Annotated in this window: 51 protein-coding genes (1 of these 51 cut by a window edge); 28 read left to right on the forward strand and 23 right to left on the reverse strand. The window is 65.7% G+C overall.

Going from position 1 to position 57181, the window contains the following annotated elements:
- Together M3I53_RS27980 and M3I53_RS27985 are read left to right on the forward strand one after the other, a co-directional pair.
- Positions 1-2745 (forward strand): mechanosensitive ion channel family protein (locus M3I53_RS27980; RefSeq protein ID WP_254319107.1); only part of this gene is annotated, 2745 nt, incomplete at its 5' end.
- 271 nt (positions 2746-3016) lie between these two features.
- The gene (locus tag M3I53_RS27985) at positions 3017-3415 is read left to right on the forward strand and encodes an FKBP-type peptidyl-prolyl cis-trans isomerase (RefSeq protein ID WP_254319108.1); all 399 of its coding nucleotides are present in this window, start codon (positions 3017-3019) and stop codon (positions 3413-3415) included.
- 74 nt (positions 3416-3489) lie between these two features.
- On the opposite strand, the gene M3I53_RS27990 is transcribed toward M3I53_RS27985, so the two are convergent.
- The 6 genes from M3I53_RS27990 to M3I53_RS28015 all read right to left on the reverse strand — a co-directional run bounded on the left by M3I53_RS27990 (position 3490) and on the right by M3I53_RS28015 (position 10339).
- A complete protein-coding gene (locus tag M3I53_RS27990; protein ID WP_254319109.1) occupies positions 3490-4824 on the reverse strand; it encodes an AAA-associated domain-containing protein in 1335 nt (444 codons plus the stop codon).
- 14 nt (positions 4825-4838) lie between these two features.
- On the reverse strand, positions 4839-6587 hold the full coding sequence (locus M3I53_RS27995) for an ABC transporter permease subunit (RefSeq protein ID WP_254319110.1): 1749 nt from the start codon (positions 6585-6587) through the stop codon (positions 4839-4841).
- 206 nt (positions 6588-6793) lie between these two features.
- Positions 6794-6964, reverse strand: coding sequence for a hypothetical protein (locus M3I53_RS28000; protein WP_254319111.1), 171 nt, complete (start codon positions 6962-6964; stop codon positions 6794-6796).
- An 877-nt stretch (positions 6965-7841) separates the two neighbouring features.
- Positions 7842-8240, reverse strand: a complete 399-nt coding sequence (locus tag M3I53_RS28005; protein WP_254319112.1) for a hypothetical protein — start codon at positions 8238-8240, stop codon at positions 7842-7844.
- Positions 8241-8450: 210 nt separating this feature from the next.
- On the reverse strand, positions 8451-8915 hold the full coding sequence (locus M3I53_RS28010; RefSeq protein ID WP_254319113.1) for a zinc-finger-containing protein: 465 nt from the start codon (positions 8913-8915) through the stop codon (positions 8451-8453).
- A gap of 155 nt (positions 8916-9070) precedes the next feature.
- Positions 9071-10339 (reverse strand): MFS transporter, encoded by a 1269-nt coding sequence (locus M3I53_RS28015; RefSeq protein ID WP_254319114.1) that lies wholly within the window; start codon positions 10337-10339, stop codon positions 9071-9073.
- Positions 10340-10569: 230 nt separating this feature from the next.
- On the opposite strand from M3I53_RS28015, the gene M3I53_RS28020 reads away from it, so the two are divergent.
- Both M3I53_RS28020 and M3I53_RS28025 read left to right on the forward strand, forming a co-directional pair.
- Positions 10570-11160, forward strand: a complete 591-nt coding sequence (locus M3I53_RS28020; protein WP_254319115.1) for a hypothetical protein — start codon at positions 10570-10572, stop codon at positions 11158-11160.
- Positions 11161-11327: 167 nt separating this feature from the next.
- Positions 11328-12647, forward strand: a complete 1320-nt coding sequence (locus tag M3I53_RS28025) for a DUF2325 domain-containing protein (protein WP_254319116.1) — start codon at positions 11328-11330, stop codon at positions 12645-12647.
- Positions 12648-12699: 52 nt separating this feature from the next.
- Here the strand turns inward: M3I53_RS28025 and M3I53_RS28030 are convergent, their stop codons facing one another.
- Genes M3I53_RS28030 through M3I53_RS28040 form a run of 3 tightly spaced genes read right to left on the reverse strand, consistent with a single transcriptional unit; the run spans position 12700 to position 14225 of the window.
- The gene (locus tag M3I53_RS28030; RefSeq protein WP_375542597.1) at positions 12700-13113 is read right to left on the reverse strand and encodes a winged helix-turn-helix domain-containing protein; all 414 of its coding nucleotides are present in this window, start codon (positions 13111-13113) and stop codon (positions 12700-12702) included.
- A 49-nt stretch (positions 13114-13162) separates the two neighbouring features.
- Positions 13163-13771 (reverse strand): nitrogen fixation protein NifQ, encoded by a 609-nt coding sequence (locus tag M3I53_RS28035; RefSeq protein WP_254319160.1) that lies wholly within the window; start codon positions 13769-13771, stop codon positions 13163-13165.
- 25 nt (positions 13772-13796) lie between these two features.
- Positions 13797-14225 carry a molybdopterin-binding protein gene (locus tag M3I53_RS28040; protein ID WP_069261529.1) on the reverse strand — a complete coding sequence of 143 codons (429 nt, stop codon included), beginning with the start codon at positions 14223-14225 and terminating at the stop codon, positions 13797-13799.
- 172 nt (positions 14226-14397) lie between these two features.
- On the opposite strand from M3I53_RS28040, the gene M3I53_RS28045 reads away from it, so the two are divergent.
- Together M3I53_RS28045 and M3I53_RS28050 are read left to right on the forward strand one after the other, a co-directional pair.
- Positions 14398-15291, forward strand: coding sequence for an extracellular solute-binding protein (locus M3I53_RS28045; RefSeq protein ID WP_375542598.1), 894 nt, complete (start codon positions 14398-14400; stop codon positions 15289-15291).
- Positions 15288-17156 carry an ATP-binding cassette domain-containing protein gene (locus tag M3I53_RS28050; RefSeq protein WP_254319117.1) on the forward strand — a complete coding sequence of 623 codons (1869 nt, stop codon included), beginning with the start codon at positions 15288-15290 and terminating at the stop codon, positions 17154-17156. Before M3I53_RS28045 ends, M3I53_RS28050 begins: the two co-directional genes overlap by 4 nt.
- A 414-nt stretch (positions 17157-17570) precedes the next feature.
- Here the strand turns inward: M3I53_RS28050 and M3I53_RS28055 are convergent, their stop codons facing one another.
- Entirely contained in the window at positions 17571-18593 is a 1023-nt protein-coding gene (locus tag M3I53_RS28055; RefSeq protein WP_254319118.1) for a hypothetical protein, read from the reverse strand.
- 747 nt (positions 18594-19340) lie between these two features.
- Between M3I53_RS28055 and M3I53_RS28060 the strand changes: the two genes are divergently transcribed.
- The 10 genes from M3I53_RS28060 to M3I53_RS28105 all read left to right on the forward strand — a co-directional run bounded on the left by M3I53_RS28060 (position 19341) and on the right by M3I53_RS28105 (position 30772).
- Complete coding sequence (locus M3I53_RS28060; RefSeq protein ID WP_254319119.1) at positions 19341-20750, forward strand: DUF2957 domain-containing protein; 1410 nt, start codon at positions 19341-19343, stop codon at positions 20748-20750.
- A 105-nt stretch (positions 20751-20855) separates the two neighbouring features.
- Positions 20856-22121 (forward strand): DUF2957 domain-containing protein, encoded by a 1266-nt coding sequence (locus tag M3I53_RS28065; protein ID WP_254319120.1) that lies wholly within the window; start codon positions 20856-20858, stop codon positions 22119-22121.
- 208 nt (positions 22122-22329) lie between these two features.
- Positions 22330-23154: an OmpW family protein gene (locus M3I53_RS28070; protein WP_141710540.1), complete on the forward strand. Its 825-nt coding sequence runs from the start codon at positions 22330-22332 to the stop codon at positions 23152-23154.
- A 123-nt stretch (positions 23155-23277) separates the two neighbouring features.
- Positions 23278-24207, forward strand: a complete 930-nt coding sequence (locus M3I53_RS28075; RefSeq protein ID WP_254319121.1) for a MerR family transcriptional regulator — start codon at positions 23278-23280, stop codon at positions 24205-24207.
- A 213-nt stretch (positions 24208-24420) separates the two neighbouring features.
- Positions 24421-25965 carry an NAD(P)/FAD-dependent oxidoreductase gene (locus tag M3I53_RS28080; RefSeq protein WP_254319122.1) on the forward strand — a complete coding sequence of 515 codons (1545 nt, stop codon included), beginning with the start codon at positions 24421-24423 and terminating at the stop codon, positions 25963-25965.
- A 30-nt stretch (positions 25966-25995) separates the two neighbouring features.
- Positions 25996-26880: an SDR family oxidoreductase gene (locus M3I53_RS28085; protein WP_254319123.1), complete on the forward strand. Its 885-nt coding sequence runs from the start codon at positions 25996-25998 to the stop codon at positions 26878-26880.
- A 32-nt stretch (positions 26881-26912) separates the two neighbouring features.
- Positions 26913-27812 carry a metal-dependent hydrolase gene (locus M3I53_RS28090; RefSeq protein ID WP_254319124.1) on the forward strand — a complete coding sequence of 300 codons (900 nt, stop codon included), beginning with the start codon at positions 26913-26915 and terminating at the stop codon, positions 27810-27812.
- A gap of 8 nt (positions 27813-27820) precedes the next feature.
- On the forward strand, positions 27821-28711 hold the full coding sequence (locus M3I53_RS28095; protein WP_254319162.1) for an alpha/beta fold hydrolase: 891 nt from the start codon (positions 27821-27823) through the stop codon (positions 28709-28711).
- Between the two features lie 11 nt (positions 28712-28722).
- Positions 28723-29766 carry an alpha/beta fold hydrolase gene (locus M3I53_RS28100; RefSeq protein ID WP_254319163.1) on the forward strand — a complete coding sequence of 348 codons (1044 nt, stop codon included), beginning with the start codon at positions 28723-28725 and terminating at the stop codon, positions 29764-29766.
- Positions 29767-29878: 112 nt separating this feature from the next.
- A complete protein-coding gene (locus tag M3I53_RS28105; RefSeq protein WP_254319125.1) occupies positions 29879-30772 on the forward strand; it encodes a DUF1571 domain-containing protein in 894 nt (297 codons plus the stop codon).
- 128 nt (positions 30773-30900) lie between these two features.
- Here M3I53_RS28105 and M3I53_RS28110 read toward each other — a convergent pair whose 3' ends face one another.
- The 6 genes from M3I53_RS28110 to M3I53_RS28135 all read right to left on the reverse strand — a co-directional run bounded on the left by M3I53_RS28110 (position 30901) and on the right by M3I53_RS28135 (position 35609).
- Entirely contained in the window at positions 30901-31497 is a 597-nt protein-coding gene (locus tag M3I53_RS28110; protein WP_254319126.1) for a thioredoxin fold domain-containing protein, read from the reverse strand.
- 170 nt (positions 31498-31667) lie between these two features.
- Positions 31668-32240 carry a hypothetical protein gene (locus tag M3I53_RS28115; protein ID WP_254319127.1) on the reverse strand — a complete coding sequence of 191 codons (573 nt, stop codon included), beginning with the start codon at positions 32238-32240 and terminating at the stop codon, positions 31668-31670.
- A gap of 188 nt (positions 32241-32428) precedes the next feature.
- Positions 32429-32908 (reverse strand): nuclear transport factor 2 family protein, encoded by a 480-nt coding sequence (locus tag M3I53_RS28120; protein WP_254319128.1) that lies wholly within the window; start codon positions 32906-32908, stop codon positions 32429-32431.
- Positions 32901-33623: a TetR/AcrR family transcriptional regulator gene (locus tag M3I53_RS28125; protein WP_254319129.1), complete on the reverse strand. Its 723-nt coding sequence runs from the start codon at positions 33621-33623 to the stop codon at positions 32901-32903. The genes M3I53_RS28120 and M3I53_RS28125 overlap by 8 nt, the downstream gene beginning before the upstream one ends.
- Before the next feature lie 98 nt (positions 33624-33721).
- Positions 33722-34696: a DMT family transporter gene (locus M3I53_RS28130; RefSeq protein WP_083244992.1), complete on the reverse strand. Its 975-nt coding sequence runs from the start codon at positions 34694-34696 to the stop codon at positions 33722-33724.
- A gap of 67 nt (positions 34697-34763) precedes the next feature.
- The gene (locus tag M3I53_RS28135; protein WP_254319130.1) at positions 34764-35609 is read right to left on the reverse strand and encodes an AraC family transcriptional regulator; all 846 of its coding nucleotides are present in this window, start codon (positions 35607-35609) and stop codon (positions 34764-34766) included.
- Positions 35610-35810: 201 nt separating this feature from the next.
- Here M3I53_RS28135 and M3I53_RS28140 point away from each other — a divergent pair, with 201 nt between their 5' ends.
- A complete protein-coding gene (locus M3I53_RS28140; RefSeq protein ID WP_254319131.1) occupies positions 35811-36488 on the forward strand; it encodes a YceI family protein in 678 nt (225 codons plus the stop codon).
- A gap of 24 nt (positions 36489-36512) precedes the next feature.
- Here the strand turns inward: M3I53_RS28140 and tdh are convergent, their stop codons facing one another.
- Both tdh and M3I53_RS28150 read right to left on the reverse strand, forming a co-directional pair.
- Positions 36513-37544, reverse strand: coding sequence for an L-threonine 3-dehydrogenase (gene tdh / locus M3I53_RS28145; protein ID WP_254319132.1), 1032 nt, complete (start codon positions 37542-37544; stop codon positions 36513-36515).
- 17 nt (positions 37545-37561) lie between these two features.
- Positions 37562-38761, reverse strand: coding sequence for a glycine C-acetyltransferase (locus M3I53_RS28150; protein ID WP_254319133.1), 1200 nt, complete (start codon positions 38759-38761; stop codon positions 37562-37564).
- 163 nt (positions 38762-38924) lie between these two features.
- Here M3I53_RS28150 and M3I53_RS28155 point away from each other — a divergent pair, with 163 nt between their 5' ends.
- The 3 genes from M3I53_RS28155 to M3I53_RS28165 all read left to right on the forward strand — a co-directional run bounded on the left by M3I53_RS28155 (position 38925) and on the right by M3I53_RS28165 (position 41183).
- The gene (locus tag M3I53_RS28155) at positions 38925-39587 is read left to right on the forward strand and encodes a helix-turn-helix domain-containing protein (protein WP_254319134.1); all 663 of its coding nucleotides are present in this window, start codon (positions 38925-38927) and stop codon (positions 39585-39587) included.
- Between the two features lie 99 nt (positions 39588-39686).
- On the forward strand, positions 39687-40094 hold the full coding sequence (locus M3I53_RS28160) for a DUF2471 family protein (RefSeq protein ID WP_254319135.1): 408 nt from the start codon (positions 39687-39689) through the stop codon (positions 40092-40094).
- A 96-nt stretch (positions 40095-40190) separates the two neighbouring features.
- Positions 40191-41183 (forward strand): tyrosine-type recombinase/integrase, encoded by a 993-nt coding sequence (locus M3I53_RS28165; RefSeq protein WP_254319136.1) that lies wholly within the window; start codon positions 40191-40193, stop codon positions 41181-41183.
- 65 nt (positions 41184-41248) lie between these two features.
- On the opposite strand, the gene M3I53_RS28170 is transcribed toward M3I53_RS28165, so the two are convergent.
- Complete coding sequence (locus M3I53_RS28170) at positions 41249-42451, reverse strand: DNA-binding protein (RefSeq protein ID WP_254319137.1); 1203 nt, start codon at positions 42449-42451, stop codon at positions 41249-41251.
- 1869 nt (positions 42452-44320) lie between these two features.
- Here M3I53_RS28170 and M3I53_RS28175 point away from each other — a divergent pair.
- Positions 44321-45679, forward strand: coding sequence for a replication initiation protein (locus tag M3I53_RS28175; protein WP_254319138.1), 1359 nt, complete (start codon positions 44321-44323; stop codon positions 45677-45679).
- Between the two features lie 136 nt (positions 45680-45815).
- On the opposite strand, the gene M3I53_RS28180 is transcribed toward M3I53_RS28175, so the two are convergent.
- Both M3I53_RS28180 and parA read right to left on the reverse strand, forming a co-directional pair.
- Positions 45816-46895: a ParB/RepB/Spo0J family partition protein gene (locus M3I53_RS28180; RefSeq protein ID WP_254319139.1), complete on the reverse strand. Its 1080-nt coding sequence runs from the start codon at positions 46893-46895 to the stop codon at positions 45816-45818.
- A gap of 24 nt (positions 46896-46919) precedes the next feature.
- Complete coding sequence (parA, locus tag M3I53_RS28185) at positions 46920-47582, reverse strand: ParA family partition ATPase (RefSeq protein ID WP_042271984.1); 663 nt, start codon at positions 47580-47582, stop codon at positions 46920-46922.
- A gap of 499 nt (positions 47583-48081) precedes the next feature.
- On the opposite strand from parA, the gene arsC reads away from it, so the two are divergent.
- Together arsC and M3I53_RS28195 are read left to right on the forward strand one after the other, a co-directional pair.
- Positions 48082-48435: an arsenate reductase (glutaredoxin) gene (gene arsC / locus M3I53_RS28190; RefSeq protein ID WP_254319140.1), complete on the forward strand. Its 354-nt coding sequence runs from the start codon at positions 48082-48084 to the stop codon at positions 48433-48435.
- A gap of 352 nt (positions 48436-48787) precedes the next feature.
- Positions 48788-49342 (forward strand): NADPH-dependent FMN reductase, encoded by a 555-nt coding sequence (locus tag M3I53_RS28195; RefSeq protein ID WP_254319141.1) that lies wholly within the window; start codon positions 48788-48790, stop codon positions 49340-49342.
- A 40-nt stretch (positions 49343-49382) separates the two neighbouring features.
- On the opposite strand, the gene M3I53_RS28200 is transcribed toward M3I53_RS28195, so the two are convergent.
- Positions 49383-50123, reverse strand: coding sequence for a hypothetical protein (locus M3I53_RS28200; RefSeq protein ID WP_254319142.1), 741 nt, complete (start codon positions 50121-50123; stop codon positions 49383-49385).
- 166 nt (positions 50124-50289) lie between these two features.
- Positions 50290-52569 carry a hybrid sensor histidine kinase/response regulator gene (locus tag M3I53_RS28205; protein WP_254319143.1) on the reverse strand — a complete coding sequence of 760 codons (2280 nt, stop codon included), beginning with the start codon at positions 52567-52569 and terminating at the stop codon, positions 50290-50292.
- Between the two features lie 621 nt (positions 52570-53190).
- Between M3I53_RS28205 and M3I53_RS28210 the strand changes: the two genes are divergently transcribed.
- From M3I53_RS28210 to hpnE, 5 genes are all read left to right on the forward strand, one after another.
- Positions 53191-53559 (forward strand): response regulator, encoded by a 369-nt coding sequence (locus tag M3I53_RS28210; RefSeq protein WP_028202798.1) that lies wholly within the window; start codon positions 53191-53193, stop codon positions 53557-53559.
- Positions 53552-54175 carry a chemotaxis protein CheC gene (locus M3I53_RS28215; RefSeq protein ID WP_028202797.1) on the forward strand — a complete coding sequence of 208 codons (624 nt, stop codon included), beginning with the start codon at positions 53552-53554 and terminating at the stop codon, positions 54173-54175. The genes M3I53_RS28210 and M3I53_RS28215 overlap by 8 nt, the downstream gene beginning before the upstream one ends.
- On the forward strand, positions 54172-55116 hold the full coding sequence (locus tag M3I53_RS28220) for a diguanylate cyclase (protein WP_254319144.1): 945 nt from the start codon (positions 54172-54174) through the stop codon (positions 55114-55116). The genes M3I53_RS28215 and M3I53_RS28220 overlap by 4 nt, the downstream gene beginning before the upstream one ends.
- Before the next feature lie 332 nt (positions 55117-55448).
- Positions 55449-56300, forward strand: coding sequence for a presqualene diphosphate synthase HpnD (gene hpnD, locus M3I53_RS28225; protein WP_254319145.1), 852 nt, complete (start codon positions 55449-55451; stop codon positions 56298-56300).
- Positions 56300-57181, forward strand: the 5' portion of a protein-coding gene (hpnE, locus tag M3I53_RS28230) for a hydroxysqualene dehydroxylase HpnE (protein WP_254319146.1). The gene runs 387 nt beyond the window's last position; the window shows 882 of its 1269 coding nt (coding positions 1-882); it begins with the start codon at positions 56300-56302; its stop codon lies off the right edge, out of view. Before hpnD ends, hpnE begins: the two co-directional genes overlap by 1 nt.

The raw sequence follows: 57181 nt of genomic DNA on the forward strand, positions 1-57181 counted from the left end.
AGCCCAGCCCATCCCGCCCAGCCTGCCGCGCCCGCCACTAACGCCAACGCGGCCAGCCCGGCCGCCGCCGTGGCGCTCACGCCCACCCAGGCGCAAGCCGCCCTGCGTGTTCTCGACGATCCCGTGCAGCGCGGCCACATGGAAGACACGCTGCGCGCCATCGCCGCCGCCGGCGCGCTGGCCGTGCCCGCCTCCGCGAGCGCGCCGGCGAGTGCGCCCGCCACGGCCTCCGGCGCGGCGGCCGCCACGCCCGCTTCGGCGCCGCTCGCGGGCGCATTGCGCTCCAACGGTCTGGTCGTGCAGATCGCCTATCACGCGGCGCACGGCGCGCGCACGATGGGCCAGCATCTGAGCCATACGTTCGCGACGCTGCTCGGCCTCTGGTCCACGCGCAACTGGTGGCAGGACCATCTGAACACGCCGCAGGGCCACGCGCTGATGCTCGCGCTGCTGCGCGTGCTGCTGCTCACGCTCGTGCCCGCGCTCGCGCTCGCCACACTGCTGCGCCGCGTCGTCGCCTCGCCGGAGCGGGCCATTGCCGCGCATCAGGCCGCGAAACAGCGCGAGGACGGCGAACCCCCGCAAGGCGGCACGCCGACGCCGCAGCCACAAACGCCCGAAGCGACGGGCACGAGCGTCGCGCTCGCCGCGCAGGCGAAATCCGCCGATGCGAAGGCCGACGCGGAACAAGACGCCCTGCGCGAAGCCGCCGGCATGGAGCCGGCCGAGGGCAAGGACGGCAAGGAAGATAAGGACAGCGACCCGAACGCGGGCCCCAACGCGAACGCGCGCGCCAACGCGGCGGCACGCGCCACCGTGGTCGCGGCGCAAGCCGAGGACAACGCCGGCGCCTCGCCGAAAACCGCCGCGGACCGCGCCAAAGAGGCCTACCACGCGCTGCGCGGCGCGCATCACTGGCGCCTCTTGCAGCGTCTGCCGGGCGCGTTGCTCGTGATGCTGCTCGAAGTCGTGCCCGTGATCGCCTTCGGCCTGTGCGCCGCGGGCGTGCTGTCGCTCTTCGGCCCCGACGACGCCGCGCCCGCTGAAGCCGTAGGCCAGATCGTCGATACGTATGTGATCTGCCGCGTGATCGTGATGTTCGGCAAGCTGCTGTTCGCGCCCGACGCCGCCGCGCTGCGCCTCGTGCCGCTGCCCGACGACTGGGCCGCTTACGCGCAGCGCTGGCTCGTGCGCATCGTCGTGATCGGCGGCGTGGGCGGAGCGATTGGCGGCGCGGTGCCGCTCGGCATGACCGAGGACGCGCATCTCGCGCTCGTGAAGGTCGTCACGCTGGTCGGCCACCTCGCGCTTGCCGTGATGATCCTGCAGCTGCGCCGCCCCGTGGCCGACGCCATGCGCGCCGCCGCCGCGCGCCATGGCTCGTATGCCTGGTTCATGCAATGGTTCGCCGACATCTGGGTGGGCGTCGCGCTCTTTGTCGTCCTCGCCCTCTGGTTCGTCTGGGCGCTCGATCTGCGCGGCGGCTACGCGGCGCTGCTGCGCGCGGGCGGACTCTCGCTCGTCGTCCTGCTCGCCGCGCGCGTGAGCGCGATCGTCCTGCTCGGCGCGTTGAGTCGCGCGTTCGGCTTGCGCGACGATCAGGAGAAGATGAGCTTCGGGCAGCGCCGTGCGTATCGCTATTACCCGGCGCTGCGGCGCATCGTCGTCGTGGCGATCTGGATCGTCTCGCTCGACCTGCTGCTGCACGTCTGGGGCCTGCGTCCCGCACGCATTCTCGCGCTCGCGCCGATGGGGCATCTGCTGGGCTCTGCAGTCCTCACTATCGTGATCGCCGTCGTTGCCGCCGTCGCGATCTGGGAGTTCGCGAACGGCGCGGCCGAGCGGCGCCTGAACGCATGGACCGACGCGGGCGACTTCGTACGCGCCGCGCGCCTGCGCACGCTCTTGCCGATGTTCCGCACCACGCTGCTCGTTTCGATCCTCGTCGTGGTCGGGCTCACCGCGCTCTCGCAACTCGGCGTGAATACCGCGCCGTTGATCGCGGGCGCGAGTATCTTCGGCGTGGCGCTCGGCTTTGGCTCGCAAAAGCTCGTGCAGGATTTCATCACCGGCATCTTCCTCTTGACGGAAAACGCCATGCAGGTAGGCGACTGGGTGACGGTGGCGGGCGTCTCGGGCACGGTCGAGTTTCTCTCGATCCGCACCGTGCGTCTGCGCGGCGGCGACGGTTCGCTCTACACCGTGCCGTTCAGCTCGGTGACGACGGTGAACAACACGAATCGCGGCATCGGCAACGCGGCGGTGAAGGTGCAGATCGCGCACGGCGTGGATCTGCAGCGCGCCATCGATACGCTCAAGGACATCGGCGCCGAAATCCGCAACGAAGACGCGTTCAAGAACGGCATTCTCAGCGACTTCGCATACTGGGGTGTCGATCAGGTGGATGGCGCGGCCGTCACGCTCGTGGGGCAGATTCAGTGCAAGGACTCGGCGCGCTGGGGCGTGCAGCGCGAGTTCAACAAGCGCGTGTTGCTGCGCTTCACGGAGCGCGGCATCGAGCTGGCGAATCCGCAGCGCAACTTCCTCATCGATATGGCGCGCGGTGACGATGTCGAAGGGCATACGTACGGCGACGATCGCCACGACGACGCCACCGACAACGATCGCGCGCGGGCGCAGGCGCACGGCGCTTCGAAGACGGCTTCGCAAGGCGGCAAGCCGCGCAACAGCCGCGCGGGTGCATCGGGCGACGGTAACGGGTCGTCGAGCGGCAAGCCGAATTGATGCGTGCACGCCATGGCCGGTGCGCGGCTCGCGCGCGCCGGCCTCACCCGTCGCTTCACCCGATCGATCTCCCGAAAAATCTCACCGATACGCCTGAAGCGGCCTCGCGGCGCAACGCTGGCAGCGTAAAGTTCTCCGTCTAATCAAGGGTCTGCGAGTTGTGGCATGGTGCGCCGCACGCGCGGCGCGGTGAGTCCCGAAGAAGCTCACCTTTCCTCTGCCTGCGCGGCGCGCCCGATATAATCGCTTTGCCATTCAACGAGGACATCTCATGAAATCACTGATTGCCCTGGTCGCCGCTGCCACCGTTGCAACGACTGCGTTCGCCGCCAACACCATCGACAAGTTGCCGTCGGGCGTCGTCGTCGAACACATCAAGCAAGGCACCGGTCCGCAACCCACCGCCACCGACGTCGTGCGCGTGAACTATCGCGGCACGCTCGCGAACGGCACCGAGTTCGACAGCTCCGACAAGCACGGCGGCCCGGCGACCTTCCCGCTCAATCGCGTGATTCCGTGCTGGACGCAGGGCGTGCAGAAGATGAAGGTCGGCGGCAAGGCGAAGCTGACCTGCCCGGCGGCGACCGCGTATGGCGATCGCGCAGTCGGCCCGATCCCGCCGAACAGCGACCTCACGTTCGAGATCGAGCTGATCGGGATCGGCCAGTAAGGCCAGCCGTTTCCGACGGCAAAAAAAAACGGGCGGTTCAATGAACCGCCCGTTTTTTTACGAGGACGCAGGCCTTACGCCTCGACGTCCTCGAAACTGAAGATTTCCGACTGGTCGTTGTACGAAAAGACCTCGCCGTAACGCGCCCACTCGATCACGGTATCGAGCGTTTCTTCGGCGTCGACATCGGAAAGCACGTCCTCCAGCTCCTGCTCGAAGCGCACGCGCGGCGCGCGATGGCCGGGCCGCTCGTCGAGCACCTTCTTGATCCGCGCCGCGAGCGGCACGTTGCGCAGCAAATGATCGGCGAACATGAGCTTGCGCGCCTGCGTGCCCATCTCGGCGAACACGCGTGCGGGCGGCGTGAGCAGCACATCGCCTTCGCGCACGTCGGCAAAGCCGAGCTGCTGCAGCATTTCCACGATCGGGAACAGGTCGTCGACTTCCAGGTGCAGCGAGCGCGCGATTTCCGGCATGTCGGCGCGGCCGTGATACGGCGCGGCCGCCAGCGTCTCGATCAGACCCGCCATGATGTTGGTCGACACGTCCGGCAGACGGCTGCCCACTTCCAGACGGCGAGTCGTTGCCTCGGCGGCTTCGCGCGCCGTCATCTTCGCGTAGATGTCGTCGACGAGCTTGCGGAACGTCGGGTCGAGACGGTTGCGCGGATGCTTGAACGGCACCTTGATCTCGGCCGACACGCGCCCCGGGTTCGACGACAACACCAGGATGCGGTCGCACATGAACACCGCCTCCTCGATGTTGTGCGTGACGATCAGCACGGACTTGATCGGCAAGCGGCCTTGCGTCCACAGGTCGAGCAGGTCGGTACGCAGCGTTTCGGCCGTGAGCACGTCGAGCGCGGAGAACGGCTCGTCCATGAGCAGGAGCGTCGGGTCGACCACGAGCGCACGCGCGAAGCCCACGCGCTGGCGCATGCCGCCCGAAAGCTCGCGCGGATAGGCGTTTTCGAAGCCGTCCAGACCGATCAGGTCGATGGCCGCCAGCGCCCGCTCGCGACGCTCGCGCGCGCCCACGCCCTGTGCTTCGAGGCCCGCTTCCACGTTCTGCAGCACCGTGAGCCACGGGAACAGCGCGAAGGTCTGGAACACCATCGACACGCCTTCGGCCGGCCCTTCGAGCGGCTTGCCGAGCCAGTTCACCTCGCCTTCGGTCGGCTCGATGAGCCCGGAGATGATCCGCAGCAGCGTGGATTTGCCCGAGCCGGAACGGCCCAGCAAGCCGACGATCTCGCCTTCGCGCAGCGTGAGGTTCACGTCGTCGAGCACGAGGCGCTCGTCCTCTTTCTTCGCGAAGCCGCGCGAAACGTGCTTGACGGCGAGCACTTCCTGGCCGGGGGCGGGCCGCATCGGCAGCAGATCGGAAGAGACGATTTTCGGATTCAGCATGATGTCACTCCATCTCAATCGAGGCGCAGCCGGGACTCGGCGTACGTGTACAGCGGCCGCCAGAGCACGCGGTTGAACAGCGTAACGAACAGGGACATCATCGCGATGCCCAAAATGATTTTCGGGAAGTCGCCGGCGGCGGTCGTTTGTGCGATGTACGCGCCGAGGCCGTGCGCAACGACCTTCGTGTCGCCCCACTGCACGAACTCGGAGACGATGCTCGCGTTCCAGGCGCCACCGGAAGCCGTGATCGCGCCCGTGATGTAGTACGGGAAAATGCCGGGCAGCATCACCTTGCGCCACCATTGCCAGCCGCGAATACGAAAATTCTTCGCGGCTTCCTTGTAATCGTTCGGATACGCACTGGCACCGGCGATCACGTTGAAGAGGATGTACCACTGCGTGCCGAGCACGATCAGCGGCGAGAGCCAGACGTCCGGGTTGAGGTGAAAACGCACGATCACGATCACGAATACCGGGAACAGCAGGTTCGCCGGGAATGCCGCAAGGAACTGCGCGAGCGGCTGGATCTTCTCGGCAAGCGCCGGACGCAACCCGATCAGCACGCCGAGCGGCACCCAGATCGCCGAAGAGATCGCGATCAGCACGGCGACGCGAAAGAGCGTGATGAGGCCGAGCACGAACACATGCCAGACCTCGTCGAGCGTCACGCCCGTGCGCACATAGGCCACCACGTGCCACACCACATAGACGGTCAGCGCGATCACGAACACGGCCCATACGATGTCGCCGATGCGCGAGCGCTTGCTTACCGTGGCCACGACAGGCAGCGCCTTCGGCAATTGCACCCGGAACGGCACGCGTGCGAGCGTGGCGAGCAGGAAGCCCATCGGCACGAGCAGGCGGTGAATGAGGCGCGTGCGGCGAATCAGGTCGAGCAGCCACGACTCGGGCGCATCACCAGAACTCGTCGTCTCCATGCGGAACTTGTCGGCCCAGGCCACGAGCGGGCGGAACAGGAGCTGGTCATAAGCGAGAATCACCACGGTCATCGCCAGAATCACCCAACCCACCGCGTGCAGGTTCTTCTCGGTAATGGCCTGCGCGAGATACGCGCCAATGCCCGGCAGCGTGATCGTATTGTTGCCCACCGTGATCGCTTCGGAGGCCACCACGAAGAACCAGCCACCCGACATCGACATCATCATGTTCCAGATGAGGCCAGGCATCGAGAACGGCACCTCGAGCTTCCAGAAGCGCTGCCAGCCCGTGAGGTGGAATCCGCGCGAGACTTCGTCCAGATCGCGCGGCACCGTGCGCAGCGACTGGTAGAAGCTGAACGTCATGTTCCAGGCCTGGCTCGTGAAGATCGCGAAGATCGCGGCGAGTTCAGCACCGAGCACGCGCGAGGGAAACAGCGCGAGAAAGAACGTCACCGTGAACGAGATGTAGCCGAGCACCGGCACCGACTGCAGGATGTCGAGAATCGGCACGAGCACCTGGCCCGCGCGGCGGCTCTTCGCCGCGAGCGTGCCGTACACGAGCGTGAAGATGAGCGACGCCACCATCGCCGCGAGCATGCGCAGCGTGGTGCGCATGGCGTACTCGGGCAGATTGGCCGGATCGAGCGAGATGACCTGGGTCTTCAGCGTCGAGATGGGCGCCATCGTTTCGTGAAAGCCCACGGCCGCCATCGCGATCAGGCCGATCATCAGCGGGAACGCCACGAAGTCCCAGCGGTTCGGCAGCACGCGCCACGCCGAGGCGTTGGCCGTGCGGTTCAGGTTGAAGCTGAACTCCATTAGCGGCCTCCGTTAGCGAGTACAGACGTGGGCGCGAGCACGCCGGCGCGGGCGCGCGCTGCGCGGCGGGTCGTTCGCAATGTGTGGTTGAACTGGTTCATGTCGAAGCACCGGCGTTTGGTTATTGCTCGAATCCCTCGCGCGGCGCGTACGGCCGGCCGGGCCGGCTGGGCGTACGCGCGGGGATCCGTTACTGCTTGTCTGATTCAGACCCGAAACACGCGCGCTCGCAGGTCTCGCCAGCGCGCGGCGAGTCGCGATTTCCGGCAGGGCGGCGGGGCGCTCGCGCGCTCACGCGCGCCGAGCAGATCGGGATGGAGGGTGTCCTGCGTTTGTTGCAGTTGCGACAGATGCGGCAAAAGAAGGCCGAAGTTCATACTGGTTCTCCTGGCGTCGCGGGTGGACGCGTTGGGGAGGAAAGCCAGCAGACCCGGCAGCGCGCTTTGTTCAGCGCGCGGCGGCTCGCGTCTGCCCGCTTTCCTCAGTGCAATTGAAAAGGAAGCGGCATAACGGATAACTGTCACTGTCAGACATCGGAACTCCTTATCGTCACGGCGGCTGACCCCAGGGCTTGCATCGAGCCGGTGGCTCGAACGCGAAGCGGCTTCAAGGGCCTCAAGGCGCGCATGTGTCGATCCGCGCGTAGCGCTCGGGGCGCAACGAACGAACCGTGCCGCAAGCGCGCATCGATCAGGGCGGGCTTACGGCGCGATGTCGGCCATCCGCGGCGCTCGATATGGTCAAGGCGCTGCGGCGTTCGGTCGACGCTATTCAAGAGTGCACGAGGATTTACTGCTGGACGCGCACCATCTGCCTGGCTGGCAAGACGGCGGCTGAAAGAAAGGGAGCGCGGACGTCCTGCCGGTCAGGCAGCGAAACTGTTCGAAGATCGACAACTGCTACTGTCCAAGGCGTCAGCCCCTTTTGTTAAGACGGGCGAATTTTAGGCGCGCCACCTATCCGAAGTCAACACGATTCGCCTCCCGCGTCAAATCTCGTGCCAATGTCGCCACGGCACCCGCTGGCGGCCCGCCTCTGGCTCGCCCCAGGTTCGCTCCGGCGCATCCCAGGCTCGACTGCAGCACCGATGCATCTATTGGGAATGCATCGCCGGCGGCCTTCTGTCCATCGCCTCGATCCGCTCGTCTCTCAAAGAGGGATCGTTCACTTCACCATACCGCCTGCTGCCGCGCTGCTTCTGTGCGGCGACGGCCAATCGAACCATGTTGCAAGGCACGTACCCAGCATGAGTCGTCACGCGCTCTTGCGCAAGGCCTGCTGGCTGGCATCGCCCGCGCCCATGCGCTCGAGCCGCTCGCTTGCCTCGGTCAGCGCCCATAGGGGCGCGCTTTGCAACTGCCGGTCGTACACATTCACGAGTTGCACAACCGCCTCGAAGCCCGCTTCTTCGAGTTGCCAGCCGCCGCCCGTGTTGCCGCGCTCAAAGCAGGCGATTAGCGCCGCATCCGCCGCTCGCACCTGTTCAGGCTCGAGCACGCCATATCCCGCCTCCGCAATCGATTGCGCGAGCACGTGAGCATGGAGCAAGGCGCGAGCGTCGTCGCCGTTGCCGCCGCGGCGCAGCGCGGCAAGCGCGAGGTGCACCTGTAGCGCGAGCTCGTTGGCGACCGCGCGCGGGATCGGCAGCAGCATCGACTTGCTGCGTCGGGGGCGACCGCCTTGCGAGCGCTGCGGAAAAGGGATAGTCCTGGCCATGGAAGGGCAAGTAAGAGTCTGTTCCGTGCAATAACGGCACGGCGCGCCGAAGGTTAAGCGCCGACCCTCAAATCAATGTAACGATCAGTGACAGACATGCGCTGCGCATCGCCTGACGGGCGGGCAACCGGCTGGCCGCGGGCCGTCTCAGCGCGGCTCGCGCTCACCGCCGCCCTCCGCGCGCCGCGCGGCCATGAACGCCTCGATATGGGCGATGGCCTGCTCGCACTGCTCGAGGCTCAGGAGGTGGATCGACGGATTGGGCAGATCGAAGCCCAGCTCCTCCCCGAGCCAGCGGATGGCCTTGCCGCGCGCCTCGAAGGCGTTCACCTTGTCGCGCCGCATCTTCGCGGCCACCAGCGGTTCGAGCGCGTCGTGCAGGCGGCTCTTGGCCTCGCGCAGCGCCGCGTTGGCAAGCCGGCCGAGCGGCACGTTGCGCGTGCTGCGCGCGGGCACGCCGATCCAGGCCTCACAGGGCGTGCAGACCCAGAGCGGGCCGTGATCGTCGCGATACGGGTAGGCCTCGTCGGCAAAGCGCGCGAGCACCGCTTTCGCGCCGCAGTAATCGCACAGCGGCTGCGGCAGCGCCTTGACGGGGCGGCCTACGCGCATGCGGCGCTCCTCGGTGCGATGGTCGGTGGATGCATGACTTGATGGGTGGATGAGAAAAACGGGGACCGCTGCTGCGAGCAGGGCCTGGAGCAAGGATAACGGCAAACTCCGGCGCACGGCAGCGGGGGGGCGGCGCAGGCTGCCGCCACGCGCGATCAGTTCGCGCTGGCGGTGGCGTGCGCCTCTTCGCGCGCGAGCGAGCGCGTATCGCGCAGGGCCGGAAAGAGCCGCATCCACAGCAGCGCGACGCAGATCGTCGCCACGCCGCCCACCAGCACGGCGCGCTGCGCGCCCCACCAGCCAGCCGTGAGCCCCGACTCGAACTCGCCAAGCTGGTTCGACGTGCCAATGAAAAGCGAATTGACCGCGCTTACGCGGCCGAGTTTTTCAGCGGGCGTGCGCAGCTGCACGAGCGACGTGCGTACGACCACGCTCACCACGTCCGAGGCGCCCAGCACCGCCAGCGCCGTCAGCGACACGACGATGTTGTGAGACAGCCCGAACGCGATCGTTGCGCAGCCGAACACGATCACGCCGCCGAACATCGCGAGACCCGGCCGGCGCCGCAGCGGAAAGTGCGCGAGCCAGATCGAGCCCGCCAGCGCGCCGGCGGCCGTCGCCGAGCGCAACAGACCGAGCGCGATGGGCCCGGCATGCAGGATGTCGCGGGCGAACACGGGCAAGAGCGCCGTCGCGCCGCCGAACAGCACCGCGAACAGATCGAGCGACAGCGCGCCGAGAATGACCGGCTGCGAACGGATGAACGCGATGCCCGAGAACACCGATTCGAGCGTGACGGGGGCGCGCGCGGGAGGTTTGGCGCGCAGCGGGATCGTGCCCGAGAGCGTGGCGGCCGCCGCGAACGCGAGCGAGCAGGCCGCGTAGGCCGGCGTCGCGCCGATGCCGTACAGCAGGCCGCCCAGCGCCGGACCGACGATGTTGGCAGTCTGGCTCGCCGAGGTCGACCACGCGGTCGCGTTCGGCAGTTGCGAGCGCGGCACGACGCCCGGCAGCAGGGACGAAATGGCGGGCGACTCGAACGCGCGCGCCGCGCCTACGCACGCGGCCAGCGCGTAGATGAGCGGCGCGCTCAGCCAGCCGCCGACGGTGCCGGCCGCGAAGGTGAGCGCGGCGGCGCATTCGATGAGCTGGCAGACGGATGCGATGCGTCTGCGGTCGTATCGGTCTGCCACGTGGCCGACGACGAGCGTGAGGCAGAACATCGGCAGGAACTGCGCGAGGCCGACGAGACCGAGCGCGAACGCGCTATGCGTGAGCGCGTAGATGTGCCAGCCCATGGCGACGGCGAGCATCTGGAACGCGAGCGACGACAGCACGCGCGCGCCATAGAAGCGCTGGAAGCCGCGATTGCGCGAAAGCCTGGGCGGGTCCTCGGACGCCGCCTCCGGGGAAGGTGTGGTCATTGAACAGCGGGGGAAGGCGAAAAATCGGGTGCGTGCGCAACCAGGTACCAGCGAGGCGCAAAGCGGCAATTTTAGTTCATGCGACGTGGCGCCACAGGAATACCGGGGCAGCATGTTTCATGCGCTCCATCTCTGAATCGTTATATCCTATAGAATACATCGATCGATCATCCAGCAGACGGAGGCAGGAATTGGCGAGTAGTCGGCGCCTCGTAAGCGCAACATCGGCAATGTCGATATCACAGGCACGCCGCGCACCCGCGCCAGTGGGCGTGGGCGGCTTCGCGGCCACGATCACCACGCTGCGTCCCGCGTCGGGGCACGAGCGCGCGGAACTGATCCGCGACGTGATCGACGCTTTCCGGCGCCTGCGCAACAGTATCGAGCGCTTCGAGCACATGCTCGCGCGTGGCGACGACGCGGGCGATGGTCGTGGCGCTGGCGGCGCACACACGGCGCCAGCGGGGGCGTCGCTTCAGCCGCTTCTGGCCGCGCTCTCGCGGCGCATCGATCTGGCACGCTTCGCCCGCCAGCGCGAACTCCGGCGCGCGATTCGCGACGCGCGACGCCTCGACAAGACGCGCGATGGGCTTTTCAGCGACGCGCTCTGTCTCGATACCGAAGCGCTGCGCCGCACCGTAGCCGAACTGGAACGGCTCGATGCGGCCTTCGTCGGGCTCGGCGTCGAGCATGTACTTGCGCAGCACGCGAGTGCGGCCGAAGCGTGCGCCGACGCGCGATCGTCCGGGGCGGCCGTGGGCCGCTCAGTGCTCAAAGCCGTCGCCGTCACAACGGCATTCGTGCGCGAACCCGCCGCCTGAACGGCGTTCCTGGCCGTCATCAGCCCTTCGTTATATTCCATGGTATATTTCGCTGTCGGCGCGCGCCCAGCCGGGGGCGCCAAGCCGGGGGCGCCAAGCGGTTCGAGGCACAGTCGCCGGACGCGCCCATGCACAGCCCCGCGTTCCGCGGTGGATCAGAGATCGCCATGCACGCACCGCCATTCCGCCTCGCCCGCACGCCGGGCAGCACATCCGCCGAAGGGACCACGCTGCGCGGCCTGACGAGCGCAGACTGCTGCAGCCCTTCGCAAGCCGAACTCGGCCGCGCGCGCCAGCGCACGCGCCTCGTCGAACTCGACGCCCATCTACATTGCTCCATCATCGGCACCTGCCTGAGCACGCACGAGCTGCGCAAGCTCGTCCCGAAATTCACGCGGCTCGACGCCCAGCGCGCGAGCGATCTCGAGATCCATCACGCCGCCGTCGAGCTGGCGATAGAAGGCGGCGCGGGCGGCAAGGCACTGCAAAAGGCCCTCGACACGCGCTATGCAGGCGCGTTGCGCCGTTTCGCCAGTGCGCGCGACACGCAAGCCGTGCTCGCGCTGTGGAACGAAGCGCTCGCGAACGGCGACATTCCGCCCGCGTACTGGGCGGTGATGACACATCCGGCCACGACGATGGAAATACGCCAGGCCGCGTTCGGCGAGCTGCACATGCTCTCGCATCTGGTCGGCGCGGCCAATCGCGCAGACCTGCGCCGCCTCGTGGCGCTGGAAGCGGAAAACGCCGAACTGCGGGCCAAAATCGAGCGCCAGCAGGCGCGCCTGCACGAGATGAGTGGTGAGCGCGACGCCGCGCGCCAAGCCCTCGATGCGCAAACCGCGCAGCTGACGGCGCAGCGCGAAGCCCCACCGCAGCACGCGCAGCTCGAAGCGCTGCAGGAAGCACTCGCAGCGCGCGACGCGCGGATCGCTCTGCACACGAGCCGCCGCGAGATCGCAGAGCAGCGCGCGAATGCGGATGCCGCCGCGCTACACATGTTGCGCGCGCAACTCGACGAAGCCCACGCTCTGATGGACGCGTTGCGCGCCGAAGTCCACGCGATGGAGCAAACCACGCAAGCGCACGAAAATCCGCAGGCCCAACGCGCGCTTCCCGAGGATGCGCTAAAGGGGCGGCGGATTATCTACGTGGGTGGCAGGCCGGGTTCAAATCACGCGCTCAGGCGCTGGGTGGAGTCGGCGGGGGGCGAGCTGACCGTGCACGACGGCGGCGTCGAGGATCGCAAGGGCCTGCTCGCCGCAGCGCTCGCCAACGCGGATCTCGCGGTGTTTCCCGTCGACTGCATCGACCACGATTCGATGAGCACGCTCAAGCGTGTGTGCGAACGCCACCAGGTCACATGGCACCCATTGCGCACGGCGAGTCTCGCCAGCTTCGTCGAGTTGATGATGCGGCTACATGCGAACGCAGCGCCCAAGCTCGCGGCGGTGCCCGTCTCGCGTTTCTGCCTGCGCCACGGCTAGGCGCCTGGCGTTGGCGGCAGTGCGCTGCCGCGTCACGTCACGTCACGTCACGTCAGGATTTCACGAGTTTGACGAGCGCTTCGATCTCGGCCTCGCAGACCGCTGCCGCGCGCGCCTCGATGCTGCGATACAGACGAACGATCTCTTCGCCCACCGGCGTGAGCATGCTGCCGCCGCCGCTCTGGCCGCCATGCTCCGAAACCGTGGCCGGCGACTCCAGCGCGCGGTTGAGTTCATCCATCAGCAGCCACGCGCGCCGGTACGACATGTTCATGCTGCGCGCCGCAGCCGAGATCGAGCCATGTTCGCGAACGGCCTCGAGCAGCGAAACCTTGCCTGGACCGAGCGCGATCGTGCCGTCCTGGACGATGCGCATGCGAAAACGGACGTCGGGTCGGGCCGGTTTCTGTCCCTGTGCGGGCGCGGGAGCGTCTGCGCGCGGTTGATCGTTGGGGGACTTGGTCATGCGCGCAAGCATACACGATGCGTGCTACGCGCCGTTCCCCTCAGCATGGCTAACGCCCGGCGGGAAAGCAGAAGCCGAAGTCCTCGCAACCGGGACAACCGGGCGCAGGGCCCGGCGAGGCGCCCGACGCCAGCGCGAGTTCACGCGTCAGCAGTTTCTTCCAGCGCAAGCCTTCCACGTTGCGCGCCACGACCTCGGGAAAGAAGCGCTTCAGCATGCCTGTCACGTCATCGCGGCCACGCAGGCCGAGATCGCGCCACAGATGGTCGGGGCGCAGGCACGCATGAGCAATGATCGCGGCGAGGCAACGCACGTCGTCGGGGTCGGCTTGCGGTGCGGCAAGCGCAACGAGAAAGTCATCCATCGCCGTGACGAATGCAGCATGCGACGCATCGACCATCACGTAGGTGTGCGGCGCTTCACTCGTCACCGCGCACACGAAGTGCCGGGCCCCGAGCGCGTCGATCTGCGTGCGCGTTAGACCGAGCAACGGCAATTCGCCGCGCACCTCGCGCGCCGCGACGACCCGCGCGAAGAGCCAGGCATCGGGCGTGCGCGGCGCCTCTGGCGCCCCCGTCAGAGCGTCGCAGCGCGCGGCGGCCAGCGCATCGACATCACGCGGAGGCGGCGCGTTTGGGTCCTGACTGACCGGTGTCATTGCACTCACGCGCGTTCGCAGCGCATCAACCGTCTACGCCGACGATCACGCTGGATGCCTTGAAGAGCGCCGCGGCCTGCTTGCCGGCCGCGAGGCCTAGACGATCGACGCTATCGTTCGTCACGATAGCCGCGATCTGCGCGCCGCCCGGCGCCGCGAGCACGACTTCCGCATTCACCGCGCCCTTTGTGACCGACGAAACCGTACCCGCCACGACGTTGCGCGTGGACACCTTGCTCGCATCGCCGTCGACCATGAGGATCACCGACGATGCCTTCACGAGCGCGAAGGCCGGCTTGCCAGCGGCGAGACCCAGTGAAGCGGCGCTGCCATGCGTGATGATCGCGACGATCTCGAGGCCGCCGTCGGCACGCAGCGTGACTTCGTCGTTGACAGCGCCAGCCTTGACCGCGCTGATCTGGCCGGAGAAATGGTTACGCGCGCTGGTACGCATGAGGGCCTCCACAATTGAACAGAACAATGAACCCCGAAGAACTGGACCCCCAGTTTAGCCGTGTCAATGTGACGCGCACAGGCACTGATCGCCAAAATAGCGAATCGCACCAGCACATGGATACAGCAGTCCATCGTAATATATTGACCTTTATAACGCACGGGTATCGAACATGTTTATCCGCAAGCTGGCGGCCTCAGTCGTCGTGATGAGCGGTGTGATGGGCGCGATGGGTGCAAGCGCCAACGCATTCGCCGACGAATCCGATGTCAACGTGCTCTATGCAGGCTCGCTCGTGAACCTCATGGAAAAGAGCGTGGGCCCCGCGTTCGAAAAGGAAACGGGCCTGCATTTCAAGGGCTACGCAGCCGGCTCGAACAAGATCGCCAATGAGATCAAGGGCAAGCTGCGCCGCGGCGATGTGTTCATCAGCGCGAGCCCGAAGGTCAATGCGAGCCTGATGGGCGAGCCCAACGGCAATCACGTTACGTGGTACGTGAATTTCGCCGAATCGCCGCTCCTCGTCGGCTACAACGCGAAGAGCCGTTTCGCCAACGACTTCAAGACGAAGAAGTGGGATCAGGTGCTGCAGGAACCGGGCATCCGTCTTGGCCGCACCGATCCGAAGCTCGACCCGAAGGGCGCCTTCACCGTCGAACTCATGACGAAGGCTGCGCAGGCGTACAACCAGCCTGACCTCGTGCAGAAAACACTGGGCGCGCCGGATAATCCCGAGCAGGTCCTGCCGGAAGAAACGCTCGTTGGCCGTCTGCAGTCGGGTCAGCTCGACGCAGGCTTCTTCTACTCGACCGAAACGTCCGACCTGAAGATTCCGGCGATCCACCCCGCGCCGGAACTGAATATCAAGGCGAATTACACACTCACGATTCTCAACGACGCGCCCAACAGCGCCGGCGCCGCGCGCTTCGTGAACTTCCTGCTTTCGGCGGAAGGCCGCAAGCTGCTCGCCGAGCACGGCGTGGATGTGACCAGGCCTGCCGTCAACGGCCGGACCCAGGCGATCCCGCCGTCGGTGCAAGCCGTAATCGACGCCGCACAGCAATGACACAAGCCGCACAGCGTGCCGGGCAGGTTGCCGTGAAGCGCGCCCAGCCGCTCTGGTGGCTCGGCGCGCTGCTCGCGGTCTATCTGTGCGCGCCGTTCGTCGCGAGCATTCCGCAGATCGGGCAGGCGGACTGGGCCGGCGTCGACTGGCACGCCACCTGGTCGGCGGTTGGCGTATCGGTCGCGAGCGCGAGCGTGGCCGCGCTCATCATTCTGCTGGGCGGCGTGCCGCTCGGCTACTGGCTCGCGCGTTCTCGCGCGCGCGGCATTGCCCTGCTCGGCTTCGTCGTGCAGTTGCCGCTCGCGCTGCCGCCGCTCACGAGCGGCGTGCTGCTGCTGTTTCTCATCGGGCCGTATAGCGGCATCGGCCAGCTCTTCGGCGGCTCGCTCACCGACTCCTTCACGGGCATCGTGCTCGCCGAGACCTTCGTGGCGGCGCCCTTCCTGATCGTCGCGGCGCGCTCGGCGTTCAGCGCCGTCGATCCCGTGTACGACGACGTCGCCGCCACGCTCGGCCATCACGCCGCCAGCCGTTTCTTTCGCGTCACGCTGCCCATCGCCTGGCCCGCCATCCGCGCGGGGCTCGCACTCTCCTGGCTGCGCGCGTTCGGCGAATTCGGCGCGACCGTGATGGTCGCGTATCACCCTTATTCGCTGCCTGTGTATACGTACGTCGTATTCGGCGGCCAGGGCCTGCCCGCGATGATGCCGCTCCTGCTGCCCACGCTCGGCATTGCTATCATCTGCGCGGTGCTCTCCGTCTATAGCCGCAGCACACGCTCGACGATGGCGGTGAGCCTGGACAACGGCGACGAGCTCACCAATATCACGCCGGCCGCCACCGCGGCCGAAAACGCCGGCCTGCGTCTTGCCTTCGCGGCGCGCCGGCATCTCGGCGCGTTCACGCTCGATGTGGCGTGGCAGCCGCAAACGCGCCGGCTCGCGATCATCGGCCCTTCGGGCTCGGGCAAGTCGCTCGCGCTGCGCATCATCGCCGGGCTCGAGCGCAACGACGCGGGCTCTGTCACGCTCGGGGCAACCGACCTCGGCGCGCTGCCGCCCGAGCGCCGCCAGATCGGCTACATGCCGCAGGATTACGGGCTCTTCCCGCACATGACGGTGGCGCAGCAGCTCGCGTTTCCCGTCGATGCCGACGCGGCCAGCGCCCGCTACTGGCTCGCGCACCTCGGCCTCGACACGCTCACCGAACGCCTGCCTCGCCAGCTCTCGTTCGGCCAGCGCCAGCGCGTGGCGCTCGCGCGCGCGCTCACGCGGCACACGCAACTGCTGCTGTTCGACGAACCGTTCGCCGCGCTCGACACGCCGCGGCGCCGGCGTCTGCAGCAGTCGTTGCGGGCGCTGCAACGCGAGGTCGGCGCGGTGACGGTGATCGTCACGCACGACCCCGACGAAGCGGCGCTGCTCGCCGACGAAGTGCTCGTGATCGAACAGGGAAGCGTGCTGCAGGCGGGCGCCGTGGCCGACGTATTCCAGCGGCCCGCCACGCTGCGCGTGGCCGAACTGCTCGGCCTGCACAACGTCGGCGAGGGGATCGTGCGGGCTGGCGGCGCAATCGAAACGCCGACGGGACTGAATCTGCCCTGCGCCGATACCTCGCTCGCGGTGGGCACGCGCGTAATGTGGCGAGTCTCGCCGCGCGCGCTCGTCGCGACGCAGGAAGGCGCGTGGCAAGGGCGTATGGCGGGCACCTCGCTGCGTCATGGCGACCGCTACGTTACCGTCGAGATCGCTGGCGAAACCTTCGATATCGCCGCAGAAGATGCGCCGGCATCGCATGCTGGCGATCTGCGCTTCTCGATCGACGCGAACGGCGTGCTCGCCTGGCCGGCGCCGCAGGGCGCCTGATTTACGGCTCCTGAAAATGCTCACCTTTCGCGGCGACATACCTGCACCGTTGTTGCAGCTGATGACAACAGAGCCCCTCAAACAGGGGCTTTTTGCATAAGCGGTTAGCGATCCGATACGCAGTTCTGCACCATTGATCACGCTTCCCGAAAACGCTCACCTTTAGGCGTCTCGCGCCCAGGCGCGCAAGGTTTTGACTGCCAACACCTGGTAGTCGGCAATATTCGGATGCCTTAACCTGGGACTACCAGGAAAATCTTGCGCGCTGGAACCAGGTTCTCCTGTCCATCTGGATCGCGAAACTTTCGCAGCCGATCACGCGCGACGGTGATTTCGGCACGCTTCGTCGACGAACCGTCTCGATGCCAGGCACACGGCTCCCGGATCTTCTCACCGATGACCGCGGCGCCGTGCTCAGATCATGAAGCGGCTGTCTTCCACGAGCACGCGCGGCAACGGTTGCAGGTCGGTGCGCGCGAAGCGCACCAGAGAAAAGGCGCGCAGACCTTGCGGGCTCGACGGCAGACGCGCGAGCGGGAACGTGATCGAGGCGCTGTTGCCCGGGCCGCCGTTTGCGAGCAGGACGTTCATCGGACTCAGGCAGATCTCGCGCATTTCGACGTTCGTGTATTGCGCGGGATTCGCGAGCACCCTGCAGATCACCGTAAGCTGATGTTCGAGCGCTTCGCTCTTGAGGCCGAGTGCGGCGATCTCGCTCTCGTTCTGCGCAATCTGCGCCTCGACCTTGGCCACTTCGGCGGCGTTTGGCACGGCGTGCTCGCCCAGCATGCGTTGCGTCCCCGCGCCGTGACGCGTGAGCAGTTGCAGCCGCGTCCTGAGCAGCGCACGCTCCTGTTCCAGCACGTCGCGGCGCGACTCGTCGGCGCCGATCAGTGCGAGGCCTTCCAGGGCGATCTGCTCGACCACGCGCTGCACGATCTGCTCGCGAAGGTCGCTTTCGGTTTCGCCGCACACGCGCACCTGATGGTCGTCGAAGCTCAACGTCGTCTGCATGACATCGGTGTGCACCTCGTCGCCATGCTGCTCGGCACCGAAGGCACGCCGCTCGTTCAGGGCCATGCCGAGCACCGCGTAAGTCTCGCGCGCAAGTGGATGAGCCTCGAACCAGGCATGCAGTTCAGGCGAGCGGCTCAGCACATGGCCGACCTCGTCGGGCGCAGCGAAAAACGCGTGGATATAGGGGTCGCTCGACCAGGTGGCGGCGCTCGCTTCGCGCGCGGGTGGCATGCGCTCCACCACCTCGCGCACGTACGCGACCGATTGCGCGAGCGCGGGGGCGAGCCGCTCGCGCCAGGCGGGCACGAGCTTGAGCGTAGGGCTGAGCACGAGCAGACGCTCGATCAGCGCCTGGATTTGCGGCGATTCCGGCACCTGCTTCGCGCGCGCGCGCGGCCAAAGCCTGTCCAGGATACCCATGGATAACTCCGTTGCAGACCGCTCGAACGCGGCGGCGGTGAAGCGCAGGGCGCACAACGAGGCCTCTTGTCGCGAATGACTATACCGCGAATCACGGCCCCGCCGCGGCGACGCTGCCGCGGCGCAGCAACGCCGGGCGTTGCGGTCATGTTCCCGGAAACACTCACCTTTTGGTTACGTGACGCGCGTCACAGAAACCTCAACCTGGCCGCCGATGTGCGCAACAGTGCAACGCAAAACTGCGCAGCGCACACCGCAGTGAACCGATGCTCCCGCACACGCTCACCTTTGGTTTTCTTTTGGACGCTCGCCCTGCGAACAGGTTTGTGCAGTGCTTCGCCGACCATTCCCGTATGGACTCACCGTTGGAACATTGCGGTGCGGTGACTGCTCCCGAATATCCTCACCGTCGTGACAGTATGTGCATATCCATCTGCAATCCGAACCAAATTGATCGACTGAGACGATTCGGTCAACGGCTTTCCTCTGCCTTTCAGCGACTGTGGCGCACGCAACGAATCGCGATGACATGTCAACGAGGCGTTTCCAGGCACGCCAATTGCGCAGGGGCGCTCGGCGCGCGCACGGCGGCCTCGGGAAAAACCCCGCTTGCTGCGTGCGCAACCCCCGAAGCATCAGGCAGAAGCGATCTCGTCTTGCGTTTTAGACGGTTCGTTCAATTGACAGTGGTCAATGTCATGATCCAATCTTCTGCGCATAAATACGACACAGGGAGGCAGACAAATCATGGAGAGCATTGTCCGCAGCAGCTTGATGCTGGCCGCGGCCGCGACCCCTTTGCTGGTCGCCTGCGGCGGAGGTACCGCCAGTAATCCGGCACCCATCACCCCGGCGCAATGCTCGGGTTCGTCATGCGCTAACCAGGGCCCGCCTAGCAGCGCACCCACGGCCACGGCGCTGTGTCCCGCCGCGGCGGACATCGCGGCCAACACGTACCTGGGCGGCGCCGGCAGTGGCGAGGTCGTGAGCCTGAACATCGACCCGACGAAGATGACGTACAAGCTCACGTTCCTCGCCTCGCCCATTCCCGTGGCCGCGAGTTCGGTGCAAAACACACGTGCGGGTCTGACGATCACGGGCGCCGTGCAGCATCCGCCCGCGGGCTCGCTGCCAACCGCGGCGCAGATCACGTGTGCGTTCCAGCTTCAGGCGGGTACGGGCACGATCAACGGCAGCACCTACACCACGGCGTACAACGCCAACAATCCGCCCACGATCTATGTCGGCTTTGGCGTGGCGGGCGGCGGCATTCCGGGCGCGACCGTGAACATCGACGGCGACACCACCGCAAATCTGCTCTTTAGCGGCGTGGCGCCGCGCACGTTCGACTTCTATCCGTTCATCGGCTTTTCTTCGGTGAGCACGAGCCTCGCCGATCTCAAAGGCTCGTATAACGCGCTGCTCTATCACATCCTGCCTTCCAGCAGTTTCGCGCCGGCGGCGAAGGTCACACAGGAGCAGTACGACGCCAGCGGCAATTGCAGCGTGCCCAGCGGCGCGACCAACACGAGTTGCGCAACCGCTGCGAATGCATGGACGGCGAGCACGAGCGGCAGCTATTTCGACAGCGCCGACGCACCGCAGATCGAGACGCCCACACCGTTGCCGTTCCCCTTGAGCCTCGGTAACAACGTGATCGTCAGCCGCCAGGGGGGCGCCGGTCACCTGATCCTCGGCAAGCTCAACGGGGCCATCGTGCCCGTGGTCGTGCGCACCGGCTACGTCAACGAAACCATCAGCCTGAGCAACCAGATCGCGGTGGACGACGAGTCCGGCATCGCCCTGCTCGCGCCCGCCACGAAGCTCACGTCGGGCGCGTTCGACGGCAGCTACATTGGCGCGGACTCGAACTTCGCCTACACGGCAACGCTCATCAACGGCCAGCAGGCCGGCTTCCTCAAGCCTTCGACGATGACGACGCAGAGCCAGTTCACGCTCGACTATACGCAGACGCACCCCGGCCTGATCGGCGTGACCGATACCCAGGGCAAGGCGGGCAACCTGATTGCGGCGGGCGGCCTTTACGGCATCTTCATCAACGGCGAGGAAAACGGCGGCGTCACGGCCAGTTCGGCGAACAGCGCCACGCCCAATCAGCCTTACTTCGGTGTCGGTGCGCTGATCCAGCCACAGTAGTCCATCAGGCGGTCGTGGCAGCCCAATCTGCCACGACGGCCATAACTTCGCACTACGAATGACTGGCAGGCGCTCTCGCCAACAACAAGATTCTGGAGACGCGGTATGAAATGGAAACTTTTAGCGGCGCTCTCGATTGCCGCACCGATGATCGCTGCGCTCAGCGCATGCGGTGGCGGCAACGGCAGCAGCAGTAGCCCTCCGCTCGTGGAAGCAGCGCTTTGCCCCACCTCGCTCGACTACAACACGGTGTACACCGGCGGCGGCGGCGACGGCGAACTCGTCAAGCTGCAGCTCGACACGGCCAAAATGACCTGGCAGATCACCTATGTCGAGTCGCCGATCCCGCAGACCACCGGCACTGTGACGCCCACGCGAAAAGGTCAGCTCGCCACCGGTACGCTGACGGCAGAAACCGGCCTGCCCACGGCGAAGCTCAATCAGTGCGCGTTCCGCCTGAATGGCGCGAGTCTCGATCCCAATCGCCCCGCACGCGTCTTCATCGGCGAAGGGGTCGCGGGCGGCACGATTCCGGGAGCCGAGATCGCGTACAAGGGCTCGGGCGGTATTGGCGTCGTGCCGGACACGACGTTCCCGTACTACCCGTTCATCGGCTTCTCCGCGATCGAAACGAATCTCGCAAACGTCGCCGGCACGTACAGCCAGCTCGGCTATCACCAGGTGCCTTCGCAGAATTTCCAGCCCGCAGCAGTCGACGCAAAGATCACGATCAACGCCAACGGCACCTGGACCGAATGCGACAACACGGGCGTGAACGCCGGCAAGTGCCAGCAGCCCGGCACCAACTTCGCGCAGTCGGCCGACGGCAGCGGCGCGTTCGAAACCGATCACTTCCAGGGGCAGGTCAAGCCGACGCTCGTCACCACGGAGCCGGCCGGCAAGGGCTTCATGATCGTCGGCAAGTTGCGCGGCCAGCTCGTGCCCGTGCTCGTACGCACCGGCGTGGCGTATCCGCAAGTCGGTGTCGATCCCCAAAGCGGCGCCACGGGCCCGGTGGCCGACGACGAATCGGGCATCTCCGTGCTCGCGCCCCAAACGGCCATCGCGCAAGGCTCGCAGAACGGCGAATACATCGGCGTGGACAGCCAGTTCGACTATCGAACGCTCGCGCTGGAAGGCACGCAGGCCACGCTGCTCGATCCGTTCAACGCCTCGCAGGCCGCACTCGCCACGGCCCTCGATCTGAACTTCACCCAGACCGTACCGGGCACGGTGACGACCACGCACGTGGGCGCCTCCACCGGCTCGGCACCCACCGGCAAGATGATCTTCACGGGCGGCGTGTTCGGCTACCTCGACATGACGACGCCATCGAACCCGTACTTCACGGCCGGCGCGTTCGTTCAGTAAGGATCACAAAGCAACGCATCGAACAATAACCGGCGCGGCGAACCGCGCCATTCACGAGGTGGCCACTCCCGGCCGTCGCGCAAGGCGGCGGCGGCCGGGCCACAAAGGCGCGCGCAGCAAAGGCGGACGACGCATGCCAGACATCCCGAAGCATGCATCGAGCCGTCCCGCGCGCGGGTAAGGCGCACCCGTTCCTGGGAGGGACATGATGAAACGCATTGCAGTGGCGGCGCTGACCGCCGGGCTGACGGCGAGTGCGTATGCACAGCACGCCGGCGACAACGTCGTCGCACTCGGCTGGTTTCACGTCACGACGCAGCATTCGAGCACGCCGCTCACCACGGACGTCGCGCCCGTGCCGATCAACACGCCGCTGCGGCTGCCCAGTTCGTTCACTTCGGCGGGCACGGGGCTTTCGGCATCGAATGCGGATACGGTCGGCCTCGTCATCAGCCACTTCTTCACGGACCATATCGCGCTTACCTCGGTGGCGGGCGTGCCGCCCACATTCAAGCTCTATGGTCACGGCACGATCAAGCCGCCAGGCCCCGCGGGCGCGCTCGGTAGCCAGAATCTCAGCGACCCGGCGACGAACCCCATCGTCGGCAGCGTGCGCCAATGGAGCCCGGCGCTGATCTTCCAGTACTACTTTCGCGACGCCGATGCGAAATTCCGCCCGTTCCTCGGCATCGGCGTGTCGTACAACTGGTTCTCGGATATCCAGCTCAATCCGAACTTCGTGAAGGCCACCCAGGACGATCTCGGCTCCGTGCTCGCGGCGGGCGCGGGCAAGTCGGGGCAAACGCAGATCAGCGCAAAGGCGTCGTCATCGTGGTCGCCGGTTTTCAATCTCGGGGCCACCTACAACGTCACGAAGCATCTGGGGATCGTTGCGTCGGTCACCTATATTCCGCTGAAGACGACGTCCTCGGTGATCGTCAAGGCAGCGGACGGCAGCGAGCTCGGCGTGAGCCGGGCCGACCTCAAGGCTGATCCGATCATCTCGTTCCTCGCGCTTTCTTACCGCTTCTAAGGGCGCGTCGTGCCGGCGCAACGGCGAGGAGGCGCATGCGCGTAAGGGCGAGAAAGCCTGCGGCAAAGCGCGCACCTTTGCGTGCGCTCGCGTGCTCGCGGCCGCTCGCGCTAAAATCGCGGCATGCCGAAAACGCCCAAAGCCCCCGTGACCGATACCGCGCCCGAGCGGGTCACCGACAGCGAATACACCGTCGACGAACTCGCGCGCGTGGCGGGCACGACGGTGCGCAACGTGCGCGCCTATCAGGACCGCGACCTGCTCATGCCGCCCGAGAAGCGCGGACGCGTCGGCATTTACAACGATTCGCACGTTGCGCGGCTCAAGCTCATTCACCATCTGCTGGCGCGCGGCTACACGCTCGCCAACATTCAGGATCTCATCCTCGCGATCGACGACGGCGGCGACCTGCGCTCGATCCTCGGCCTGGAGAATGCGATTGGCGGTCCCTGGTCGCATACGCGGCCGAAAACGTATTCGCTGCCGCAGCTCATCAAGCTGTTCGGGCCGCAAGCGCCGAGCAGCCTTTCGCGTCTCGCGGACCTCGGGCTGCTCGAACGCCAGGGGCTGTCGTTCGTCTCACGCAATCCGGGCATGCTCGACGCCGCGGCGGCCACCGTGCGCGAGGGCATTCCCGCGCGCGAGCTGCTCGACGTGCTCGAAGAAACGCGTCCGCATTTCGACGCCATCGCGCGCGTGCTGGTGGAAATGGTCGTGCGCCATCTGGATCGCTACGATCAGGGCGCGCTGCCCCCCGCCACGGACATGCCCGCGCTCGTCGACGCGATCTGGCGGCTGCGCCCGCTTTCCACGGTGTTCGTCGAGCACGAGATCCTGCGCGCGCTCGAAGCGCAGTCGAGCGACTATCTGGGCGGCCGGGTCGCGACGATCCTCGACAAGACGCTTGGGCGCGAGCGCGCAGGCGAAGCCGCGCCTGCCAGCGCCGCGAAGAAACGCGCGCCCAAAGCCGCGCCTCGCAAGAGCGCCGCGCGCGCGCCGGCTGCCGCAAAACTGGCTCGCCCCGCGAAGAAAACCGCGCTCAAGAAGCGTTAAACGCGCACGTGCCTCTCCTCGTTTCTGCTTCCCCGAGCGCGTGAAAGGCCCCGCCAGGCAGCCTTTCACGCGCTGGCCTCTCCTTGCGCCCCTACTGTTGTTGATGTGTTAGAGCGCTGAATCTAGCCCCTTGCGCATCGGCATCGATCGCACTATGTTTACATCCATCAATGTCACAGTCACAGATGGATCGACAACAGGGAGACGCACCGGATGAACGCACCCGCCCATACCGGCGACGCGATCGGCATCGCCATCATCGGCACTGGCTTTGCCGGCCTCGGCATGGCGATCCGCCTGCTGCAAAGCGGCAACCAGGACTTCGCGGTATTCGAGAAGGCCAACGCCGTGGGCGGCACCTGGCGCGACAATCATTACCCCGGTTGCGCCTGCGACGTGCAATCGCACGTGTACTCGTTTTCGTTCGCACCCAATCCGCGCTGGACGCGCATGTTCGCGCCGCAGCCCGAGATTCGCTCCTATTTGAACCGCTGCGTCGATCAGTTCCGGCTTTTTCCGTGGCTCAACTTCGGGCACGAACTCACGAACGCGACATGGGACGAAGCCGCGCACTGCTGGCGCCTCGGGTTCGCCAATGGCCGGCGCGTCACCGCGCGCGTGCTGATCTCGGGCATGGGCGGCCTTTCGCGCCCCGCGTTGCCGGCGATTGCGGGACTCGACACCTTTGAGGGCAAGGCCTTCCACTCGCAGCACTGGGACCACGACTATGGGCTCGAAGGCAAGCGCGTCGCCGTCATTGGCACGGGGGCAAGCGCGATACAGTTCGTGCCGCAGATCGCGCCTCGCGTGGCGCGACTCTCGCTCTTCCAGCGCACGCCGCCTTGGATCATGCCCAAGCCCGACCGCGCCATTTCGGGCCTGGAACGATGGCTGTTCCGCACGCTGCCCTTCACGCAGGCGCTCGCGCGCGCGGGGCTTTACTGGATGCTCGAAACACGCGTGCTCGGCTTCGCGGTGCATCCCGCGCTCATGAAGAACGTGCAGAAGCTGGCGTTGCGCCATATCCGCCACCAGGTGCTCGACCCCGAACTGCGCGCGGCCGTGACGCCCGACTACACGATCGGCTGCAAGCGCGTGCTCATTTCGAACGACTACTATCCGGCGCTCTCGCGCAAGAACGTGCAGGTGGTGACGAGCGCGATCGAGCGTGTAGATCGCACCGGCGTCGTGACCGCCGACGGCGTGCATCACGAGGTCGATTGCCTGATCTACGGCACCGGCTTTCAGGTGGCCGATCCATTCCCGCCGGGCACGATCGTGGGCCGCGGCGGCATCGATATCGTCGAGACCTGGCGCAACGGCGCGCATGCCTATCTCGGCACGAGCCTGCCTGGGTATCCGAACTTTTTCATGCTGGTCGGCCCGAACACCGGCCTTGGCCACAACTCGATGGTGTTCATGATCGAATCGCAGATCGAGTACGTGCTCGGCGCGCTCGCCGCCATGAAGCACGACGGCGCCGATTCGATCGACGTGCGGCCGTATGTGGAAGCGCGCTACAACGAGCGCATCCAGAACAAGCTTGGCCGCGCGATCTGGTCGGTGGGCGGCTGCAAGAGCTGGTACCTCGACCCGCGCAACGGCAAGAACACGACGCTGTGGCCCGGTTTCACCTGGCGCTTTCGCCGCGCCACGGCGCGCTTCTCTATCGCCGATTACCAGGTCTATCGCGCGCCGCACGTCACGCAGCACGACGCGCCGCTCACCGTCGCCACGCAACCCACTGAAGCCGCCTGAAGAGGCGCAATCGCCCCCCCGGAGCCGCCCATGAAACGCTTTGACAATAAAGTCGCCGCCATCACCGGAGCCGGCTCGGGCATGGGCCGCGCGCTCGCGCTCCAGCTTGCCGGCGCCGGCTGTCATCTCGCGCTCGCCGACCGGAACGCCCCGGCGCTCGAGGAGACCGCTCGCATCGTGGGCGCGCTTGCCCCTTCAGTACGCGTGAGCACGCGCGTGCTCGACGTGAGCGAGCGCGACGCCGTATTCGCGTGGGCCGACGAAACAGTTGCCACGCACGGCGGCATCAACCTCGTCTTCAACAACGCGGGCGTCGCGCTGTCGAGCACCATCGAAGGCATGGCGTACAGCGACCTCGAGTGGATCGTGAATATCAACTTCTGGGGCGTCGTGCATGGCACGAAGGCATTTCTGCCGCATCTGAAGGCGAGCGGCGACGGGCACATCGTCAATACGTCGAGCGTGTTCGGTCTTTTCGCACAACCAGGCATGAGCGGCTACAACGCGACCAAATATGCCGTGCGCGGCTTTACCGAAGCGCTGCGCCAGGAACTCGACATGATGCGCTGCGGCGTGTCCGCGACCTGCGTGCATCCGGGCGGCATTCGCACGAACATCGCGCAATCGAGCCGCGTGGCCCACAACATGGTCGGCTTTATGGTGGCGAGCGAGCAGCAAGGCAAAGACGACTTCGAGAAGTTCTTCATCACCACTGCCGACGACGCTGCCCGCACCATCCTGAACGGCGTGAGGCGCAACGCGCGGCGCGTGCTGATTGGCCGCGACGCGCGCGCAGCCGACTGGCTCGCGCGCACGCTGCCCGCCGCGTACCAGGCGCTGATCGTGATGAGCGCGCGGCGCGAAGCCGCGAAGGCGCGCCGCCGCGCCGCGCGCGGGTCCGCCGCCACGCAATGAACAACAGCAGGCACACAACAGGGAGCCACAACATGATGCCGATACGGCGCGACATCCGCTTCGCATTACCGCCCGAAAGGGCCTGTGACTGGCACGTCAAGGGCGTGCCGGTCACCCACTTCTTCAACGCGCTTTCGCTGCTCTTTCCCGCGGGCGAGCGCTTCTTCATGGATTCGGTGCGGCACTATCGCGACCGCATCGAGGACCCCGAACTCAAGAAGCAGGTCATGGGCTTCATCGGCCAGGAGGCGATGCACACGCGTGAACACGTCGAATACAACGACTTGCTGCAGGCGGCGGGCTTGCCTGCGCACAAGCTCGACAAGCGGTTGTGGGCCATCCTCAACTTCGCGCGCAAGGTGTTGCCGCCTTCGCTGCAACTCGCGCAAACCGTGGCGCTCGAACACTACACGGCCATGCTCGCCGACCTGCTGCTCGCCGATACGGGCACGCGCATCGAAGGCTCGGTGGCGGGCTACAAGCAGATGTGGCTTTGGCACGCGCTGGAGGAAACCGAGCACAAGTCGGTCTCGTTCGATGTCTGGAATCTCGTGGTCGAGCCAGGCGTCAAGCGCTATTTCATGCGAACCGGTACGATGCTCGCCACCACGGTTCTCTTCTGGCTCATCGTGTTCGACTATCACCTCGCGCTCTTGCGCGCGCACCGCCGCCGCCTGGGCAAGGTGCGCGGCATATGGAAGCTCGTGAAGTTTCTCTACGGGCCGCGTCACGGCGTGTTTCCCGGCATCGCGCTCGAATGGCTGCGCTTTTTCAAGCCCGGCTTCCATCCGTGGGATCACGACAACCGGCGCCATCTCGCGCGCATCGACGGCCTCGTTGCGCAGATCGACGAGACCAACGCGCAGTACGCCTCGCGCGCCGCCCCGCGCCGCGTGCCGCTGCATCCGGCGGCAACGCCGCGCGCGGTGTGAGCCGCGTCATGCGTGGCGCGCCCGAACCCGTGTTCGTCCAGTCCGACGACGTGCGCCTCGCGGTTTACGTCAGCGGGCCCGACGATGCGCCGCCCGTCGTGCTCGTGCACGGCTACCCCGACTCGGCGCGCATCTGGAGCGCGTTGCGCAGCGAACTGGAGGCGCAATTTCGCGTCATCGCTTACGATGTGCGCGGCATGGGGGCTTCCGAAGCGCCGCGTGCGCGCTCTGGCTATGTGCTCGCACAACTCGCGCGCGATCTGCTTGCGGTCGCCGATGCAACCTGCGGCGCGCGCGCGTTTCATCTGCTGGCGCACGACTGGGGGGCGATCCAGTGCTGGGAGGCCGTGACCGATCCGGCGAACGCCGCGCGGATCGCTTCGTACACCTCCATATCCGGTCCTTGTCTCGACCACGTTTTTCTCAAGCCGCGCGTTCCTGCGCAGTTGCTGAAGTCGTGGTACATCGCGTTCTTTCATCTACCGCTCGTGCCCGAACTCGTCTGGCGGCTCGGGGGCGCGGCGTTGTGGCCGTGGTGGCTGCGCAAGACCGAGTGTGTGCGCGTCGAGCCGGATCCCCAGCGCTTGCGCAACGCGCTCAATGGGCTGCAACTCTACCGCGCGAACTTTCTAGCGTGTGCGCTGCGTCCGCGCGAGCGCCGCACACGCGTTCCGGTGCAGTTCATCGTGCCGCGTTTGGACCGCTATGTAACGCCGGCCATGTCCGAAGGCATCGAGCGCTGGCTTGGACAACATCAGCGCGAGATTATCGCCGCGCCGCATTGGGCCGTGGTGAGCGAGGCGCGGCAGATCGCGGCGCGCTTCGTACGTTTTGCCACGTGCGCTTCGCCATGCGAGCAACGCTTCGAATCCAACCTGCACACAGAGGACCGCCAGTGAACCCCGTTGCCCTGCCTGTCGCGGTCGTTGCCGCCGGCGTTGCGCTTGCCGCAGGAAGCGCTGCGCTTGCCGCATTCTCGCGACGCGCCACGCGCCGCATCGAAGCGGCCGTGCCGATGGACGGCCAGCTGATCGACATCGACGGCGACCGCATTCATTACGTCGAGTACGGCAGCGGACCGCCGATTGTGTTCATACACGGCCTGAGCGGGCAAATGCGCAACTTCGCGTGGCTGCCCATGCAGGCGCTCGCACGCGAGCATCGCGTGATACTCATCGACCGCCCAGGCTCCGGCTACTCCATACGCGGGCCACACGCATCGGCGAACATCTGCGCGCAGGCGCGCACGGTCGCGCGCTTCATCGAAGCGCTGGGTCTCGAATCGCCGGTGCTCGTCGGGCACTCGCTGGGCGGCGCAATCGCGCTGGCCGTGGCGCTCGATCATCCGCACGCAGTTTCGCGGCTCGCGCTGATCGCGCCGCTCACGCACGTCCAGACCGAGGTGCCCAAGGCCTTCCGCGCGCTCGTGCTGCGCTCGCAGGCCATGCGCCGCTTCGTGGCGCGCACGTTCGCGACCCCCATCGGACTCGCGACCAGTTCCGCGGTCCTCAAGCAGGTGTTCGCGCCCGAGGCCGTACCGGGCGATTTCCGCACACGCGGCGGCGGACTCCTGAGCTTGCGGCCCAGCGGCTTCTACAACGCCTCCGCCGATCTCGTCGCGATTGAAGACGCCGATGATCTCGTGCAGATGGAACAACGCTACGCAAAACTGAGCGTTCCCGTTGATGTTCTGTTTGGCCGTGACGACGTCGTGCTCGACTGGACCCGACACGGCGAGGCGCTCAGCCGCCTCACGAGCCAGGTGACGCTCAAGGTGATGAGCGGCGGCCATATGCTGCCCGTCACCGCGCCGTCCACGACCTACGACTGGCTGCTCTCCGCGCTCTCGGGCACAGTGCACGCGAGCCACGCGCGCGCGATCGAGGCGGATGAGTCGCGCACGGACATCGGTTCGCCGGCACCGGGCGTGTTGGGCAATCCGTCTGTGACTTAGCCGGCCTCGCCACACGGCGTGCGCTGCGTGAAGAGGAAATCGCGAAGCCGAAAAATGCGTCGGCCCGCGTGCGAACGCGCGGGCCGCAAGCATTCATCAAGGGAGACAGGAAATGAAAATTCAGAAAGCGCGGACGTTCATCGCGTGTGCGGCGCTTGCGCTCGCCAGCAGCACGGCATTCGCGCAAGGCAAGGGCGCGCAAACAAGCGACGCATCGCAAAGCGCAACGTCCGCCGCCGACGTCGCGAAACTGAGCGTCGATCAACAGGTACGCTGGCTGCAGCGCGCGCAGAAGAGCGACGCGCTCACGAAGATGGACGACGTGCAACTCACCGCGCTTTTCGAAGCGTTCGATCCGCTCGTCGTGCCCACGCTCATCAAGCTCGGCCCGGCGGGCTATCCCTCATATGAATTCGTGCTGTCGCGCTGGGAGCGCCTGAACGGCAAGTGGCCCGCGAAGCCCGCGCACATGCTCGTGAAGCTCGAGCACGAGCCGCTGCGCATCTACGCGAAATGGCTGCCCGACGGCGATCATTCCGGCGAGGAGGTGATCTACGACGCCTCGAAGCGCAGCGACGAAATGTACGGACACCTCGGCGGCCTGCTCGGCGTGATGCCGATGTGGACCGCGCTCGACGGTACGCTCGCGCGCTCGCAGTCGAATCACAAGATCACGGATCTCGGCACCGAATTCATCGTGAGCCAGTTCATGACCGACGCGAAGAAGTACGTCGAAGTGGGCGCGTCCTACAAGCCGCAAGTCGAGGTGAAAACGATAGATGGCGTACGTGTGGTGGCGCTGACCTACGTTTCGCCGAGCGGCAAGCCGCAGTACTACGCGAAGAAGCAGACGCTCGGGCTGGACCTGCGGCATCCGTATTTCCGCACCGTCGAAGCCTACGGCGACGACGGGCAGATGTTCGAAAAAATCGTCATCGACAGCATCACGCCGAAATCCTTCGACGACGAAGCATTCGATCCGAAGAATCCCGATTACAAGTTCTGAAACCTGGGCTACGAGAACAAAGGTGAGGCTTTCCGGGAGGAGCGCACGACATTCGACTCCTGGAACTCCTCACCTATCGTTGTATCGGTGAACTCACGATGCGGTGAATGACTCACCGCCGCGCGCGCTCAACGATACTTCTGCAACTCGGCATCGGTGATCGGTTGCGCCGGCAGGTTCAGCATGCCCGGCAAGTCGTCCAGCTTCGGCAAGCCGCTGACATTGGCCCAACGTCCGCCCGAGCCTTGGTAAATAAGCGTAGGCGTACCGTCGAAACCGAGGTCTTGAAAGAGCTTGATGTTGTCGTCGAGCTTGTTCTTGTCGGCGGCGGAAATGTGCGCGAGCGGTGCGATGCCGCCCGATTCGTCCTTCTCCGAGTAGTGCGTTTCCAGCTCTTTAAGCAGCGCGGGGCCGTCTTTCGCCTCCAGCAGAGCGGCCGCCTTGCCCGCCGAATCGGGTTTCAGAAAGCCCATAGGAATCCAATGCACCTGCAGGCCGACCGCTTCATACGGTTGCAGCGCTTTCCACACCAGGTGACAGTAAATACAGTTTGGGTCCATAAAGACATAAAGCGTCGACTTCACGTTCGACCCATTCGCGCCTTCTACGATCGCACTCGCATTCTGCAGGCTTGCAGCCGCCGTTGCGGGCAACCAGGTGGGCTCAGGACCCGCGGCGGCCATGGCGCCGGCGCTCATGGCCAGTGCGCCTGCGGCGATCAGCATGCGTGTGAACTTCTTCATTCTTTTCCTCTGACCTGGATAGCGCGTCACGTCGCGCGTCTGTGAAGCGAAGGCTCGTATCTTATGGTCGGGCCGTGGCACGTCACTGACGCCAATATGGCAAAGGCGTCAGGTGAGCAGCAAAGGTGAGAGTTTGCGGGAGGACGTTGGACCTAGAACTTGAACCGCAACTGAAACCCGATGGTAAACGGCAGATCGTCAGACGGTATCGGCGGAATGACGATGAAGTTCACGCCCACGCGCTTGTACGCGACCATCACGATAGGCGCGACCACGGGCCCGATCGTATGGTCGTGGCCGAGACCCCAGTTGCCATAGTTGTAGCCGGAGATGATGCCGCCCATCGCAGCGAGCCGCACGAAACCCCAGTGCAGAAACTCGGGCGCCCACACTGCGCCGCCATAATAAGAGGGCCGGCGCAACGAGTTGCGAAAACCGCCTGCCGTGAGCGCCCACGTGTCGCCGGGCCAGCATTCGATGCCGAGGCCCGGATTGAATTGTTCGAAGTCCTTGTCGGGATGGATGTGGTACGAGCCCACCATCGCATCTACCCACAGGCCCGAACTACACCAGTTCGCCGCCTGCGCCGACTGCGCCGTGCCGAGCAGCAGCAGCGGCAGGAGCAGCAGGGCAGCCGCCGCGCCGCGTTTCGTTCTCTTCGCCTGCGTTGTCGCCGTCGTTCTCGTTCTGGTTGCTGCGCCACCTTGCTTCTGCCAAAACCGCATGGGCTCTCCGTCCTTTCTTGCGCCGATCCGCCAAGGGATCGCCTGTTTTCTGGTTGCTGGTTCGCGGTGAATGACGAACTGTACCGCAACCCGATGCGTGCGCAGTGGAGTCCAGGCTCGGATCCGGCAACTCGCTCGCCGCCGGCACGGTGCCATGCGCAGCGAGTTGCCCCGATGAAAGCGAAGCGTCAGAGGCCGAGGTCGGAAAGGCCCGGATGGTCGTCGGGACGGCGCCCGAGCGGCCAGTGATAGAGACGATCCGTCTCGCGGATCGGCAGGTCGTTGATCGATGCGTGACGGCGCGCCATCAGGCCGTTCGCGTCGAATTCCCAGTTTTCGTTGCCATACGAGCGGAACCAGCTGCCCGAATCGTCGTGCCACTCATAGGCGAATCGCACCGCGATGCGATTGTCCGTGTACGCCCATAGCTCCTTGATCAGGCGATAGTCGAGCTCGCGCGCCCACTTGCGCGTGAGAAGTTCGACGATGGCCCCGCGGCCCGTCACGAACTCGGCGCGATTGCGCCACACGCTTTGCGGCGTGTAAGCAAGCGAAACGCGTTGCGGGTCGCGCGTGTTCCAGCCGTCTTCCGCTGCGCGCACTTTCTGTATGGCGCTCTCGCGCGTGAACGGCGGCAGCGGCGGACGCACTTCGGGCGAATCACTCATGGTCTTGCTCCTTGCGTTGGGCGGCGCGCCGTGGCGGTGCGCGCGATGGGGATCGGTTTTGGGATTGGCTTGGGGAATCGGAACCGCTTTTCGGTGTGAGAGCGTCGAGCAACGATCGGCCTGCCGCGCGTGCGTCGAGCGCCGCATCGGGGTCGCCGCTCACGAGTGCGACGCCGATCGCGCCGTCGATCAGGATCAGCCATTGCCGCGCGAGACGGGCGGCGATCCGGCGATCTGCGCCGACGCTCGCGACCCACGCCTCGCACTGTTCGCGCACGAAGTCGAGCAGGCGTTCCTTGTGTTCGCGCGCGACCACGCGCACCGGGTCGTCGGGTGACGCGATTTCTCCGGCGGCGTTGAGAAACGCGCAACCGTGAAAGCCCTCGGACGTGAACCACTCGCGCAATACGTCGAACATGCCGGCAAGGCGTGCCTGCGGCGTGCGTCCGCGCGCGAGCGTACCGGCGACGAACCAGCGCATCCAGCGCTCGTCGCGCCGCGAAAGCGCAGCCGCGACTAATGCGTCCTTCGATTCGAAATACGTGTAGAAGCTCTTGCGCGCCGCCCCCGCCGCGCGAACGATCGCGTCGACGCCCGTTGCGTGAATGCCGCCCGCGTAGATCAGCGCCTCGGCGGCTTCGAGCAGGCGCTCGCGCGCATCGGCCTGCGGCGCGTCTGCGTTCGCTTCGGTGTTCGTTACGGCGGGCGGGCTCATGGCTAGTCTCGTTGGGCGCGATTGCGGCGGGATTGCGAAGGTCAGCGGGAGAATGATCGTTCTCCCAGTCCGCAATGTAGAACGATCATTCTCCCAAGTCAAGACACTTTGCTGTCGCGCGCGCTGCGCTGCGCCCTAACGCGATCCCACAGCCCGCGTCCTGAGACCGCGAACACGGCGACCACGACCAGGGTGAGGCCGAGCACGCGCGTGAGCGTAAGCGGCTCGCCGAGCAGCACCGTGGCCAGCGCCACGCTCGACACCGGCGCCACCGCGGTAAAGACTGCGGCCTCGCCGCCCGGCACGCGCGCCGCGCCCGCATACCAGAGCCAGAATCCGGCCACCGTCGGCACGAGCGCGTAATACGCCACGCCGAGCAAGGCGTTCAACTGCACGGTGTGAGCCGCGCCAAACCAGCCGGGCAGCGCGCACAAGCCCGCTACGACGAAGCCGATGCCCGTCATCGCGCTCGCCTGCGCAAGGGGCGGCCACGGTTGCGAAAGCCGTTTGTTCAGCAGGACGAACAGGCTTTCGCACACGACGGCGCCAAGGATCATCGCGTCGCCCGTGAGCGAGCGAGCGCCATCGCGATGCTCGCCGGGCGCGAGTGTGATCATCGCCACGCCGAGGCTCGCGATCGTCACCGAAACGAGCGTCCTTGCGCGCAGCCGCTCTCCGAGCACCAGCGCCGCCGTCAACGCGCAGACCGCCGGTAGCGTGCCGAGGATGATGCCGGCATCGCTCGCCGAAGTACGCTGCGTGCCCGCGATCAGCAAGACCGTATAGCCGACGCTGCCGATCGCAGCCTGTGAGACGAGCAACAGCGCGTCGCGCAGGCCGGGACGCGGAAACGCCGTACCGGTCAGACGCATGAGCAGCAGAAAGACCGGCAACGCCATCCCGAAGCGCAGCGCGGTGGCCGGCAGCGGATCGAGCCCGGCGCCGATGGCCTTGCTCGCAATGACCGTGCTGCCCACGGTGAGCATGGCCGCCGTCAATTGCGCCTGCGCGACGGATCGGGGGGAGAGGGTCAAGCGCCGCGCGTTTTCGCGCGACGGCAATCGGTTCGACATGGAGCGCTCCTCGTGGTGATACGCCTGTATAGGCTCACCACGACGCGCCGTCTTGGATCGTTGTGCGTCAGCGGATGATGCGCGTGCGACTCATGCCGCGCGCAAGCCGGTAACGCCCCGGCGATACGCCGAACTGTCGCGCGAACGCGCGGTTCAAGTGGCTCTGGTCGCAAAAACCGGCGGCCAGCGCGGTCTGCGCCGGGGCATGACCCGCCTTGAGCAGGCGCCGCGCGAGCGCCACGCGGCGATGCAGGATGTAGCCGTGCGGCGCGACACCGAACGCACGCAAAAAGCCGCGATGGAGCTGGAAGCGGCTCAGCCCCGCCGCCTGCGCGAGTTCGGCGAGTGAGAACGGTTGGGCCGGGTCGGTGTCGATCATGTCGCGCACGCGCGCGAGCGACGCCGGTGAGCACTGCGCGAGCACGCGCCGGTGGCCGAGCGCCTCGACGAGCCGCGTGATCACCTCGAGCGCGGCGGCGTCGAAGGCCATCTGCGAGAGGTCATGGCCTGGGTCGGTGACATGAGTGAAAGCCGCATCGAACAGCGCGCGCAAACGCGGCTCGCTGATCACCGGCGCGTGGAGCGCAAAAGTGGCGTCATCACCTTGCGTGATGTCGGCTTGCAGCGCGTCGACCCAGCGCGGCTCGAAATACAACATGCGCCACGTGCGTCCGGCGGCGTCGAGCGGGCGGCCGTCGTGCACCTCGCCCGGATTGACGAGGATGAGGTCGCCCGACACGGCCTCGACCTGGCCCGCATCGCTGAGCGAGACATGGCCGCCGCGATCGATCACGCCAATGCCGTACTGGTCGTGCGTGTGACGCCCGAACGCGCGCGCCGTGGCGGCCGTCATCGCGTCGACGTCGCGCACGAGCGTGGCGTGAAAACGCACGGCGTGGTTCGTGGCTGGCATGGTCGGCTCTCCGCTCGTTCGGGCTCCAATCGGCGTATGAGACCCGAGTTTCGCGCGGCGCGCAATGTGCGCGTGACCTGGACAAAAAACTGCGCGGGTCGCCGCGATCCGGCCCCGCCGCGATATGCTTCGCGAACCGGATGGAAGAAACGCACGTCGCCAAACGTCATTACGGATGTCGACAAGTCAAAGGGAGATGAGATGAAAGACCGGCCGCCGGTATCGCTTGCGCCTCTCGTTCGCGGTTCGCGCCGCGCCTTCTGCGTGGCGCTGTGCACAGCGAGTCTCGCCGCCTGCACGCCGCTGCGCGTGGTCACGCACAGCGTGAGCCGCACGGAAGCCGACGTGCCGGCGGGGCACTACGTGATGGATGCGCATCACTGGAGCGTCGTGTTCGACGTCGATCACTTCCACTACACGCGTTTCGTGATGCGCTTCGACCGCGCGCAGGCGACGCTCGACTGGCAGGCAGGCGGTCTCGAAGCGGCCTCGGTCGCCGCGACCATCGACGCCACCAGCCTCGACACCAACGTCGGCGCGCTCGACACCATGGTCAAAGGATCGCAGATGCTCGATGTGCAGCGCTATGCGCAGATCCGCTTCACGAGCACACACTTCGAGCGCACGGGCGAGGGGCGCGGCACGCTCACGGGCAATCTCACGATCCGCGGCGTGACGCAACCGGTGACGCTCGACGTCACCTTGAACGGCTACGCGCCGAATCCGCTCACGAAGCAGCCTACGTTAGGCTTCACCGCATCGGGCCATTTCAAGCGCTCGGCGTTCGGCTTGACGAGCTGGTATCCCGCCGTGGGCGACGAGATCGACGTGCGCATCGAGGCCGAATTCGAGCAGCCGGTTCCGGGCGCAGCGCCGTAACAGCCTCTTCAAATCAATGCGCGTTCAGGCCGTGGTCCAGTCGAGAATCACCTTGCCGCTCTCGCCCGAGAGCATGGCCGCGAAGCCCTTCTCGTAGTCGTCCACGTTGAAGCGGTGCGTGATGATGGGTGAGAGATCGAGCCCGCTCTGCAGCATCGCGACCATCTTGTACCAGGTCTCGAACATCTCGCGACCGTAAATGCCCTTGATTTCCAGCCCCTTGAAGATGACCTGGTTCCAGTCGATGGCGGTTTGCGCGGGCGGAATGCCGAGGAGCGCCACCTTGCCGCCGTGGTTCATCGACTCGAGCAGCGCCGTAAACGCGCTCGGCACGCCCGACATTTCGAGGCCCACGTCGAAGCCTTCCGTCATGTGCAGTTCGTTCATCACGTCGCGCAGCGACTCGCGGGAAACGTTCACGGCTCGGGTCGCGCCCATCCTGCGCGCAAGCTCGAGCCGGTAGTCGTTGACGTCCGTGATGACGACGTTGCGCGCCCCCACGTGCTTCGCGATCGCCACGGCCATGATGCCGATCGGCCCCGCGCCTGTAATCAGCACGTCCTCGCCCACGAGGTTGAACGAAAGCGCCGTGTGCGTAGCATTGCCGAACGGATCGAAGATCGCGGCGAGATCGTCGGAGATCTCGGGCGGAATCTTGAACGCGTTGAAGGCCGGAATCACGAGGTATTCGGCGAACGCGCCTTCGCGGTTCACGCCGACGCCCGTGGTATTGCGGCATAGGTGACGCCGCCCCGCGCGGCAATTGCGGCAAAAGCCGCAGGTGATATGCCCTTCGCCCGACACGCGATCGCCAATCTGGAAGCCGCGCACCTCCTGGCCCATTTCGACGATCTCGCCCACGTATTCGTGGCCCACGTGCATCGGTACCGGAATGGTCTTCTGCGCCCAGTCGTCCCATTTCCAGATGTGGATGTCCGTGCCGCAAATCGCGGTCTTGCGGATCTTGATCATCACATCGTTGTGGCCGACTTCGGGCTTCTTCACGCGCGTGAGCGTGAGTCCGGGCGCGCGTTCGAGTTTGGCGAGTGCCTTCATTTGATTCGCAATCCTTGTTAAATCACGCCGAGCTGCTTGCCGACCCGCCCAAACGCCTCGACGGCGCGACCGATCTGCGCGGACGTGTGCGCGGCGCTCATCTGCGTGCGAATGCGCGCGCGGCCCTTGGGCACGACGGGATACGAAAAGCCGATGACGTAGACGCCCTCGTGCAGGAGCGCATCTGCCATTTTCGAGGCGACCTGGGCATCGCCGAGCATCACCGGAATGATCGGGTGCTCGCCGGGCACGAGCGTGAAGCCGAGCGCGCTCATTTCGCGACGGAACTGCGCGCCGTTCTCTCGCACCTGGCGGCGCAGTTGTGCGCCTTCGTCGCTCGCAATCAATTCGAGCACCGCAAGCGTCGCGGCCGCGATGCTCGGCGTGAGCGTGTTGGAGAAAAGATAGGGGCGCGAGCGCTGGCGCAGCAGGTCGACGACTTCCTGCTTCGCAGCGATATAGCCGCCCGACGCGCCGCCCAGCGCCTTGCCCAGGGTGCCGGTAATGATGTCCACGCGCTGCAGGACGCCACAGTGCTCGGGCGTGCCGCGCCCATGCTCGCCGATGAAGCCCACCGCGTGCGAGTCGTCGGCCATCACGAGCGCGTCGTAGCGGTCCGCGAGATCGCAGATACCCTTGAGGTCGGCAATGATGCCGTCCATCGAGAACACGCCGTCGGTGGCGATGAGCTTGTAGCGCGCGCCGGCTTCGTCGGCTTCTTTCAGCTTTGCTTCGAGGTCCGCAAGATCGTTGTTCCGGTAGCGATAGCGGCGCGCCTTCGAAAGGCGCACGCCGTCGATGATGCTCGCGTGGTTGAGCTCGTCGCTGATGATGGCGTCTTCTTCGCCGAGCAGCGTTTCGAAGAGGCCGCCGTTCGCGTCGAAGCAACTGGAATAGAGAATGCAGTCTTCGGTCTGCAAGAACGTGGCGAGCGCGCTTTCGAGCTGCTTGTGCACGGTTTGCGTGCCGCAGATGAACCGCACCGACGCCATGCCGAAGCCATCGCGCTCGAGGCCGTCTTTCGCGGCGGCGATGAGCCGCGCGTCATTGGCGAGGCCGAGGTAGTTGTTCGCGCAGAAGTTGAGCACGTCGCTGCCGTCTGCGAGCCGGATGTCGGCCGACTGCGGCGTGGCGATCACGCGCTCGTTCTTGTAGAAGCCATCGGCGCGAATCTGGTCGAGCGTCGCGCGCAAGTGGTCGAGATACGGGGTACGCATGAATCGTGCTCCTCACATCGCTGCGGCCTGCCGCAGTTTTGCTGCGACAGGCCTGCGGTTTGTCTGCAGTTTGCTATAGTCGCCGTCAGCCGCTGGCGAAAATTTCCTTTATTTCGAACCTAAGTTCGATATGTCGAACGCACTCTAATCGATGAGGCCGTGAATGGCAAGCACCCGCAAACCGCGCACCGCCCCGGCAGGCACCGTTATTGACGCACCGGCGTCGGCCGTATCCGCGGCGACCAACATACCGCCTGCTTCCGCCATACCGGCCATCGCGCCGCCGCGCGTGGGCGAGCAGATCCAGCGGCTGCGCACCGAGCGCAAGATGACACTCGACGACCTTTCGCGCGCCGCGGGCGTCTCAAAATCCATGCTATCGGAAATCGAGCGCGACAAGGCGAACCCGACCATTGCCGTGGCATGGCGGCTCACGAACGCGCTGGGCGTCAAACTCGATTCGCTGTTCGCCGCCCCTAAGGCGCCCGAAGCGATCGCGGTGGCCGGGCCGCACGACATCCCGACGCTGCACGGCCACGACGCGGGTTACCAGTTGCGCGTGTGGGGACCCATTGAGCTTGCCGGCCACTTCGAATGGTATGAGCTGACGCTCAAGCCCGGCGGGGCGCTGGTTTCGGCCGCGCACGAACCCGGGACGCGCGAGCATCTCACGGTGCTGCAGGGAAGCATCGAGGTCGAGGCGGCCGGCGCGACGCAGCGCCTGAAGGCCGCGGACACGGCGCGCTACATCGCCGATCAGGCGCATGCGATCCGCAACGCCGGCAAGGGCGAGGCGCGCGCGCTGCTGGTGGTGATCCACGGCTGACGGCCCGCCTCACCACTGGGCCCAAGCCGAACTGACGAGGCTGCGCGATCGGTCCGACTACTGTATATTTATACAGTGAAAGTCCGACTGGAGCCGTCGATGTCCCTCCCAACCGAACTACCGCGTGAGCCCGCTCTGGCGGCCTTGCGCTTTCAGGCCGCCGCACGCGACCTCGAACACATCGTTCGCAACATCGCGCAGCGTTATATCGCGCGGCAGGTGCCGCTAACGTGGCGCCTGCTGCACGCCATCGAGGCCGAAGCTCTCGCGGATCTCGGCTTCGCCAGCCGTCACGACGCCCTCATGCTCGGCCTCTTTCAGCGGCCGGGCGACCTCGCCTGGCCGGAAACGGACGAGAACGTCGACTTCGGACACTCCAACGCGTTGCCGGCCGTATTTGCATTCGCCGTGTCGGCCTACGAACGCGCCGCGCAGGGCGCGGAAGAATCGCACCGGCTGGCAAGACGCCACGACGCGGTGCGGCGTGCGAGGGCTTGGGGTGGCTGATCCCAGGCTGGCGAGGCAGCGCACGCAACAATAGCGGCAGCCAGGGTACTGCTATCGCTATAATGACCGCGTAACGCAACTAACGGAATGATAGAGATGGCGTCTTCCACTTCCTCACGCGACCTTTTCGACCAGCAACGCCAGGACTGGCAGTGCGATCCCGTCGCCGCGTTCGACGCCTGGCTCGCCTCACAGGACTTGCGTCGTTCCTCTGCCGAGGTCTATCGCGTGCAATGGGGACGCTTTCTCGAATGGCTCGCGCTCAGGCGCAAGACGATCGCGACCGTGGATACGGGCACGATCGCCGAATTCGTTGCGAGCCTCGACGTGAAGAAGCCGCAAAGGCTTCGCTACCTGCGCCTCATCGAGCGCGTGCTCGATCACGTGCGCGAAATCGAACTCGCCTCCACGAATCCGGCGCGCTTCATCGCCCAGGACGGCGAAGCCGCATGGCGCAATGCGCGCGAAAACGAGCCGACCAGCTTCCTCGCGCCCGCCGAGCGTGCCGCGATCATCGGTCAGTTGTTCTCGCCGCTCGTCGAGCCGTCGGCAGCGAAACGATGGCGCGAACGCCGCGACCGGGCGCTCGTCGCCATCTTCCTGGGCGGCGGATTGAAAACGGGAGACGCCATCGCGCTCACGCTCGATTGCGTGGCGATCGGCTCGGAGTGGGTCACTATCGAAGCGGCCAACCCGGCGTTTACGCGCGTCACGCGACTGACGCCATTTGCCGTCGACGTGCTCGGCGCCTGGCTAGAAGCGCGCCGCCTGGCCGGATTGCCCGGGCAGCTGGTGTTTCCGGGCTCGCCGTCGGGACGCCCGATGCATAAGGCCACGGTGCTGCGCGCCATCGACGCATTGATGGAAGCAGCCGGCGTGGCAGAAACGCGCGCCGAGCGCGCGAGTCCACAGACCTTGCGCAACACGTTCGCGGCGGACCTGTTCGAGCGCGGCGTGGATACCGATCAGGTAGGGCAGTGGCTCGGTTTCCTGCAGCCAATCTCCGCGGGGCGGCTCCATCGCGCATGGAAAACGTGGGCGGAACGCGAGGCGTCCCCACACGTATCTACGCAAGCGGACGAGGCGTGAAACGCCGCACCGGCTGGCGATTGGGCGGTTGAAAGGCGCCTGCGCGCCTCCCGTAAAAGCTCACGTCAGGCCTGTTCATGCGTATGCTTGCCCGCCATGAAGCGCGCGTACGCCGCAAGCTTCGACGCCCCCGTTCCCGAAGTGTGCTCGCACTCCGGACACGTGAATTCGAAACCATCGTCCGCTTGGGACAATTCCGGTTCCCCTTCGTGGCAGTTAGGACAACGCGCGGGCAAGGCGACGTGACCATCGACCACGGTGCCGAGACTCGCCAGTTCGGCTGCGCCCAGTCGGCCCGCAGCAGCGAGTGAACACAGCAAGGACGCGACCGAGGTGTCGAGTCCTTGCTGTCCGCGCAATGCCGCGACCTGGCGGCTGAGCACGTCCACCTCGTCGGAGCGTTCGCGCAGCACCGCGTCAAGCCGGTCGGCGCGGGCCTTCGCCGTCGCCAGCTGCTGGATGAAATCGAATTCCTTCTTGCTGGCATCGCGCTGGGCCGCCTGCCACGTCGACGACATCGAGCGCAACGAATCCAGTTCGACCAGCATCGGCTTGACGCGCCGTTCGGCCTCGGCGAGCGCGTCCTTGATCTGCTGCGCGTAGTGCTCGGTGCTCTTGCGCATTTCCTCGTGCAAGCCGTCGATACGGTCGCGCAATCCCGCGTTGGTCGTCTGCTCCGCCTCGATCCGCTTGCGCAGAGCGTCATTTTCCGTCTCCAGACGCTGTACCAGCACTTCGCGATTGCCATGCGCCGCGACGCCCTGTGCAGAAGCCGCGGCGAGCTGGCGTTCGAGGTCGCGCACCCGCTCATAGGCCGCTTCCACGCGCGCTTCGCTGCGTTGCAGCATCTCATCGGCAACCGAGCGCCGAGCCTCGGCCTCCCGGGTCGCCTGCTCGGCATCGAGGCGGCTGGCTTCGAATTCGGTGCGTTCAGCCTGCAGGGCTTCGCCCGCGAGCGCGAGCGCTTCCTCGAAGAGCGCGCCCAACAACTCGCCGGCGCGCTCTTCCAGCGCGGGCGGTATTGCCCCGGCGCCTGCACGCACTTTGGAGGTCGCGCGAATGCGCTGCCAGAAAAGCTCGATGTCCTTGGGGATGTCGCTGGCGCTTCCGGTTTGGGTCAGCTCACGAACGGCAGCCATGGAGGGCTTGATCTCAAAATCGAAGAACAAGCGTTTGCAGGCGTGTAAGGACAGTTCCTGCCTGCGTGCTCCGTTTTTGCGCAAATCCTCAATTTCTTCGCGGATTGCTTGGCGGTCTTGGTCTCGCATATTCGTCTTCTCGGCAGGGAGTCGACGAATAATAACAAATTACGTTCTATTTGCTACGTTTTTGCGCAGCGAGATTATCAAGGTCGCGAAATCGTCATCAACGGCCTCTTTAACGCGTCGCGAGCCGCGATACGCATGGATCTTCCGTGAAACAAATCGAACTTTGTTTCATAAGCCCTTGTAAACGCGCGAATTTCTCGGCTGATTCTACTGCGATCCGATGTTTCACGCGAGCGGCCTCGAGGACTTGGCGCGATGGTGGCTTAGGAGAGGATATCTTTCGGGTAGCTCGCGGGGAATTCTTGCTTGAGAGATATAAAAGTAAACACCTTGATACCGGTTAAAAACGTTAACGCCACGGCAAATCCTTACCTGGCGGGGTTTTCCGGCTGCTCGGGTGAAGCTTTACGGGACCTTGGGTGAGCCCCTGCGGGACAGATGGGTGACGGGCTTCGGGAACGCCGGTGAGCTACTGCAGGAGAGGACGTGAGCGGGTTCAGGAGTGGTGCGATTCTTGACTCTCGGGCAAGGGTGAGCCAATGCGGGAGGCCACGGCCGGGCATGTCGCGCGCCGCCGGGCTCGGCGCGGATGTTACGGGAAATGCAACGGTGAGCGGATTCGGGAGCATCGATTGACGCCATTTTTTGGCTAAATCGAGGGGTTGAAACGTGTGGGGTGAGAGGAAGCGGGAAAAAATGCGGATCGACGGTGAAGTTTTTCGGGAGCCAACGCCCGAAATCGGGCGAAATAGGGACCTTTGAGCTTGCAGGTGAGCTTTTTCGGGAGCATGCATCCTGGCCGTGCGGGATCTGCCGCCTGCTCGCAGGATGTCTCGACGACTCCTCCCGGTGGAAGGTGAGGATTTTCGGGAGCTTGCCGCAGCGCCGCGAAACACGTGACATCCGTCGATGCGTGGACGGATAAGGTGAGGCTTTTCGGGGGCAATTTCGTGCAGATTTCATGCCAAAGGTGAGCGAATTCGGGAGGAAGTTGGTGTTCACTGCGCTGCAGACGCCGAAATTGCAGGGGGGCCAACGGCCTTTCTCCCGGCTCAGATCCGGCTTAGGTGAGAATCTTCGGGAGGACTTTCCTGGCAAACCGGTACTTGGCCGGATCCTCCATCTCCCTCTGAGGTGAGGTAATGCGGGAGCCGGTATCGCATTTCCCCCTGCAACGCATGCGGATAAGTCACGGAATCCATTGGTTTTTTCTTTGCGGTGCCGTGAATGGTGAGGATTTTCGGGAGGTTCCACGGCGGTGCAGCGGAACCGTACCCGGAGGCGATAGGTGAGGACTTTCGGGACCTAGTGCTGCGTGGCAGCCCCAGCGACGGCGCTTTGGGCGCGGGTGAACTTGTTTGGCCCGCGCGCCGACAGGTGAGAATTTTCGGGAGACCTTGGGCACATATCGGCGACTAGTCGATGCTTTTGACGCTCGATTGCCGTGTCGGGCGGCTTTTGCCTTCTCATTTTGGACTTCCTGATCGCTTTGCCCGCAGGACACGCCGAGCGTTGCTGCAGTGCGATCGCATCGCCGCGGACTTTTTAGTCGGCGGCCGGTCGGTAGCCAGGATTCGTGACCATCGAAAGACTTTTCTCACCGGACGCCTGAAAATATTTAAGGTGAGGAGATACGGGAGCTGATGGCGACCCTTGGTGCACCGACAGAAATGTGGAATGCGCCGGATCGTGCATGACGCAAAGCGCCCGGCTGGATGGGCGTCTGGCCAACGGTGAGGCGATACGGGAAGGCGTGGCGGTGAGCGACGCGCGAGAGATGCGCATCACCGGCAATGGTGAGGGAGGCCCTATAGACGCCTATCACCACAGACGGTATCCTTTCGCGAAATTCTCTCCTCGACCCGACGCATGGCCACGAAGCGCGTGAAAAAGACCGATGTGGTAAGCCCCAGCTCGGCGGAATTGCGCAAGGCCGTCGAGGCGATCGCGATCCAGCCGAAGAGCGGCAAGATCACCTTGCTGACCCGCAAGCTGTTCAACGTCCTGCTGGCCGTCGCCCAGCAGGCCGATGAGTCTGGCGATACCTACCGTGCGCTGCTGTCCGACATCGTCGCCAACTCGGCGTTCGATTCGAACGATACCGCGCTCGTGAAGGAGCATCTGCGCCGCATGGTGTCGGTGCAGGTCGAATGGAGCCAGGGCACGTCGAGCCAGAAGCCCGGCCGCAAGTGGGGTATCTCCACGCTGATTGCGGACGCGGAAATTCTCGAGGATCCGCAAACCCGTCGCGTCTGGGTGGAGTTCTCCTTCGCGCCGAAAATCAAGAAGAAGCTGCTGGATCCTGTCCAGTACGCCCGCCTGAGCCTGCAATTCCAGAGCCAGTTGCGCAGCAGTGCGGGGCTGGCGCTCTACGAGATCTGTGTGCGCTATCTGACCAACCCCAGCCATCTGACGATGCGCGAGACCTGGGAGTGGTGGCGCCCGATCCTTTCCGGTACCCCCGACACCGAAGCGGGCGACGAAGCCAAACGCGAATACAAGTATTTCAAGCGCGATTATCTGCGGCCCGCGATTGCCGAAGTCAACGCGGTCACGAACATCTTCGTCGAGTTGATCGAGCATCGCGAAGGGCGCCGTGTCGCCGAAATCCAGTTTCGCGTGACCGAGCGCAAACAGCCGATGCTTGCGCTCGACGAGCATCCGAATGTGTTCGACAGCACGCTCGTCGACCGCATGGTCAAGATCGGGATTCCGCTCAAGGAAGCGCAGTCGCTTTATGCCGACAGCGAGGAAAACCGCATTCGCGCCGCGCTGCAACTGACCGAGCAGCGCATGCGCAGTACGAGCTTGCCGCCTGTACGCAGCGCCGCGGCGCTGTTCAAGGACGCGTTGAAGAAGGGCTATGCGCCGCCGGTCGAGACCGCGGCAGGCGCCGCACCGGCCGTTGGCCGCAGCGCGGCGGCAGCGATCACAGCCGACGATCCCAAAGCGCGGCTGCTCGATGAATACGCGGCTTATCGGCGCAAGGAGGCGCGCTCGCTTTACGAGGAGCAGGGCGACATGGAGCGCGAACTGGCGCGCCAGTCGTTTGAAACAGATGAATTGCCTGGGCTGGGCTCGCATTTGCGCGATGACTGGCGTCGTCGCGGGCTCGAATCGAAACTGGCCGATACGGCGTTCTTCGACTGGCTCGCGCGCAAGACATGGGGCGAACCGACCGACGGCGATCTGCTCGCGTTCACGCTGAGTCAGACGCGCGCTGCCTGAGTCAGGCGTGGCCGGCCCGTGCAATGCGAGGCGGTGGTAGTGGGGCTGTTCGGTTGATGGGGAGGTGTGAAAGATCCTGCCGTCCATCGTCGACGGTCCGCCTTGTACGCGGCAGCCGTCGACATATTTTCCAACGTTATTTCGTCTTCAGGATCTGCTCGATCTGCTGAAGAATCGCGTCGCGTCGATCTTTGGAAAGTCCCTTCAGACGCAACTCGAGACGGTCGTCGCCATATGACTTCAGGTCGCCGACGGCAACACCATCCAGTTTGATCTCCAGCCGTTGCGCGTAGCGTTGCCGCCCAGCCGGTTTTGGGCTTTCCTGCGCGCTCGCCCGGCCTTTCACGATTTCCGCAACCTGACGCGTGCTGAGGTCGTCGGCAACGATGCGGTTGATGAGACGCAGCGTGGCATCGGTGCCGCGCGCGCCGTGATAGCGCCCGACCTGATAGGCCATGTTCGAGCCGAAGCGGTCCGGGCGTGCCACCATTTCCTGCATGACCGATTCCGGCAACTTGCCGATCGATAGCGCAACTGCCACCGTCGATTCGTCGAGGCCGAGGTGATCCGCCAGTTCGCGTTGACTCTGAAAATGTTTTTCGTCGATGAATCGCTTCCACACCACCGCGTTATCGAAAACGGTTTGCGAATCGCGCTGGACGTTCAGGTCGTAACCGAGCTTGTAGCTCTGAATGCCAATAGGCAGGTCGACGACGATTGCCTTGACGACTTCCTTGTTCGCTTCTTTCAGTGCCCGCACGCGACGGCCACCGTCGCTCACGTAGTAACTGCCCGGCGCCGCGTAGTCGGGAATCACATGGATCGCCTGCTGCTGCCCTTGCTTCGCAAGATTGACAGCGAGTTCTGCGATAGATGCCTTCAGATAAAAGTGACGCGGATTGAAGGGGCTCGGCTTGATGTCCTTGAGCGGCAATTCGATGATTTGCCCCGGACGGTAGCCTTGGGCGATGCGCCAGCCGCGGTATTCGGTCGACTCGTTTTCGAGGCCCGGTGCATCGTCGAGAATCGGTTCGACCGCAGATTCAAGGCCGGTCACCAGCGCAGGCTGACTCGAGCGCCCAGCAACTTCGCGCGTTATCGGCTTATCCTGGACGAGTCCGTCGATGGCGTTGAGGCGGTCAAGTGCAGTGCGCTTCTCGCTGCTCGTCGTATCTGGGCGAGCTTGAAAGCCTTTGGCGAATTGGGAGGGTTTCATTCAGGGTCCTTTATGCGCATAAAGTCAGGGGAGCATCGCCGCAATCTCGTCGGCGCATGCGCGCACTTCCACTGCGGCGAGGCGAGCGCCGCGGTCGTTCATTTGCAGAACCGTCTGGCCTAGGGCCATCGCCTGCTTGTACGCCTCACGTGTGGGAATCTGCGTTCTGAGCAGAGGGAAACCAAGCTCTTCAAGCGCGCGCTTCAGCTCGCGGGTGAGCATGCGCTTCTCTTCGGTCTTGTTCAGCAGGAATACCGCGCGCAGATCTTCGTTCATGACCTGAGCCTGCTGGATGAGTTTCACGAGACCGACACTCGACCAGTAGTCGGCCGGAGAAGACGAGGTCGGAATGACTGCCACGGTCGCGGCCAGCAACACCACACCGGAGACCTTTTCGGTAATCGACGGCGGGCAGTCCACAACGATCACGTCGTAGTCGTTGACGAACTTCTTGATTTCTCGGTGGATCTGGCCACCGGCTTCGGAAAGATTGACGACGGGGAACGGGATGCCGGTATCACCATCGGCGGACGCACTGGCCCAATGGACCAGCGTGTTCTGGCCATCGGCATCCACCACGAGAACCCGCTTCCCCTTCTCGTGAAAGGCCGCGCCGAGATGCATCGCGATCGTGCTCTTGCCGACTCCGCCTTTTTGTTGCGTGACTGCGATTATCTCTGCTGCCAATTGGTATTCTCCTTTTTGCTATTAGCATGGGATTTTACCTGGAATGTTTTTCAGTTCAATGATTTTTGGCGTAATTCGCAGCCAAATTAGCCATTCGGACAAGGTTTATGCGCATAAAGCTCGGGCGGGGGCGTGTGCAGCCGCGTAGCGGTCGCCTGCGGCACCGGCATTCGCCTTAGCGACGCCTCTTTTGCATAGCGTGGATCGGTGGAACACCGGCGCACTGGAAGGTGACCACCATGCAAGCGCCTCGCCGCTTTATGCGCATAAAGTCCACCCCCATCGCCCTCCCGGCTCGCACAAGCGCGCAAACGCGCGACCGAACGGCCTCGCCGCGAAGGTCACACGCGCCCGCCTTGGCAACCACCGTGACGAGAGCACCCAAGCCTCGTCGGCAGAAGCTCCATACGCGTGCCTGCGCGCCCCCCGGGTAAAATCGCAGCCATTCCCCGGCGTCGCCGAGGCTTACCCACCACTCCCCTCTCGTACTTCCGACGTCATGATCACGATCTACCACAACCCCCGCTGCTCCAAGTCCCGCGCGGCGTGCGAACTGGTGTCCACCGCGAAGGCGGACGAGCCAGTCGAGGTGATTGAATACCTCAAGCAGCCGCTCACCGTCGACCAACTGAAGGCGCTGCACGCGATGCTGGGCGGCCCGCTGCTCGACATGGTCCGCACCGGCGAAACCGAGTACACGGATCTCGGCCTCGACTCCCCCGGCGTCACAGGTGATCAGCTCTACGAAGCAATTGTGCGGCATCCGATTTTGCTGCAGCGACCCATCGTCGTACGCCATGGCCGTGCGGTGATCGGCCGCCCGACCGAAAACATCGCGGCGCTGTTTAGTTGAGATCGCTGGACTGAATGCATTGGGCTGCTCAACCACCCAAAGCGAGCGAATCGCGAGCACAATAGACCGCGTGCACGGAAGAGGTGCAATCACTGGCATGCACGCACAGAAATTGCATCTTTGCTAACCTGCAGAAGAATCCGACGCGAGGCCCGTATTTATCGGCTCTCCACGCTAGTTGTCCACAAGCTTATGCCCAAAATCTGTGGATAAATTCGCGTTACCCCCGGTTATCCACAGCGCCTCGCCGACGCCGGGCAGGTCCGCGCGTGCGCGCATCGCCGGAATGCGCAGGCGACTATGATGATGCTTCCTTCCACTGCGCTTCATGCGCGCTTCCGAGGAAACCGAAATGGCCTACAAGATCGCAGTTGTGGTCGGCAGTCTGCGCAAGGATTCATTCAACCGGCAACTCGCACACGCGGTGACGTCGCTGGCCCCCGCCGATTTTACTTTCGAATATCTCGACATCGGCGGCCTGCCGCTCTACAGCCAGGATTACGACGCTGATTATCCCGAGGTGGCGCGCCATCTCAAGCAGCAGATCGAAGCCGCCGACGCCCTGCTATTCGTCACGCCCGAGTACAACCGCTCGATTCCTGGCGTGCTGAAAAACGCGCTCGACTGGGGTTCGCGGCCGTGGGGCACGAATTCGTGGCGCGGCAAGCCGGGCGCGGTGCTCGGCACGTCGGTGGGAGCGACCGGCACAGCGCTCTCGCAGCAACATCTGCGCAACGTGCTCGCCTATCTCGACGTCGCCCTGCTCGGGCAGCCTGAGATGTTCATCAAGCACGAGCCGAGCCGCATCAACGAGAAAGGCGAGATCGTCAGCGAAGATACGCGCAAATTCCTGCAGGGCTTCGTCGATTCGTACGTGGCCTGGGTCAAGCGCCAGCTCGGCCGCTGACGCCTGATCACAGCCCACCCGGCATTTTGCGCTGGCGCGCTCAATGCAACGTGCGCCGCTGCCCCGGCATGTCCTTGTGGTGCTCGGGCGTATCTTCCTCGTACTCGAGGAATTCGTCCGGGATTTGCGGCGCGACGCCCGCTGCGGGTCGCGTCGCTTCGGGCGCGCCAGGAACGTCCACGTGATGCGCGCCCATCACCGCTCCGGCGCCCGGTGCGCTTGCGGATGTGAGCACGGTCGCTTCGGCTTCACTCGTCGGCCGCATCGGTTCGACGGTGGGGTCGATGTGGGGGTCGATGGGGTCGAGCGTCGGGTCAACCGAGCCTGGTTCGCGCGCTGCTTCGGTCTGCGCGGCACGGCGGCGCATGGCATCGGCGAATTCTGAGAGACCCAGTTCGTCGAGCGCCGAGTGCTCGCGCGCGACCGGGCGGTCCGTCGCGGGCCATGCCCACGGCGTGCCGCGTAGCGCGACTTCCGTCGCATGCTCCTCGCGCAGCGTCTCGTACGCGAGGTTGGCATGCGCCTCGTCACTGACGTGCACGCCGATGCGCACCGCTTCACCCGGCGGCGGCGTCATGCCCGACTGGGCCTCAGTGGTGCGACGCACATCGCCCGTCGACGAGAAAAAACTTCCCACGAGCCGCTCGATGCCGGCCAGCACGCCCTCTGTGCGCGCCTGCAGGTCGATGTCGGCCGCCGCGAAGCCGCGCTGCAGCAGCGCGGCCTGCCCGTGGCGTGCTTCTTCGTAGGTCTGGAAAACGCCGGTCACGGTCTGTTTCATGGCAGCCTCCTTCGTCAGATGGCGACGCCCGCTTACATCATGCGCCGATTGTGCGTGGCTCGTGCATCGGCTGGCGCATGCTGCGCGCGACGTCTAACCGCCTGCTTCTGCGGGTCGTGCTGGCTGTCGCAAGCCTCGTGCCGCGCAGCGTGTCACCCGCGTCCTGTCATGCACGTGGGCTCGGGAGCGTCGCATCGTGCTCGCGCTTCGCACGCGCCTGGCGGTCCTCGCGAATCGCCTCGAGCATTTTCTCAAGCAGCGCGATGTCGAACGGCTTCGACAGCACCCGCACATCGGCATTGCGCGTGCGTTCGAGCTCCTCCGCGTAGCCCGTCACGAGGATCACGGGCAGGTCCGGCTCGAGCCCCTGCAGGGCCTCGGCCAGATCGATGCCGTTCATCGTCCCCGGCATGTGGATGTCGGAAAGCACGAGATCGAAGCGCGGCGTGGGCTCGCCCTCGGCAGGCGGCGCTTCGACCCGTTCCAGCGCACTCGCCGCGTCGCTCGCGCAGGTCACGCGGTGGCCCATCATCTGCAGGAGCGCCTCGGTGCCCGCCGCGACTTCGTCGTTGTCCTCCACGAGCAGCACGTTCAGCCCGTGCTGCACCTGGGCGCTCTCCTCGCGCGGCTCATTCGCACGCGGCGCGGGCGGCTCTGCGAGCGAGCGCGGCAGATACAGATGCACCGTCGTGCCCGCGCCGATCGCACTGTCGATGGCGGCGAGTCCGCCGGTGCGCTCGCAGAACGCAAACACCTGCGGCAGCCCGAGGCCGGTGCCCGTACCCTTCGACTTGGTCGTATAGAGCGGCTCGAATGCGCGCGCGAGTACGTCCGGCGGCATGCCCGTGCCGGTGTCTTCGAGCGTGACGTGCACGAAGTCGCCGTCGAGCGGGAAGCCTTCGCCGGGCCGGAAGCTGATGTTGCGCGCCCGCACCGTGAAGCGGCCGCCGTTGGGCATCGCGTCGCGCGCGTTCACCGCGAGATTGATGAGCGCGAGCTCGAATTCGGCCACATCGACGAGCACGGGCCACACGTCGTCGTCGACCTCGACGATGAGCGACACCTTCGCGCCGAGCGACGCGCGCATCAGTTCGCGGGCCGCCGGTAGCCAGCGCCCGACGTGGATCGTCTCATTGCGCAGCGGCTGCTTGCGCGCCACGCCGAGCAGTTGGCGCGTGAGCGACTGGCCGCTCTTGAGCGCGCGCTCGACCGCCGAGAGTTCGCGCTCGAACCCCGCCGCACCGCGCCGACGCGCGATCTGCACGTTGGCCGAGACGATCATCAGCAGGTTGTTGAAGTCATGCGCGACGCTGCCCACGAGGTTGCCGAGCGCTTCCATCTTGCGCGACTGCCGGTAGGCGGATTCGATGGAGCGGCGCATCGAGGCCTCGGCCTGCCAGCGCTCCCACGCCTCCTCCTCGGCGGCGAGGCGCCGCAGCGACAGCCAGATCACGCACCAGAGGGCAATCGACGGCGTGAACATCGAGATGATGAGCACGCTCAGGTGCCGGTACCAGGCGGCCCAGATCGCCGGCGTGCGATACGCACAGGTCACATAAACGGGGTATGCGCCCACGCGGCGGAACGCGAGGATCACGTTGCTGCCGAGCAGCGCGGAATGCATGCGCACGACGCCGGACTCGGTGCCGCGCTGGAGCGCGGCACCCAGCGGCGAGTGCGGCGTGATCGCCGGGCCGTCCACGCGCGGCGGCGGATCGAAGGCGAGGATCGTGCCGTCGCTGCGCACGAGGCCGAGCGACATCGGCGAGCCGGGGCCGAGCAGGTCGCGGTAGAACGAGCTGAAATAGCCCGGGCGCAAGGCGACCGAGACGAGACCCGCGAATCCACCGGCGTCGTCGAGGCGCGCCACGCCCATGTTGAAGACGGTCTCGCCGCTCACCTGGCCCTGCATCACGCGCGAGACGTGGTCGAGCACGCGCCCGTCGCGGATACCGGTGAAGTCCTCGCGCACGGCGATCGACATGGGGGGCGGCGGCGAATAGCGGCTGCTCGCGAGCAGGGTGCCGTCGGTCCCGAAAATCGATACGGCGGCCACCTGCGGATAACCGCCGCCGATCGCATCGAGTTTCTCGTGGATCTGCGGCTCGCTGGCGCGGATGCCGTCGTCGTTCAGGCCGCGCACGAAGTCGACCACCCGCGCGTCGAGCGCCTCGTTCATGTCGAACACCTTGAGCGCGTGCTCTTCGGCCACGCGCACGGTGCGCAGCGTGGTGTCGGTGGCGTCGGCTTCGCGCGCGCGCAGGTCGTTGTATGCCATGGCGGCTACGTAGAGGCACGGCAGCACGATCGCCGCGACGAGCAGCGCGAGCAGCGTGCGCCGGCGCACCGTGAAGTCGTGGCCAGGCGCGGCCGGAAACGGCGCGTCGTCGGCGGGGGGCGGCTGGGCTATGCGTTCGTCTGGCCGCTGGGGCCGGTCAGCAATCATCGTACGGAAAAGCAGGGAAAAGGCGGCGGGGCAGTCGACATGATAAACGACCGCGATGCCGCCCCGGCGGCCGGCGCGTGCCCCCGCGCGCCGCAATCGTCATCCGTCGGGAAGGCCGGCCGGGGGTTTTCGTCTCGCGGGATGCCGAATTCGCGAAAATCGGCGAAGCGCAAACGTACCACAAAGGGATAATTGACGTTCTTTATTTATGAGTTGGTCAATTTATTTCCTTAAATTAGCCAGAATGAGTCGATTCTGTTCGGTGATTGATTAACGGCGAGTTGCATTTGATTCAATTTGATTCGAGAATCGCGGACACGATAAATAACGTATTCGCATGAGCGCCATGCTCGCCATTACGGCGCATGGCCATGCTACGGGGTGGCTGCAGGCATGCAGACGAGGGCCTTCGCAACCGGCGCACGAGTTGCCGGCGGTAGCCATTGCGCAACGGCGCCGCCATGCGTCTTGCGTCGGCGCGCCAGCGCGCGTCCGTTCATGCGTTACGCATTATTCGGCCCGCTTCGCAATTTTCTTTGAAGTTTCCCTAAAGTAATTGCCCGCGCCGCCGTTAATCCGTCGAAACGCACTCCGTCCAACGCACACTCATTCAGCATATCCATGTCCTTGCCCATCGTGATCGCCGATGACTCGCTGTTAGCCCGCAAGGTGCTCACGAAGGCGCTGCCCGAGGACTGGGACGTGGCCATTTCGTACGCGTCGAACGGACACGAAGCGCTCGCCCATTACCGCGCCGGTCGCGCGGCTGTAATGTTCCTCGACCTGACGATGCCCGACCTGACGGGCTTCCAGGTCCTCGAAGCGTTGCAGCACGAAGACCTGAATACGTTCGTGATCGTCGTTTCCGCGGACGTCCAGCCTCGTGCCCGCGAGCGCGTGCAGGCGCTCGGCGCGGCGGCGTTCGTCGCAAAGCCGGTAACCCAGGAGGCGCTGCTGCCCATCCTGAAGGAGTACGGGTTGTATGCCTGATCGAGTGTTCACGGAACTCCAGCGCGACGCGCTGCAGGAGATCGCCAATCTCGGCATGGGGCAGGCCGCGACGCGACTGTCGGGGCTGCTCAATGCCTTCATCGAGCTGTCGGTGCCGCGCGTGCGCGTGGTCGCCGTCTCCGAGGCCGCGGAGGCGCTGCGTGAGATGACCGGTATCGACGGCCCGGTTGCGGCCGTGCGCCAGGGCTTTCGCTCGGAAATCAAGGGCGAGGCGCTGGTGATCTGCCGCAGCGGCGAGATCGCCGAACTTGGCAGCCTGGTCGGCGGACCTTACGCGACGATCGGCGACGATGCCCTCACCGAGGAAGAGCTGATGTTCGACGTCGCCAACGCGCTCACGGGCGCGTGCGTGTCGTCGATGCTCGACCAGCTCGGACGCATGCCGGTGTTTTCGCAGCCAGGCCTGCTCGGCGAGGCGATCATGCTCGACGAGGTGTTCCAGCCGGGGCTGCTCGCCTGGGACGTCGCGCTGCTCGTCGAAGTCAATTTCGCGCTGGAAGACCAGCGCTTTCGCGCCCACCTCGTCATGCTGATGGCCGAGGAGTCGATCCATGTCGTGAGCCGGGCCATCGACGCGTTGTTACATAGCCTATGAACGAGCCAGCCGGGTTGCCAACACTAGCGGACCTCGTGGTCGAACGGGTGGGCTTCGGCATATTCGTGGTCGATCGCGACATGAACGTGCTGAGCTGGAACCGCTTCATGCAGGATCACAGCGGCGTGACCGCCGAGGACGTGATCGGCCGCTCGATCTTCGAACGCTTTCCCGACCTGCCGCGCGCGTGGCTCACGCGCAAGGTGGAAAGCGTGTTCCAGTTGGGCAGCTTTGCGTTCAGCTCGTGGGAGCAGCGCCCGTATCTGTTCCAGTTCGACCATGACCGGCCGATCACGGGCGGTGTGGACTACATGCAGCAGGACTGCACCTTCATGCCGCTCATGCGCGGGCGCGATGTGATCGCCGTGTGCGTGACCATCTCGGACGTCACTCACGTGAGCGTCATGCAGCGCGAGCGCGAAGACGCCGTGGCCAGGCTGCGCGAATACGCCGACCGCGACGGCCTCACCGGCATCGCCAACCGGCGCTTTTTCGAAACGCGTCTCGCCGATGAATTCCTGCGCTGGCAGCGCTACGGCGGCGAACTGTCGATGCTGCTGTTCGACCTCGATCACTTCAAGCGCATCAACGACGAATTCGGCCACGTGGCCGGCGACACGGTGCTGCGCTCGATGGCGCAGCGCGTCTCGGGCGTGGTGCGCAAGCAGGATGTGTTCGGCCGCTTCGGCGGCGAGGAATTCGCGCTGCTCCTGCCGTGCACGCCGCTCGACGACGCGCTCTACGTGGCGGAGAAGATCCGCCGCACGATCGGCGACGAGCCGATCGAGGTGCAGGGCGTGATCGTGCCCGTGACGGCCAGCGTCGGCGCCGCGACGGCGCGCACGGGTGCGCCCGACTACGAAGGCATGATCAACGAGGCGGACGCCGCCCTCTATACGGCGAAGCGCCAGGGGCGCAACCGCTCGGTCGCGCTCGCCTGATTCCTGCCGCGGCGCGGACAGCCCCCGCCTCAATGCGCTTCACCGCCCCATGTTCCGGGCCACGCGGCCGTGGCTTCACCGGCCCGATGCTCCGACCGGCCTACGCGGGCCGCCCTGCGCGGGCCGCCCTACGCGGGCCGCCCTACGCGGGCCGCCCTACGCGGGCCGCCCCAAAGGTTGATATACTTTTGCCCGTTTCCGGCCTTGCACGCCTCCTGGCGAACAATTTAAGGGTCGGGTGCCTCGCGCGTGTCCGCGCGCGCGGGCGACCCGCGGCAATGCGGGCCCGAATTGAGTCGAACGCCCGTGAGGGCGCCCCAGCGGAGATCGTCTTGGCTGTTTCCAATCTCGTCGTGGACGATACACAACAAACCGACGCTGCCGCCGCTTCGTCGGGCAGCTCGTTTTATCTGGCGATGCGGATCCTGCCCCCCGCGCAGCGCGACGCCATGTATCAGGTCTACGCCTTCTGCCGCGCTGTCGACGACATCGCGGACAGCGACCTGCCGCGCGCCGAGCGCGCGGCGGGGCTCGAACAATGGCGCGCCGACATCGACGCGTGCTATGCCGGCACGCCGCGCGCCTCGCTCGCGGCGCTCACGCGCCATATCCATACGTTCGGGCTGCAGCGCGAAGATTTTCACGCGATGATCGACGGCATGGCCATGGACGCCGCCGAGGACATCTGCGCCCCCGACGAGGACACGCTCGACCTGTACTGCGACCGAGTGGCGAGCGCCGCAGGCCGGCTGTCGGTGAGGATTTTCGGGATGCAGGAGAAGCCGGGCCGCTTGCTGTCGCACCATCTGGGGCGCGCGCTACAGCTCACCAACATCCTGCGCGACATCGACGAAGACGCGGACATCAACCGCTGCTATCTGCCGCGCGAGCTGCTCGCGCGCGAGGGGATCGCGGCGGGCAATCCGCTCACGATCGCCGCCGACCCGTCGCTGCCGCGTGTGTGCGAGACGCTCGTGCAGCGCGCCCGCGCGCACTTCGCGCAGGCCGACGCGATCATGGACGCCGCATCGCGCGCGCAGGTGAAAGCGCCGCGCATCATGTCGGGCGTCTACCGCGTGCTGCTCGAGCGCACCGTGGATCGCGGCTTCGACCTGCCGCGCACGAAAGTCAGCAAGCCGCGCGCACGGCTCATGTGGATCGTCGCGCGTTACGCGCTGTTCTGATGCCTCGGCTAGTCCACGTCATCGGCGCTGGGCTTGCGGGCCTCGCGACGGCCGTGCGGCTTCAGCGGCGCGGCGTGCAGGTGGCGCTCTACGAGGCCGCCAGCCAGGCAGGGGGACGCTGCCGCTCGTACTACGACCGCACGCTTTCGGCGACGCTCGACACGGGCAATCATCTGGTGCTGGCAGGACATGCGCGCACGCTCGAGTACGTGCGCACGATCGGCGCCGGCGACGCGCTCGCGGGCCCCACCGAGCCGGGCTTCGCGTTCATGGATATCGCCGCGCGCGCGCGCTGGACGGTGCGCTTCTCGCGTTCGCGCATGCCGTTCTGGATCGGCGACTCGCGCTCGCGCGTGCCGGGTACGCGCGCCGCCGACTATCTGGGCCTGCTGCCGCTCCTGTTCGCCAAGCCGGGCCGCACGATGGCGCAGACCATGCGCTGCGAAGGCGTGCTGTGGGACCGGCTGCTGCACCCGTTCTTTCTCACGGCGCTCAATGTCGAGCCGCGCGTGGGCAGCGCGGAGCTGGCGGGCGCGATGCTGCGCGAGTCGCTCACGGCGGGCGGCGAGTCGTTCCGGCCGCTGGCGGCGCGCGCAGGGCTTTCGAGCGCGTTCGTCGATCCGGCCTTGCGCATGCTTCAGCACGGCGGCGCGGCGATTCGCCTCGACTCGCCGCTTAGGGAGATCGTGTACGACGACGCGGCGGCCCGCGTCGTCGCACTCGATTTTTCAGACGGGCGCGTCACGCTCGCGCCCGATGAGGCGGTGGTGCTGGCCGTGCCCGGCGCGGCCGCCGCGGCGCTCGTGCCGGCGCTGCAGGCGCCGCAGCGCCACAATGCGATCGTCACGGTGCACTACGCGGTGCCGGCGCCGTCGGGCCTC

This window comes from Paraburkholderia sp. CNPSo 3272 (assembly GCF_024206495.1).
Classification (GTDB): Bacteria; Pseudomonadota; Gammaproteobacteria; order Burkholderiales; family Burkholderiaceae; genus Paraburkholderia.

Excerpts from the sequence above, each read along its gene's own strand:
- M3I53_RS27985 (WP_254319108.1), top strand. The coding sequence starts at position 3,017 with ATGAAATCACTGATTGCCCTGGTCGCCGCTGCCACCGTTGCAACGACT.
- M3I53_RS27990 (WP_254319109.1), bottom strand. The coding sequence starts at position 4,824 with ATGCTGAATCCGAAAATCGTCTCTTCCGATCTGCTGCCGATGCGGCCC.
- M3I53_RS27995 (WP_254319110.1), bottom strand. The coding sequence starts at position 6,587 with ATGGAGTTCAGCTTCAACCTGAACCGCACGGCCAACGCCTCGGCGTGG.
- M3I53_RS28000 (WP_254319111.1), bottom strand. The coding sequence starts at position 6,964 with ATGAACTTCGGCCTTCTTTTGCCGCATCTGTCGCAACTGCAACAAACG.
- M3I53_RS28005 (WP_254319112.1), bottom strand. The coding sequence starts at position 8,240 with ATGCTGCTGCCGATCCCGCGCGCGGTCGCCAACGAGCTCGCGCTACAG.
- M3I53_RS28010 (WP_254319113.1), bottom strand. The coding sequence starts at position 8,915 with ATGCGCGTAGGCCGCCCCGTCAAGGCGCTGCCGCAGCCGCTGTGCGAT.
- M3I53_RS28015 (WP_254319114.1), bottom strand. The coding sequence starts at position 10,339 with ATGACCACACCTTCCCCGGAGGCGGCGTCCGAGGACCCGCCCAGGCTT.
- M3I53_RS28020 (WP_254319115.1), top strand. The coding sequence starts at position 10,570 with ATGTCGATATCACAGGCACGCCGCGCACCCGCGCCAGTGGGCGTGGGC.
- M3I53_RS28025 (WP_254319116.1), top strand. The coding sequence starts at position 11,328 with ATGCACGCACCGCCATTCCGCCTCGCCCGCACGCCGGGCAGCACATCC.
- M3I53_RS28030 (WP_375542597.1), bottom strand. The coding sequence starts at position 13,113 with ATGACCAAGTCCCCCAACGATCAACCGCGCGCAGACGCTCCCGCGCCC.
- M3I53_RS28035 (WP_254319160.1), bottom strand. The coding sequence starts at position 13,771 with ATGACACCGGTCAGTCAGGACCCAAACGCGCCGCCTCCGCGTGATGTC.
- M3I53_RS28040 (WP_069261529.1), bottom strand. The coding sequence starts at position 14,225 with ATGCGTACCAGCGCGCGTAACCATTTCTCCGGCCAGATCAGCGCGGTC.
- M3I53_RS28045 (WP_375542598.1), top strand. The coding sequence starts at position 14,398 with ATGTTTATCCGCAAGCTGGCGGCCTCAGTCGTCGTGATGAGCGGTGTG.
- M3I53_RS28050 (WP_254319117.1), top strand. The coding sequence starts at position 15,288 with ATGACACAAGCCGCACAGCGTGCCGGGCAGGTTGCCGTGAAGCGCGCC.
- M3I53_RS28055 (WP_254319118.1), bottom strand. The coding sequence starts at position 18,593 with ATGGGTATCCTGGACAGGCTTTGGCCGCGCGCGCGCGCGAAGCAGGTG.
- M3I53_RS28060 (WP_254319119.1), top strand. The coding sequence starts at position 19,341 with ATGGAGAGCATTGTCCGCAGCAGCTTGATGCTGGCCGCGGCCGCGACC.
- M3I53_RS28065 (WP_254319120.1), top strand. The coding sequence starts at position 20,856 with ATGAAATGGAAACTTTTAGCGGCGCTCTCGATTGCCGCACCGATGATC.
- M3I53_RS28070 (WP_141710540.1), top strand. The coding sequence starts at position 22,330 with ATGAAACGCATTGCAGTGGCGGCGCTGACCGCCGGGCTGACGGCGAGT.
- M3I53_RS28075 (WP_254319121.1), top strand. The coding sequence starts at position 23,278 with ATGCCGAAAACGCCCAAAGCCCCCGTGACCGATACCGCGCCCGAGCGG.
- M3I53_RS28080 (WP_254319122.1), top strand. The coding sequence starts at position 24,421 with ATGAACGCACCCGCCCATACCGGCGACGCGATCGGCATCGCCATCATC.
- M3I53_RS28085 (WP_254319123.1), top strand. The coding sequence starts at position 25,996 with ATGAAACGCTTTGACAATAAAGTCGCCGCCATCACCGGAGCCGGCTCG.
- M3I53_RS28090 (WP_254319124.1), top strand. The coding sequence starts at position 26,913 with ATGATGCCGATACGGCGCGACATCCGCTTCGCATTACCGCCCGAAAGG.
- M3I53_RS28095 (WP_254319162.1), top strand. The coding sequence starts at position 27,821 with ATGCGTGGCGCGCCCGAACCCGTGTTCGTCCAGTCCGACGACGTGCGC.
- M3I53_RS28105 (WP_254319125.1), top strand. The coding sequence starts at position 29,879 with ATGAAAATTCAGAAAGCGCGGACGTTCATCGCGTGTGCGGCGCTTGCG.
- M3I53_RS28110 (WP_254319126.1), bottom strand. The coding sequence starts at position 31,497 with ATGCTGATCGCCGCAGGCGCACTGGCCATGAGCGCCGGCGCCATGGCC.
- M3I53_RS28115 (WP_254319127.1), bottom strand. The coding sequence starts at position 32,240 with ATGCGGTTTTGGCAGAAGCAAGGTGGCGCAGCAACCAGAACGAGAACG.
- M3I53_RS28120 (WP_254319128.1), bottom strand. The coding sequence starts at position 32,908 with ATGAGTGATTCGCCCGAAGTGCGTCCGCCGCTGCCGCCGTTCACGCGC.
- M3I53_RS28125 (WP_254319129.1), bottom strand. The coding sequence starts at position 33,623 with ATGAGCCCGCCCGCCGTAACGAACACCGAAGCGAACGCAGACGCGCCG.
- M3I53_RS28130 (WP_083244992.1), bottom strand. The coding sequence starts at position 34,696 with ATGTCGAACCGATTGCCGTCGCGCGAAAACGCGCGGCGCTTGACCCTC.
- M3I53_RS28135 (WP_254319130.1), bottom strand. The coding sequence starts at position 35,609 with ATGCCAGCCACGAACCACGCCGTGCGTTTTCACGCCACGCTCGTGCGC.
- M3I53_RS28140 (WP_254319131.1), top strand. The coding sequence starts at position 35,811 with ATGAAAGACCGGCCGCCGGTATCGCTTGCGCCTCTCGTTCGCGGTTCG.
- tdh (WP_254319132.1), bottom strand. The coding sequence starts at position 37,544 with ATGAAGGCACTCGCCAAACTCGAACGCGCGCCCGGACTCACGCTCACG.
- M3I53_RS28150 (WP_254319133.1), bottom strand. The coding sequence starts at position 38,761 with ATGCGTACCCCGTATCTCGACCACTTGCGCGCGACGCTCGACCAGATT.
- M3I53_RS28155 (WP_254319134.1), top strand. The coding sequence starts at position 38,925 with ATGGCAAGCACCCGCAAACCGCGCACCGCCCCGGCAGGCACCGTTATT.
- M3I53_RS28160 (WP_254319135.1), top strand. The coding sequence starts at position 39,687 with ATGTCCCTCCCAACCGAACTACCGCGTGAGCCCGCTCTGGCGGCCTTG.
- M3I53_RS28165 (WP_254319136.1), top strand. The coding sequence starts at position 40,191 with ATGGCGTCTTCCACTTCCTCACGCGACCTTTTCGACCAGCAACGCCAG.
- M3I53_RS28170 (WP_254319137.1), bottom strand. The coding sequence starts at position 42,451 with ATGCGAGACCAAGACCGCCAAGCAATCCGCGAAGAAATTGAGGATTTG.
- M3I53_RS28175 (WP_254319138.1), top strand. The coding sequence starts at position 44,321 with ATGGCCACGAAGCGCGTGAAAAAGACCGATGTGGTAAGCCCCAGCTCG.
- M3I53_RS28180 (WP_254319139.1), bottom strand. The coding sequence starts at position 46,895 with ATGAAACCCTCCCAATTCGCCAAAGGCTTTCAAGCTCGCCCAGATACG.
- arsC (WP_254319140.1), top strand. The coding sequence starts at position 48,082 with ATGATCACGATCTACCACAACCCCCGCTGCTCCAAGTCCCGCGCGGCG.
- M3I53_RS28195 (WP_254319141.1), top strand. The coding sequence starts at position 48,788 with ATGGCCTACAAGATCGCAGTTGTGGTCGGCAGTCTGCGCAAGGATTCA.
- M3I53_RS28200 (WP_254319142.1), bottom strand. The coding sequence starts at position 50,123 with ATGAAACAGACCGTGACCGGCGTTTTCCAGACCTACGAAGAAGCACGC.
- M3I53_RS28205 (WP_254319143.1), bottom strand. The coding sequence starts at position 52,569 with ATGATTGCTGACCGGCCCCAGCGGCCAGACGAACGCATAGCCCAGCCG.
- M3I53_RS28210 (WP_028202798.1), top strand. The coding sequence starts at position 53,191 with ATGTCCTTGCCCATCGTGATCGCCGATGACTCGCTGTTAGCCCGCAAG.
- M3I53_RS28215 (WP_028202797.1), top strand. The coding sequence starts at position 53,552 with ATGCCTGATCGAGTGTTCACGGAACTCCAGCGCGACGCGCTGCAGGAG.
- M3I53_RS28220 (WP_254319144.1), top strand. The coding sequence starts at position 54,172 with ATGAACGAGCCAGCCGGGTTGCCAACACTAGCGGACCTCGTGGTCGAA.